Consider the following 57671-nt stretch of genomic DNA (forward strand, 5'->3'; position numbering starts at 1 on the left):
GTGTGCGGGGCAGTGGTGTGTCACGGAATCTCACCCGTCCGGTCCCGCATGGCAGGGAATCTCGTTGACGTGATGCAACATTCGAACGGAAGGAGTGAGCATGAAGATCGTCGTCATCGGCGGTACCGGGCTGATCGGCTCGAAGGTCGTCACTCGACTGAGTGAACACGGCCACGAAGCGGTACCTGCCGCGCCCAGCACGGGCGTGAACACCCTCACCGGTGAGGGAGTGAAGGAAGTGCTTCAAGATGCGAACGTTCTGATCGATGTCTCCAATTCGCCGTCGTTCGCGGACGACGACGTCATGGAGTTCTTCCGGACGTCCACCACGAACCTGCTCGAGGCCGCCCGAGTGGCAGGACTCGGGCACTACGTGGCGTTGTCAGTGGTCGGTTCCGAGCAGCTGCCGGAGTCCGGGTACATGCGGGCGAAGGTGGCGCAGGAGGAGCTGATCAAGGGTTCGGGCCTGCCGTACTCTCTCGTGCACGCCACGCAGTTCTTCGAGTTTGCCCGGACGATTGCCGATTCCGCCACCGTCGACGGCTCGGTGCGGCTGTCGGGCGCGGCGGTGCAGCCGATGGCCGCCGATGATGTGGCCGCTGCCGTCAGCAAGACCGCCGCGGACCCCCCGCTGAACGGCGACGTCGAGGTCGCGGGGCCGGAGGTGTTCGGCCTCGATCAGTGGATCGGCACGGTGCTGGCCGCACGGCACGACCCGCGCGAGGTGATCACCGATCCGCAGGCGCAGTATTTCGGGGCGTCGCCGGACCGCGAGCTGCTGCCCAGCGCAGGCGCGCGCCTCGCGCAGACGCGGTTGTCGGAGTGGTTGACCCGTCAGTGACCCGATCGTGTGGGTGGCAGCCTGCAAGCACCACAACCCGACCACCGCTGTCATGACGACGATCTGAACCCTCGGCCACCGTTTCGTCGATCGCCTCGTCTGCCTGCATGCAGAACGGAAGCGACTCAAACACATCCCCTCGCAACAGCGAAGGAGCACGCCATGAGCATTGTTCGATTCGCCCGAGCCGCACTCGCCACCCTCGCACTCGTCGCCGCCCTGGTCGCGGCCTTGGTCACCCCGGCCGCCGCCCGACCATTGCCGACGGTCGTGTTGGTGCACGGCGCCTTCGCCGACACCACCAGCTGGGACCCGGTCGCCGCCGAGTTGCGCGGCCGCGGCTACACCGTCGTCGTCCCCGAAAATCCTCTACGCGGACCTGCCTACGACGCGGCCGCGATCGAGAAAACCCTCGCCGGGATCGCCGGGCCCGTGGTGCTCGTCGGCCACTCCTACGGCGGCGCGGTCATCACCAACACCCACAACCCGAACGTGAAGGCCCTCGTCTATGTCGCCGCCTTCGCGCCGGCACAGGGCGAGCCCGTCCAGCTCGCGCTGGACCCGATCCGATTCCCCGGCAGTCAGCTTCTCCCTCCCGTACTGCAGTTCAAGGTCGTCGACGACGTGCACGCGATCGGAGGTAAGAACATCGACGGATACATCGCCGCCGACGCCTTCCACCGGGTGTTCGCTCCGGATGTCAGCGACGCGACGGCCGCGATCATGCTGGCCCACCAGAGCTCGATCGCCCTGTGGGCCAACCTCGAGCCGTCCGGACCGACCTCCTGGTCGAACACCCCGAGCTGGACCCTGATCCCGACCGGCGACAACATCATCCCGCCGTCGGCACAGCGGTTCATGTCCGGCCGTATCGGTGCACACACCACCGAGATCACCGCCTCACACGCCGTGCTCGTCTCCCAGCCCGACGCCGTCGCCGACGTCATCACCGCGGCTGCGGCGGGCAGCTGACCCGAGGAGGACGAACCCATGGACCTGCAGCTGAACGGCACGGCCGCCGTGGTCACCGGCGCGAGCAAGGGCATCGGCCTCGCGATCACCGAATCGCTCGTCCGCGAAGGTGCGCATGTGGTCGCGGGAGCACGCACCCGCACCGAGGAGATCGCCGCTCTCGAATCGGCCGGCGATGTCACCTTCGTCCGGGCGGACCTGTCCACAGCGGATGGGCCACTGAGCCTCATCGAGGCGGCGAGCGTCGGAGGCGGTATCGACGTGCTGGTCAACAACGCCGGTGCGGTGACACCACGCCCGAACGGCTTCGTCAGCGTCACGGAGGATGACTGGCTCGCGTCCCTGACATTGACGTTCCTGTCGGCGGTCCGCACCACCCGCGCGGCTCTGCCGTTGATGACCGCGCGTGGTGGGAGCATCGTGACCGTCAGCTCGGTGAATGCCTTTCTTCCCGACCCGGCGATCATCGACTACTGCGCCGCAAAGGCGGCGTCGACCAACTTCTCCAAATCGCTGTCGAAAGAGGTTGCCTCTCAGGGTATCCGGGTGAACACGGTCAGTCCGGGTCCGGTGACGACCGCGTTGTGGACCGGTGCGGAGGGTGTCGCTGCCACCGTGTCCAGGGCGAGTGGGGTCACAGCGCAGGTCGTCATCGACCAGACGGCCGCGATCACCGAGACGGGCCGCTTCACGAGCCCCCAGGAGGTCGCCGATCTCGTCGTGTTTCTGGCTTCTGCGCGAGCAGCAAATATCACCGGCGCAGACTTCGTGATCGATGGTGGCCTGATCAAGACCCTCTGACCGCGACCGGCCGGAATTCGCGGGGAGCGATGTGAGCGACGCGTGTACAGCAACCCCCACTCCGGCTGCACACGCTCACGAGAGGTCGGCGGCACCGAGTCCGGAGCCGGTGGCCTCGACAGCCCGGTTGGCGCAGGGGGTTGTGCCTACCGGGCTCACGCCGCCCGTATCTGTGGTGGGTGATCCTGCGATCGTGGCGCGGCACGACGACGAACTGTCCTGTGTGCCTTGTTCGTTGCGGCAAGGAGCGTGAATCGAGCCGTCGCTCGACTTTCGCCGTTGTAGGGCGCGGCCGGTGCCATGCACGCCGAACCACTGGGGGGCCGTATTCGATCGAAGGAGCGTCAGGAAGATGAGAACCATGCAGTCTGTTGTCGCCGCCACGGTAGGCGAACCGTCCGAGGTTCTGCACCTGCAGACTCGCCCCATTCCGGAGCCCGGCCCCGGCCAGGTCCGGATCCGGGTGGCGGCTGTGCCGGTTCATGCCAGCGATCTGCACACCGTCCGCGGCAGATACGGATTCACCCCGGAGTTCCCCACCGTGCCCGGAATCGAATCCGTTGGGGTGATCGACGAAGTCGGTAGCGGCACAGAAGGTTTGACCGTCGGGCGACGCGTCATCACGGTCGGAGTCAGGGGAACGTGGCAGGAGTACGTCGTTGTCGATGCCGAGCGGGTCTTGCCTGTTCCCGTCGGCATGAGCGATTCCACGGCCGCCCAGATTCTCAGCAATCCGCTCACCGCGGTGATCTTGACCGGTGATGAGCTCGATGTTCGACCGGGTGAATGGCTCTTGCAGACGGCGGCCGGATCAACCGTCGGCCAGTCGGTCATTCAGCTCGGCACGCACGTCGGGTTCCAGACCCTCAACGTGGTTCGCCGGCGTTCCGCTGTCGAGGACATCCTCGCGTTGGGCGGCACCGCGGTGATCTGCACGGAGGATGAGGACCTGCGCGAACGCGTGGCCGACATAACCGGTCGTGACGGCGTGTCCAAGGCGATCGACTGTGTCAGCGGTCAGGTGGGGGCGGACGTGTCGCGTGCACTGGCGCCGCACGGTGAGCTGGTCGTCTTCGGTGCACTGTCCACGCACCGCCAAACCGATCCCGACAAACTCACCATCCCCGTCTTCGCGCGCTCGCTGATCTACGAAACCAAGATCGTTCGGGGATTCTGGCTGCTCCGCTGGTTCGCCGAGACCCCGAAGGATCGGATGACCGCAGCGATCGACCGGACGCTTCGGTTGGTCGACAGCGGCGCGCTGCGGGTGCCCGAGGGCCAGCCGATTCCCGTCGAAAGGTTCAGCGAAGCCGTCGATCTGGCCGAAGCCCCCGCACACGGGGGCAAACCGCTGTTGCTGTTCGATCGAGGACGCAGTGCCGGCGAGCGGGTGACGATGGCCTGAACGGGGCCGATCGAGTGCATCGATAAGCACTCCGATGCAAATCAAGAGGGCAATGTTCACCGCCGTGACCGGCTCGTGCGGGTCGGTTCGCTGCTGTGGCAGATTGCTGTCATGCCGTTGATCCAGATCAGTCAGACTCCCGGGCTCACCGCCGAACAGAAGCGTGCGGTCGTCGCCGCCGTGACCTCCGCCTACGCGGAGGCCTCCGGGAAGGATCCCGCCAAGGTGTGGGTCACCATCACCGAGGTGCCGGGGGAGAACTGGGGCGTCGGAGGCGTCACCCTGGCCTGACCGCTGGAGTCCGCGTCCACCTGCTCGATTCGGGTAGTTCACTACGCTGTGCCTCGGCGATCACCGCTGGGAACCTCGATTGTGTCCTTCAAGGGCGAGCGAGGTGTGAGCGATGGACAGCGACAGGCAGCCGGGGCCGGATTCCGTCCCGCTCGAACAGCAACAGGCGCCCGCGGCCGAGGCGCAGGCGTCGAAGTCGGGTCTGGAGCGCGACGTGCGGGTTGCCACCCGTAGTGGTCGATACGCCCTGATCGCCGCGCTGTGCGCTGCGATCGTGTCCAGCGCGGTGTCGGCCGGGTCCGCGCTGTACGTGAGCGGCAACCAATTGGATCGCAACGAGAGGCTCGCAGTCGCGCAGGATGTCCGCGAGAACCGGCAGGCGGCCTACGCCGAATTCGTCAGTGCCTTGATGGATCTCAACGGCGGGCTCGGCGCGCTGAAGGGGGCGTTGACCAGGAATCCGCCCGACCGCGAGGTTGTCCGCGGCATCGTCCAAGGTCTCAGCGCTCGGGGATTGGCAACGTGGACCGCGGTCAGCAAGGTCCTCCTCGTCGGTAACGATGGCCTGGAAGGGACTGTCGGCAAATTCGCTGATTCGTACACCCCGTTCTTCGGCGACCATCTGAATCCGTTCGCGAGCCGCAATCTGCAGGGGGAGGGTGAGCGGGACCCCGACGGCTTGCTGCGCGACGGACCGCCCCTGATCGCCGAGATCGACCGGCTGATCGCGGCCAGCGGCGACATCCTGACGTCCTTCTTGGACCAGGCACGCGAGGACCTCGGCGCCGGCTGAAGGCCGGCCACCGCCAGGCGTCACGGCACCGTTCGGCCCCCGGGTCAGGCCTTGCCGGTGCCCTCGGCGATGGCGCGATCGAGCTGGGTGACCATTGCCTTGCCGAGCGAGATCAGCTCGCGGACCTGCTCGTCGTCGAGTCCGTCGAACACGAGGGCCTGCACCGTCTCGACGTGACCCGGCGCGGACTCGACGACCTTCGCGTGTCCGGCCGGGGTGAGCACGGCGAGGGATCCGCGGCCGCCGACGATCGCCTTGCGGCGCACCCAGCCGGCCTTCTCCATCTTCGTCACCACGTGCGACAGCCGCGACAGTGAGGCGTTGGCGTCGGCGGCGAGCGCGCTGAGCTGCAGCCGCTGCTGCGGGGCCTCGGAGAGGACGGCGAGGACGAAGTACTCGAAGTGGGTGAGCTTGGCGTCGCGCTGCAGCTGGGTGTCGAGGGCGGCGGGCAGTCGGGTGGTCAGCGCGACGAGTTCGCGCCAGGCGCGCTGCTGCTCGTCGCTGAGCCAGCGCGTCGGCTGCTGCGACTTCGGCTCGCCCTCGTGTGCCTCGGTCATTGCCGCCCCCTCGGAACAGTTGTGATGTGCGCGCGTTGACTCCTATGATAGTTGAAGCTTCAACATCAAGGAGTGGTTATGACCGACCTGGCCATGCCGGCGCTGTACCTGAGCCATGGTGCACCGCCGCTCGTCGACGACGCACTGTGGGTCTCGCAACTCGAACGGTGGGCACGCGATCTGCCCCGGCCGAAGGCGATCCTGATGGTGTCCGCGCACTGGGAGTCGGCGCCGCTCACCATCGGCTCCGTCACCACCGGGACGCCGCTCGTCTACGACTTCGGGGGCTTCGACCCGAAGTACTACCGCGTGCAATACGCCTCACCCGGGGCGCCCGACCTCGCCCGGCAGGTCGCCGCACTGATGCCCGACAACGAACCCGTGTGCCACCAGCCCGACCGCGGCCTCGATCACGGTGCCTACGTCCCGCTCACCGTCATGTACCCCGGCGCCGACATTCCGGTCCTGCAGATGTCGATGCCGACCCTCGACCCGGAGCGGCTGCTGCACCTGGGGGAGCGGCTGCGTCCGCTGCGCGAGCAGGGCGTCCTGATCGTCGGATCCGGGTTCACCACCCACGGCCTGCCCTTCCTGCGGGACTGGACGCCCGACGCCGCCGCACCCGGCTGGTCCGCCGAGTTCGACGCGTGGGCGCGTGAGCGGTTCGCCGCGGGTGACGTCGACAACCTCGTCGACTTCCGTTCCCAGGCGCCTGGCATGCCGTATGCCCACCCGACGATCGAGCACTTCGCGCCGCTGTTCGTTGCGCTCGGAGCCTCCTCCGACCCCGAGCAGACGCCCGAGCAGGTCATCGACGGTTTCTGGATGGGCCTGTCCAAACGGTCCCTGCAGCTGGCGTAGGTGGCTCCGCCCCTGTGCGCCTTTCCGGTGGCCCCGGCCACCGGAAAGGCGCACAGGCGCGTCAGCGCCTGGCGCGGAGGAAGTCCAGCGCCTCGTCGGCGTGCGTGTTGGCGCGCAGCTCGCTGGCGATCACCTTCAGCACCGTCCGATCGGTGTCGATGACGAAGGTGGTCCGCTTGACGGGGGACAGCTTCGCCAGCAATCCGCGCCGAACACCGAACTGCTCGGCAACCACACCGCCGACATCCGACAGCAGCGGGTAGTCGAACGACTTCGCCGACGCGAACGACGCCTGCTTCTCGACCGCGTCCGTCGAAATACCCGCCCGCAACGCCCCGACCGCCGCGAACTCGGCGGCCAGATCGCGGAAGTGACACGCCTCCGCCGTACACACCGGGGTGTTCGCGGCCGGATAGAAGAACAACACCAGCGGTCCGTCCGCGACCAGGTCGCTCAGTTTCCGGACCGTGCCGGACTGATCGGGCAACGCGAAGTCGGGGGCCTGCTCTCCGGTCTGCATGCGCGCGAGGCTACCGCCCCGGACCGCAGTGGGGGAGACACTCCACCCTGGTCGCTCCGCAGGCTCCGCTCCTGCACACCCTGCTCACTCCGCAGGCTCCGCTCCTGCACACCCTGCTCACTCCGCAGGCTCCGCTCCTGGGATGATGGGGACCATGCCCGGCGAGTCGATCACCGTCACCCCTGCACCCGCTGCCGCCGACACGGCCGCAGCCACCACCACCCGCGCGCAGTTCCGCGCCCTGGCGGCCGAGCATCGGGTCGTCCCGGTCACGCGAAAGGTGTTGGCGGACGCCGAAACCCCGCTCTCCGCCTACCGCAAGCTGGCGGACGACCGGCCCGGAACCTTCCTGCTCGAGTCCGCCGAGAACGGTCGCTCCTGGTCGCGCTGGTCGTTCATCGGTGCCGGCAGTCCGGCGGCGTTGACGGTCATCGACGGTGAAGCCGCCTGGTACGGCAACGTGCCGGCCGGTGCGCCGTCCGGCGGCGACCCGATCGTCGCCCTCGGCCAGACCCTCGAACTACTGCGCAGCGAACGCCTCCCCGACCTGCCCCCGCTGACCGGCGGCATGGTCGGCTTCATGGGCTATGACATCGTGCGCCGCCTGGAACGGCTGCCCAGCCACGCCGTCGACGACCTGCAGATCCCCGAGATGGTGATGCTGCTGGCCACCGACCTCGCCGCCGTCGACCACCACGAGGGTGCGATCACCCTGATCGCGAACGCAGTCAACTGGGACGGCAGCGACGAACGCGTCGACGAGGCCTACGACGACGCGGTCGCCCGCCTGGACGCGATGACCCGCGCCCTCACCGCGCCCGCACCCTCGACCGTCTCCACCTTCACCAAGGTCGTCCCGGAGTTCCGGCGCCAGCGCACCACCGAGGAGTTCGGGGCCGGCGTGCGCCGGCTGATCTCCGAGATCGAGGCCGGTGAGGCGTTCCAGGTCGTGCTCTCGCAGCGCTTCGAGATGGACACCGACGCCGCGCCCGCGGACATCTACCGGATGCTCCGTGCGTCCAACCCGAGCCCGTACATGTACCTCGTCAACATCCCCGACGGCAGCGGCGGCACCGGGTTCACCATCGTCGGCTCCAGCCCCGAGTCGCTGGTCACCGTCAAGGAGGGCACCGCCACCACCCACCCGATCGCGGGCACCCGGTGGCGCGGCGCCACCGAGGAAGAGGACCTCCTGCTCGAGAAGGACCTGATCGCCGACGAGAAGGAGAACTCCGAACACCTGATGCTCGTCGACCTCGGCCGCAACGACCTCGGACGCGTGTGCGAGCCGGGCACGGTGAAGGTGCACGACTACCGGCACGTCGAGCGCTACAGCCACGTCATGCACCTCGTGTCGACCGTCACCGGTCGCCTCGCCGACGGCAAACACGCCCTCGACGCGGTCACCGCCTGCTTCCCGGCGGGCACCCTGTCCGGGGCGCCGAAGGTGCGGGCGATGGAACTGATCGACGAACTCGAACCGACCCGCCGCGGCATCTACGGCGGCATCGTCGGCTACCTCGACTTCGCCGGCGACGCCGACACCGCCATCGCGATCCGCTCCGCACTGGTCAAGGACGGCACGGCGTACGTACAGGCCGGCGCCGGCGTGGTCGCCGACTCCGATCCGGTCTACGAGGACACCGAGGCCCGCAACAAGGCGATGTCGGCGCTGAGCGCGATCGCCGCCGCGGGCACCCTGCGTGCCCTGGGTGGCCACGATGAGTGACGCCGACACCAGCGCCCCCACCCGCCGTTCGGTCCCCCTCGCGGTCCTGCCGGTGCTGCTGCTCGCCGTGGCCGCGCTGTGCCTGTGGGCGTCGTCGCGGATGACGTGGGTGCGGGTCGACTCGTTCGACGGGCTCGGCGAGGCCCGGACGACCGACCTCATCGGCGGCACCTGGGCGGCCGCGACCACGCCGCTCGCGCTGGCGCTGCTCGCGGCGATCGCGGCATCGTTCGCGGTGCGCGGCTGGGCGCTGCGGGTGGTGGCGCTCATGGTCGCCCTCGTCGCGGTCGCGGCGATCGTGCCCGCGGTGCAGTTGCTGACCACCGACGTGGATCCCGATCGTGCGGGCCGGCTCGCGGAACTGCCCGACCGTGCCGAGGTGACCGCCACCGAGGTGTCCACGACGCCGGCCGTGCTGGTGGTGATCGGCGGTGTGCTGGCACTGGCCGCGGCGGTCGCGCTGCTGCGCAAGGCCTCGGTCAGCACCGGCCTGTCGTCGAAGTACGCGGCCCCGGCCGCCCGGCGTGAAGAGGCGTCCAAGCGGCACGAGTCGAAGGAACCTCCGAGCCAGCGGGTGCTGTGGGACGCTCTCGACGCGGGCGACGATCCCACCGACGACGAGCCCGGCGACCCCGGCCGACCGGGCACGACGGATGGCACGGACACCCGCCCGTAGTCAAGAGAACAGCGGCCTCTAGGCTTGGCCGAACGGATGACCTTCCTCACAATCGGCGACAGCCCAGAAAGGACTCGGGACGCGATGACTGTTCTCGATTCGATTCTCGACGGGGTGCGCGCCGACGTCGCCGCCCGTGAGTCCGTCCTCGACCTGGCCGCCGTCAAGGCCGCCGCCGCGGCGGCCACGCCCGCGCTCGACGCGGCCGCCGCTCTGCGCGCCGACGGCATCGGCGTCATCGCCGAGGTGAAGCGCGCCAGCCCGTCCAAGGGTGCGCTGTCCACCATCACGGACCCCGCCGCACTCGCCCGCGCCTACGAGGACGGAGGCGCCCGGGTGATCAGCGTCCTCACCGAGGAGCGCCGGTTCAAGGGCTCCCTCGCGGACCTCGACGCCGTCCGCAAGGCGGTGCGCATCCCGATCCTGCGCAAGGACTTCATCGTCGGGCCGTACCAGATCCACGAGGCCCGCGCGCACGGCGCGGACGTGATCCTGCTGATCGTCGCCGCTCTCGACCAGAACACCCTCGCGTCGCTGCTCGACCGCACCGAATCGCTCGGTATGACCGCGCTCGTCGAGGTGCACACCGAGGAGGAGGCGGATCGCGCACTCGAGGCCGGCGCGAGCGTCATCGGCATCAACGCCCGCAACCTCAAGACCCTCGAGGTCGACCGCGACACCTTCGGCCGCATCGCGCCGGGGTTGCCCAGCAACGTCGTCAAGATCGCCGAGTCCGGTGTCCGCGGCACCGCCGATCTGCTCGCCTACGCCGGTGCCGGCGCCGACGCGGTGCTGGTCGGAGAGGGCCTGGTCACCAGCGGCGATCCGCGCACCGCGGTCAAGGATCTGGTCGCGGCGGGCACGCACCCGTCGTGCCCGAAGCCGTCGCGCTGACCACCCGACCCGGGCGGAATGGCGTCGCCGCGTCTAGGGCAGACTGAACAGGTGACTGCAGACGATCCCGTACTTTCCGCCAAGGGCCGTGGCCTGCCCCTCATGAGCGACGCCGTGGCGGTTCCCACCGCGCACGAACCAGACGCCGGCGGACACTTCGGGGTCTTCGGCGGCCGCTACCTTCCCGAGGCACTGATGGCCGTCATCGAAGAGGTGACCGCCGCCTACGAGAAGGAACGCAACGACCCGGGTTTCCTGGCCGAACTCGACCGTCTCCAGCGCGACTACACGGGGCGCCCGTCGCCGGTCTACGAGGCGACTCGGCTCAGCGAGCACGCGGGCGGGGCGCGACTGCTCCTCAAGCGCGAGGACCTGAACCACACCGGCTCCCACAAGATCAACAACGTGCTGGGGCAGGTCCTCCTCGCCAAGCGCATGGGCAAGACGCGCATCATCGCCGAGACCGGCGCGGGCCAGCACGGCGTCGCCACCGCGACCGCGTGCGCCCTCTTCGGCCTCGAATGCCTCGTGTACATGGGTGAGGTCGACACCGTGCGGCAGGCCCTGAACGTGGCGCGCATGCGACTGCTCGGCGCCGAGGTCGTCGCCGCCGTGACGGGCTCACGCACGCTCAAGGACGCCATCAACGAAGCGATGCGCGACTGGGTCACCAACGCCGACACCACGTATTACTGCTTCGGTACCGCCGCCGGGCCGCACCCGTTCCCGGCGATGGTCCGCGACTTCCAGCGCATCATCGGCCTCGAGGCGCGTGCCCAGGTGCAGGCGCTGACCGGTCGACTGCCCGACGCCGTGGTCGCGTGCGTCGGTGGCGGGTCCAACGCCATCGGCATCTTCCACCCGTTCATCGACGACCCGTCGGTGAAGCTGGTCGGCATCGAAGCGGGCGGCGACGGCGTCGAGACCGGACGGCACGCCGCGACCATCGGCGGTGGCACCCACGGCGCGCTGCACGGCGCGTACTCGTACCTGCTGCAGGACGAGGACGGGCAGACCATCGAATCGCACTCGATCTCCGCCGGCCTGGACTATCCCGGTGTCGGACCGGAACATTCGTGGCTCGCCGACACCGGCCGCGCCGAGTACCGGTCGGCCACCGACACCGAGGCGATGGAAGCGTTCCGGCTGCTGTGCCGCACCGAGGGCATCATCCCGGCGATCGAGTCCGCGCACGCCGTCGCGGGCGCGCTCGAGCTCGGCCGGGAACTCGGTGAGGGGGCGATCGTCGTGGTGAACATCTCGGGCCGCGGCGACAAGGACGTCGACACCGCAGGCAAGTGGTTCGGGTACCTGCCCGCCGACAGCACCGACACCGAAGGAGCCGCGCAGTGAGCGCCCCGCACGAACGCCTCACCGAGATCTTCACGACCTGCCGCGCCGAGAAGCGCGCCGCGCTGGTCGGCTACCTGCCGGTCGGCTTTCCGACCGTCGAGAAGTCCATCGAGGCCGTCACCACGCTCGTCGAGGGCGGCTGCGATCTCGTCGAAGTCGGCATCCCCTACAGCGATCCCGTCATGGACGGCACCACGATCCAGAACGCCGCCAACGCAGCGCTCGCCGCCGGTGTGCGCGTCCGCGACGTGTTCCCGGCCGTCAAGGCCGTCACCGACGCGGGCGGCGCCGCCGTCGTCATGACGTACTGGAACCTCGTGCTCAAGTACGGGGTCGAGAACTTCGCCCGCGACCTCGCCGCCGCGGGTGGGCTCGGCATCATCACCCCCGACCTGATCCCCGACGAAGCCGCCGACTGGATCGCCGCGTCCGACAAGTACGGCCTGGGCCGCATCTTCCTCGTGGCACCGTCGTCGACCAACGAGCGGCTCGCGATGACCCTCGATCAGTGCCGGGGCTTCGTGTACGCGACGTCGACGATGGGCGTCACCGGTGCCCGCGACAACGTCGACAACCGCGCGCCGGAGCTGGTCGCGCGGGTGCGCGAGCACTCCGACATCCCGGTCGGTGTCGGACTCGGCGTGCGGTCCGGCGCGCAGGCCGCGGAGATCGCCGCGTACGCGGACGCCGTCATCGTCGGGTCCGCGCTCGTCACCGCCACCGCCGAGGGCCCGGACGCGCTGCTGGCGCTCACCACCGAACTCGCCGCGGGCGTCCGTTCGGCTACCGTGGCGTCGTGACCGACGTTCTCGCCTACATCCCGAGCCCCCCGCAGGGCGTGTGGAACATCGGCCCCGTGCCGCTGCGCGCCTACGCCTTCTTCATCATCGTCGGCATCGTCGTCGCGGTGGTCTGGGGCGACCGCCGCTGGGTGGCGCGGGGCGGCGAGAAGGGCACCGTTCTCGACGTCGCGATCTGGGCGGTGCCGTTCGGCCTGATCGGTGGTCGGCTCTACCACGTCCTCACCGACTGGACCACCTACTTCGGCGAGGGCGGCAATCCCGGTGACGCCCTGAAGATCTGGCAGGGCGGCCTCGGGATCTGGGGCGCCGTCGCGCTCGGCGCGGTCGGCGCCTGGATCGGCTGCCGCCAGCGCGGCGTGTCCGTGGCCGCGCTGGGTGACGCCATCGCCCCCGGAATCCTGTTGGCGCAGGCCATCGGCCGGCTCGGCAACTGGTTCAACCAGGAACTCTACGGCCGGGAGACCACGGTGCCGTGGGGCCTGGAGATCTACGAGCGGGTGAACTCCGCCGGCCGCCTCGACGCGCTCACCGGCACCTCCAACGGCGTCGTCGAGAAGGTCGTGCACCCGACGTTCCTGTACGAACTGATCTGGAACGTGCTGATCGTGATCCTGCTCGTCTGGGTGGACCGCCGGTTCCGGATCGGGCACGGCCGCCTGTTCGCGCTGTACGTCGCCGGCTACAGCCTGGGCCGCTTCTTCGTGGAGTTGATGCGCGACGACCACGCCACCCACATCGCGGGCATCCGCATCAACTCGTTCACCTCGGCGATCGTGTTCGCCTGCGCCGTGGCGTACTTCCTGCTCGCCAGGAAGGGCCGGGAGACCCCGGCGGAACTGCGGATCGGGAAGGCGCGCGAGGAGTACGTGGCCGAGCACGCCGACGACCCGCAGGCCGCGGGAACTCCGGGCGGGGCCGCAACCGTTGACGCTGGGAAGGCCGAAGCGTCGCCAGGGGATGGTGACGCCACCAAACAGGGGGACGACACGTGACCGGACCGACCGACGACTGGCAGAAGCGGATCGAGGCGGGACTCCCGTTCCACCCCACCGCCGACGAACTCACCGCCGGATACCCGACCCCGGACACCCCGAACCCGCCGGGCGAGTACCCCGGTGGTGCCCCCTCCGCCGAGTTCCCGAACACCGGACACCCGGCGGCGCCCGGCCCGGTATTCGGCGCGCCCGGCAGCGGACCGGGATACCCGCCGCCCGGCTTCGCGTCGCCGGCCACCACCCAGCAGTTCGCCGCCGTCCCCGGATACGGGTACATGGCGGCCGACGCCGCAGCACCTTTCGGCCGCGACCCGGTGACCGGGGAACCGCTGTCGGACAAGTCGAAGGTGGCGGCCGGGCTGCTGCAGATGCTGCTGCCGTTCCTGTCGATTTGCGGAGTCGGCCGGCTCTACATCGGCAGCACCGCGATCGGGCTGATCCAGCTGCTCGGCATGTTCGTCGCGTTGTTCATGTCGCTGGTGCTGATCGGCATCCCGTTCGTCATCGGGTTCTGGCTGTGGACGTTCATCGACGGGATCATGATCCTGGCCGGCAACGTTCGCGACGGTCAGGGCCGCAAGCTCCGGAACTGACATCGCGACGGTCGCGGGCCGGACGATCGGGCGCCGCCCGCGACCGGCGGCGCCGGTGGCTATGACGCGAGGTCGACGCGGATCGACTCGTTGTCGCGAACGACGAAGACGCGGTCCACGCCCTGCTTCCAGTTGTTGGGGACCAGGAAGTACCTGTCCGAGGTTTGGGCGAGCAGCAGCAGACCCGTGTAGAGATGGCCATAGTCGCCGTTGGTCACCGTCAGGTGTTGTGAGCCCCCACCGTCGAGCAACAGGTTGTCCTTGCTGAAGACCACGACGGACGTCAGAACGCCCAGGTTGCCGGCCTTCGCCGCGGCCTCCCGTTGGCCGTGTGCGTCGCCGTACAGGCCGACCGCCCAGAACGCGGCAAGGAACCCGACCCCGATCAGGGCGAGCGGAAGCACCCAGGGATATCGAACGGTGTGGGCGGGGGCAGTCCGTACGGACAGGGGAGCGTCGTAGGTCGTGCGCAGCACCGCGATGTAGGCGAGCAGGACGACTCCGCCGATCAGCACGATCGGGAGACAGATCTGCGGCAGCCAGCCGAACCATGCGCGGAAGACATAGGCCGCCAACACGAAAGCGATCGAACCGACACCGGCCACGAGGGCGATCGTCAGGGCGCGGGCGAGCATACGGCCCTCCCGGACCTGTTGCGTCGAATCCGATGGCGGCGGGTCCGGCTGCTGCGACCGCGTGGCGAGGGCGGGGAGTACCACGAGTCGGTGGACGCCGAGCAACACCAGCAGGGAGACAAGGAAGAAGAGCGCCGGCGAGAACGTGGCTCTGATGCTGCTGAGCAGGTAGTCGGATGTCGAGTAGCCGAGCGTGCGGACGTCGATACCGAAGTAGTCGTAGTAGGCGTGCTTGACCGTCCAGCCGAAGTAGTACAGCAGCCCCGTGATCAACGCCGCCTGTGACGTGATGGCGCCGAGGACGGCGAACGTGGATGGCGTGGCCGGATCCCGACGGAGTTTTCCACCGGATTCCGGGCGTATGTGGTCGTCGTGCGGGCGGGTCGAGTCAGTCGTCATGGCGTGTCGCGGTCAGGCGGTGGCGTTCCCTCGTCCGGCGGTTCCGAAGTCTCTTCGTCGGAAGGAAGGACAGGTGCGGGCGCCGGGGGCCCGATTGTGGCGGGGGGCCCGATGTGGCCTGGTGCCGAGGACTTCTCGGGCGGAGGAGCCGTGGACTTCAGTACGTCACCGATGTCGGTTGCGTCGACGGAACCCGTACGGGTTGCCACCGCAGGTGAGCCGACGGGTGGCGTGGTCGACTGCTCGTCGGATTCCTCGCGGCACCCGCCCAGGAGGAGGCTCCCCGCGAGCGCGACAACGATCAGCGCAGCCCCTGCACGGGAGGTCGATCGTGGGTAGCGCATTTCGCACCTCGATGACTCGGCCCGGGCCGTGTCCGGACCGGATCGGTCCCCGGATGAGGCCAACGTATTCCCCCGACGGTCGAGCCACGCGCGTAGTCGGCTACTCGAATCCCGCGCCAGCCGAGGCCTCCATGAAGGGACGCACCGAGCTGATTTCGACTCCCGAACAGCCCCTGGACCTCGGCGTCTGCGCTGTTAAACTGGGCGCACCCGAGTGTGACGCTCGGCAGCTCCCACACCTGTGCGCCACACCGGATGCCTCCGGCTCATGTGCCCCGTGCCCATGCGCTGACCACCGCGTGGAGGTGTCAGGTGCTGTTCTCCCAGATACCCGAGCCGCAGGGCCTCTACGACCCGGCGAGCGAATCCGACTCCTGTGGTGTCGCGATGGTCGCGGACATCCACGGCCGCCGCACGCACGACATCGTCACCGACGGACTGCTCGCCCTGTCGAACCTCGATCACCGGGGAGCTGCCGGCTCCGAACCCAACAGCGGCGACGGTGCCGGGATCCTGCTGCAGCTGCCCGTTGACCTGCTGGCCGCCGTGGCGGGGATCGACCTTCCCGGACCCGATCCGGAGGGCCTCGCCTGCTTCGCAGCCGGAATCTGCTACCTGCCGCAGGATCCTGCGGCGCGCGATGCGGCCGTCACCCGGGTGGAGAGGATCGCCACCGACGAGCAGCTCGAGGTTCTCGGGTGGCGGGAGGTGCCCGTCGATCCGGACGCTGCCGATGTCGGGGCATCGGCCCGGGCCTGCATGCCGTACATGAGTCAGCTGTTCGTCGCCGCGCCCGCCGGGTCCGGCGGCCGGCGGCCCTCCGGACTCGACCTGGATCGTCTGGTGTACCCGCTGCGCAAACGGGCCGAGCAGGTCCCGGCCGACGAGTCCGAGGGTGTGTACTTCCCGTCGCTGTCGTCTCGGACGATGGTCTACAAGGGCATGCTCACTCCCACCCAGCTGCCGCTGTACTTCCCGGACCTGCGGGACGAGCGGTGCCGCAGTGCGATCGCGCTCGTCCACAGCCGCTTCTCCACGAACACCTTCCCGTCGTGGCCGCTCGCGCACCCGTTCCGGTACGTGGCCCACAACGGCGAGATCAACACCGTGCGCGGCAACCGGAACCGGATGCGCTCACGGGAGGCGATGCTCGCCTCCGACCTGATCCCCGGCGACCTCGGCCGGCTGTTCCCGATCTGCACGCCCGACGCCTCGGACTCCGCCTCCTTCGACGAGGTGCTCGAGCTCCTGCACCTCGGCGGTCGCAGCGTCGAACATGCCGTGATGATGATGATCCCGGAGGCGTGGGAGAACGACCTCGCGATGCCGCCCGCCCGCCGGGACTTCTACCGCTATCACGCGTCGCTGATGGAACCGTGGGACGGTCCGGCGTGCGTGACGTTCACCGACGGCGTCCGCGTCGGCGCCGTCCTGGACCGCAACGGGCTGCGTCCGGGACGCTGGTGGCAGACGGCGGACGGGCGGGTCGTCCTGGCCAGCGAGTCGGGGGTGCTCGACATCGAGCAGTCGCGAGTGCTGGCCAAGGGCCGACTCGAACCCGGCCGGATGTTCCTTGTCGACACCGCCGAGGGACGGATCGTGCCGGACGCCGAGATCAAGCTGTCCCTGGCCACCGAGCAGCCCTACGCGGAGTGGCTGTACTCGGGGCTACTCGGTCTCGACGAGCTGCCGCCGCGGCCGCCCATCGTTCACCCACACGAGTCGGTGGTGCGCAGGCAGGTCGCGTTCGGCTACACCGAGGAGGACCTGCGGATCCTGCTCACCCCGATGGCGGCGAGCGGCGGCGAAACCCTCGGGTCGATGGGCACGGACACCCCCGTCGCGGTGATGTCGCAGCGTCCGCGGCTGCTCTACGACTACTTCGTCGAACTGTTCGCGCAGGTCACGAATCCGCCGTTGGACGCGATCAGGGAGGAGGTGGTCACCTCGCTGACCCGGGTGATGGGTCCTGAGCAGAACCTGCTGCACCCGACCGCCGCGTCGTGCCGACAGATCGTGTTGTCGTGGCCGGTGCTCGACAACCACGCGCTGAGCAAGATCATCCACATCGACGACGACGGCGACCACCCCGGGCTGGCCACGACCGTGCTGCACGCGCTGTACGACGTCGACGGCGGCGGCGAGGCCATGGCGGCGGCGATCGAGGACCTGCGTGCCCGGGCGAGCGCGGCCATCGCCGCCGGCTACCGCACCCTGGTGATCTCCGACCGCGACTCCGACCACACGCGGGCGCCGATCCCGTCGCTGCTGGCGGTGTCCGCGGTGCACCACCACCTCATCCGCACCAAGGAACGGACGAAGGTCGCCCTGGTGGTGGAGACCGGAGACGCCCGCGAGGTGCACCACGTGGCACTGCTGATCGGCTTCGGGGCGGCGGCGGTCAATCCGTACCTGGCGATGGAGACGATCGAGGACCTCGTCAGCGAGGGCGAGCTGACCGGCCTCGAACCGGCGGTCGCGGTGCGCAACTACCTGCACGCGCTCGGCAAGGGCGTGCTGAAGGTGATGTCGAAGATGGGCATCTCCACCGTCGGGTCCTACACGGCCGCACAGGTTTTCGAGGCCATCGGCCTGAACCGTGATCTCGTGCGCGAGTACTTCCGCGGCACCACGTCCACCCTGGGTGGGGTGGGTATCGACGTGCTGGCCGACGAGGTGGCGGACCGGCACCGGCAGGCGTATCCGGACAACCCGACCGATCGCGCGCACCGCCGCCTCGACGTCGGCGGCGAATACCAGTTCCGCCGCGAGGGGGAACTGCACCTGTTCACCCCGGAGACCGTGTTCCTGCTCCAGCACGCCACCCGGACCGGCCGCCGCGACGTGTTCACCCGCTACAGCGAGGAGGTCAACGCCCTCGCCGAACGCGGCGGCACGCTGCGCGGCCTGTTCCGGTTCCGCGAGGGTGTCTCGCCGCCGGTACCGCTCGACGAGGTCGAGCCGGTCGAGGCCATCGTCACCCGGTTCAACACCGGCGCGATGAGCTACGGCTCCATCTCCGCGGAGGCCCACGAGACCATGGCCGTCGCGATGAACCACCTTGGTGGACGGTCGAACACGGGGGAGGGCGGCGAGACTGCGGACCGGCTGCACGACCCCGTCCGGCGCAGCGCCGTCAAACAAGTCGCCAGCGGCCGATTCGGGGTCACCAGCGACTACCTGATCGGTGCCAGCGACATCCAGATCAAGATGGCGCAGGGCGCCAAGCCCGGCGAGGGCGGACAGCTCCCGGCGTTCAAGGTGTATCCGTGGATCGCGACCACCCGGCACTCGACGCCCGGCGTCGGGTTGATCTCCCCGCCGCCGCACCACGACATCTACTCCATCGAGGACCTCGCGCAGCTGATCCACGACCTGAAGAACGCCAACGAGAACGCCCGCGTCCACGTCAAGCTCGTCAGCTCCGTGGGGGTCGGCACCGTCGCCGCGGGGGTGTCCAAGGCGCACGCCGACGTCGTGCTGATCTCCGGCAACGACGGCGGCACCGGGGCGTCGCCGCTGACCTCGCTCAAGCACGCCGGTGCGCCGTGGGAGATCGGCCTCGCCGACGCCCAGCAGACCTTGGTGCTCAACGGACTTCGCGACCGGATCACCGTGCAGTGCGACGGCGGCCTGCGCACCGGCCGGGACGTGATCGTCGCGGCGCTGCTCGGCGGCGAGGAGTACGGCTTCTCCACCGCGCCGCTCGTTGTCGCCGGGTGCATCATGATGCGCGTCTGTCATCTCGACACCTGCCCGGTCGGGGTCGCCACCCAGAACCCGGTGCTGCGCGCCAGGTACACCGGCAAACCGGAATTCGTGGAGGAGTACTTCCGGTTCGTCGCCGAGGAGGTCCGCGAGCACCTGGCCCGGCTCGGCCTGCACAGTCTCGACGAGGCGATCGGCCGGGCCGACCTGCTCGAGACGGCGGTGGGTGTGGCGCACTGGAAGAACCGCGGTCTCGACTTGTCGCCGATCTTCCGGATCCCCACCGGCCCCGACGGTGCCCCTCTGTCGCAGCGGCGGCGGGTCCGCGACCAGGACCACGGACTCGCACACGCTCTGGACCGCAGCCTGATCCAGCTCGCCGAGGGCGCGCTCGAGGACGCCCACCCGGTACGGCTGCAACTGCCGGTGCGCAACGTCAACCGCACGGTCGGCACCCTCCTCGGCGCGGAGGTGACCCGCCGCTACGGCGCCGCCGGCCTGCCCGACGACACCATCGTCGTGGAACTGACCGGATCGGCGGGGCAGTCGCTCGGCGCGTTCCTGCCGCCGGGGATCACACTCGAGATGATCGGTGACGCCAACGACTACGTCGGCAAGGGGCTCTCCGGCGGCCGGATCGTGATCCGGCCCGCCGCCGACGCGCTGTTCGAGGCCGAGGAGCAGGTGGTCGCCGGGAACACCATCCTGTACGGGGCGACGTCCGGGGAGGCGTACCTGCGGGGCCAGGTGGGGGAGCGGTTCTCGGTCCGCAATTCGGGCGCCACCGCGGTCGTCGAGGGTGTCGGCGACCACGCCTGCGAGTACATGACGGGCGGGCGGGTGGTGATCCTCGGGCCGACCGGACGGAACCTGGCGGCGGGCATGTCCGGCGGCATCGCCTACGTGCTCGACCTGGACCGGACGCGGGTGAACACGGCGATGGTCACCCTCGAACCGCTCGATCCGGACGATCTGGACTGGTTGCGTGGCGCCGTCACCGTGCACCGCGACCGCACCGGTTCGCCCGTCGCGGCCTCGGTGCTTGCCGACTGGCCGCGGCGCAGCAGCCTGTTCACCAAGATCCTGCCCGTCGACTACCGGCGGGTGCTCGAGGCGAGCCGTCTCGCCCGCGCCGAGGGACGCGACGTCGACACTGCGATCATGGAGGCGGCACGTGGCTGATCCGCACGGCTTCCTGAACGTGCGCAAGCAGGAGGCCCCGAAACGCCCCGTCGCCGAACGGGTTCGGGACTGGCAGGAGGTGGGCGCCGCCCAGTCCGCCGCGGACCGGGCGCGCGAGATCGCGGACCAGGCGACGAGGTGCATGGACTGCGGCATCCCGTTCTGTCACTCGGGAACCGCGGGCTGCCCGCTGGGGAACCTGATCCCCGAGTGGAACGACCTGGTGCGGCGCGGGCGCTGGTCCGCGGCGGCGGACCGCCTGCACGCGACCAACAACTTCCCGGAGGTCACGGGGCGGATCTGTCCGGCGCCGTGCGAGGCCGCATGCGTGTTGTCGATCGCGGAGAACGATACCGGCGGCAGCGTGACCATCAAACGGATCGAGCAGGCCATCGCCGACGCGGCGTGGGAGTCCCGGGCGGTCACCCCCCAGCCCGCGACGGTCAGCAGCGGCCGGGCGGTGGCGGTGGTGGGTTCCGGACCGGCGGGCTTGGCCGCGGCTCAGCAGCTGACCCGGGCGGGGCACGACGTCACCGTCTTCGAACGAGACGACCGTCTCGGCGGACTGCTCCGCTACGGCATTCCCGCATTCAAGCTGGACAAGGGGGTGATCGACCGGAGGATCACCCAGATGCGCGACGAGGGAACGAAATTCGTCACCGACTGCGAGGTGGGAGTGGATCTGACGGCCGAGCAGTTGCGGGAGCGGTTCGACGCCGTTGTACTCGGCGTCGGTGCGCTGCGCGCCCGGGACAACACCACCGTCGAGGGGCGGGGCCTCGAAGGCATTCACCTGGCGATGGAGCATCTGGTGCTCGCGAACCGCGAATGCGAGGGGGACGGGGTGAGTCCCGTCACCGCGCACGGCAAGCACGTGGTGATCATCGGCGGCGGCGACACCGGTGCGGACTGTCTCGGCACCGTGCACCGGCAGGGGGCGCTGTCGGTGACCCAGCTGGACTACCACCCGGAGGCGCCGGTCGTGCGGGACGAGGAACGGTCCCCGTGGCCGTCGTGGCCCATGGTGCTGCGCACCTCGCCCGCTCATGCGGAGGGCGGTGAGCGGCGTTACGAGGTTGCGGTGCAACGCTTCCTGGGCGACGAGTCCGGTCACGTCCGGTCCATGGTTCTGGCCGAGGTGCGGGTCACGCGTGACGATCAGGGTCGTCGGCACATCGCACCGATCGGCGAGGAGGTGGAATTGCCTTGCGATTTGGCGCTTCTCGCGATCGGTTTCGAGGGGGTCGAACACGAGGAGTTGCTCGAGGGTCTCGGCCTCGGATTGACGCCCCGCGGTGTGCTGGCGTGTGGCCCGGACTGGCAGACCAGCGCTCCCGGGGTGTTCGTGTGTGGTGACGCGCATCGCGGTGCGTCACTGGTGGTGTGGGCGATCGCCGAGGGGAGGGCGACGGCTCGCGCCGTTGACGAATTCCTCACCGGGCATTCGGATCTCCCGTCACCCGTGCATCCGACGTCGCTGCCGCTCGAGGTTCTGTGAAAAGTGGATGACCTGCAGGTTAACGGCCGTTGAGTGTATTTTGTTCGCATGCTTGTGAACGGATTTGCGGGGGTGCAAATGGAACTGAATCGGTTCACGGACTAGGGTTGGGCGCGTGACCCGACGGACAAAGATTGTGTGCACCCTGGGCCCCGCGGTGGCCACCGAACAGAAGATTCGCGAACTCGTTGAGAGCGGCATGGATGTCGCCCGGCTCAACTTCAGCCACGGTGAGCATGCCGATCACGAGAACAACTACCGCCTCGTCCGTGACGCGTCCGATGCCACCGGCAAGGCCGTCGGCATCCTGGCAGACCTGCAGGGTCCGAAGATTCGGCTCGGACGTTTCGCCACCGGATCGACCGTGTGGGAGAACGGCGAGGAGGTCCGGATCACCGTCGACGAGTGCGAGGGCACCCACGACCGTGTCTCGACGACCTACAAGGAACTCGCCGTCGACGCCAAGGCCGGCGACCGGCTGCTCGTCGACGACGGCAAGGTCGGCCTCGAGGTGGTTGGCGTGGACGGCAACGACGTCGTCTGCCGCGTCACCGAGGGTGGCCCGGTCAGCAACAACAAGGGTGTCTCCCTGCCGGGCATGAACGTCTCGGTGCCCGCGCTGTCGGAGAAGGACATCGCCGACCTCGAGTTCGCGCTGCGGCTCGGTGTCGACTTCATTGCGCTGTCGTTCGTCCGCTCGCCCGCCGACGTGGAACTCGTGCACGCGGTGATGGACCGGGTCGGTCGGCGCATCCCGGTGATCGCCAAGCTCGAGAAGCCGGAGGCGATCGAGGCACTCGAGGCAGTCGTCCTCGCATTCGACGCAGTGATGGTCGCTCGCGGTGACCTCGGCGTGGAGCTGCCGCTCGAGCAGGTGCCGCTGGTGCAGAAGCGGGCCATCCAGATCGCCCGCGAGAACGCCAAGCCGGTGATCGTGGCGACGCAGATGCTCGACTCGATGATCGAGAACTCCCGGCCCACCCGCGCCGAGGCGTCCGACGTCGCCAACGCCGTCCTCGACGGTGCCGACGCGGTGATGCTCTCCGGCGAGACGTCGGTCGGCAAGTACCCGATCGAGACGGTCGAGACCATGGCCCGCATCGTCGAGGCCGTCGAGACCGAGTCGACGCGGGTGCCCCCGCTGACCCACGTACCGCGCACCAAGCGGGGCGTGATCTCCTACGCCGCCCGCGACATCGGTGAGCGCCTCGACGCGAAGGCCCTCGTCGCGTTCACCCAGTCCGGTGACACTGTGCGCCGTCTCGCGCGGCTGCACACCCCGCTGCCGCTGCTCGCGTTCACCCCGCTGCCCGAGGTCCGCAGCCAGCTCGCCCTGACCTGGGGCACGGAGACGTTCCTGGTCCCGCCGGTCTCGACCACCGACGTGATGATCGGCCAGGTCGACACGGCGCTGCTGTCCCTCGGCCGGTACAACAAGGGCGATCTCGTGGTTATCGTCGCCGGATCGCCGCCGGGCACCGTAGGCTCCACCAATCTGATTCACGTCCATCGGATTGGGGAAGAGGACCACTAGGTGAGTGATGCGGGTGCCGGCAGTGAGGTCGTGACGGACCGGTTGGAAGATCCGGAGCGAGCGGAAGATCTCGAAACCCTGCTCGGTCTGCTCGATCTCGAGCAGACCGGTGAGGACACGTTCCTCGGCCGGCATCCGTCCCGCCGGGGGATCGGCAGCCGCACCTTCGGGGGCCAGCTGGTCGCGCAGTCGGTGATCGCGGCCGGACGTACCGTCGACGGCAACCGCCCGCTGCACGCGATCAACGTGCACTTCATCCGCGGCGGCGACGTGAAGGAACCGATCGAGTACCGCGTCGAGCGGTTCCGCGACGGGCGCGCGCTGGCGAACCGCCAGGTCACCGCCCTGCAGGACGGACGCGAGCTGTGCGTGGCGCTGGTCGGGTTCCAGGAACACGGCCGCGGGCTCGAACACGGGGCGCCGTTGCCGGACGTCCCGGACCCCGAGTCGCTGCCGTCGGTCGGCGATCTGCTCGTCGGCTTCGAGGACGTCCTGCCGCACTTCGTGGGCGCGCTGCGGCCGATCGAGATGCGGTACGCCAACGATCCGTCCTGGATCCTCAAGGGCACGGGCGAGACACTCGGCCACAACCGGGTCTGGATGCGCACCGACGGGCCGCTGCCGGACGATCCGCTGCTGCACGCCGCGGCGCTGGCCTACGGTTCGGACACCACGGTGCTCGACTCGATCATCACCACGCACGGCCTGTCCTGGGGGCTGGACCGGATCGTCGCGGCCACCGTCAACCACTCGATCTGGCTGCACCGGCCGTTCCGGTTCGACGAGTGGACGCTGTACGCCACCGAGTCTCCCGTCGCCGCCGGATCCCGCGGACTGGCGACCGGACGCTTCTACTCCCGGGGCGGCGACCTGCTCGCAACGGTCGTGCAGGAAGGGATGATTCGGCACTTCCCGAAGCGGAGCTGACACCCTCCCGGAGGGGCGTGGCGGGACACCTACCGGGAGGGAACATGGGATTCGGGACACTGGCCCTCGTCTCGTTCGTCGCCCTGCTCGGCCCACTGCTCGCGGTGCGCCGGACCTGGAACCTGCCGGTCGTCCTCGGCGAGCTCGCGGCCGGAATGCTGATCGGGATCAGCGGGGCACACCTGATCGACCCGACCGATCCGACCCTGACGTTCCTCGCGGACGTCGGTTTCGCGCTGGTGATGTTCGTCGCGGGCACCCACGTCCCCGTCCGCGACGCCTCGATCCGCCCTGCATTGCGGCGCGGCCTGCTGCGGGCGGTCGCGGTCGGGGTGCTGGCGGTACCGGTGGGGATCGCGCTGGCAGCCGCGTTCGACACCCAGTTGGCCGGCCTCTACGCCGTGCTCGTCGCGTCCTCGTCGGCGGCGCTCGTGCTCCCGATCGTCGACTCGCTGCGCCTCGGCGGGCCGAAGGTCGTCGACACCATCGCGCAGGTCGCGATCGCCGACACCGCCTGCATCGTGGCGCTGCCGCTCGTCATCGACCCGGGACGGGCGCCCCGGGCGGCGGTCGGTGCGGTGGTCGTCGCGGTCGGGGCCGCGGCCGTGTTCCTGTGCTTCCGCTGGCTGGTTCGTACCGGACTGCAGGAGCACATCCACCGCGAGTCCGAGCAGCGGCGGTTCGCGCTCGAACTGCGGGTGAACCTGGTGTTGCTGTTCGGTCTGTCCGCGCTCGCGGTGTCGATGCACGTGTCGGTGATGCTGGCGGGATTCGCGCTCGGCCTGGCGCTGGCAGGGGTGGGGGAGCCGAGGCGGCTGGCGCGCCAATTGTTCGGTGTCACAGAGGGATTCCTCGGTCCACTGTTCTTCGTCTGGCTGGGTGCGTCCCTCGACCTGAGGGCGCTCGTCGACCACCCGTCGTATGTCGGCCTCGGCGTGTGCCTCGGGGTGGCGGCCGTCGCCGTGCACGCGGTGGCCCGGCTGTTCGGGCAGCCGCTGCCGCTGGCCGCACTCTCCGCCGCCCAGCTCGGGATCCCGGTCGCGGCGGCCACCGTCGGCACCCAGCTCGGGCTGTTCGCCGCGGGCGAGGCCCCGGCGCTGCTGCTCGGGGCGCTGGTCACGATCGGGATCGCCGCCGTCGCGGGAGGTCGCGCGGCGCGGCGGGGACTGGTGCGGTCCTGATCCGCCCACCTGCGCTTGTGCGGACGGGATGACTCGCCCGGCGTTAGACTTCGCGCACGCACTTCCCACCGCAGGAGGAGGGGTCGCGAATGTCCGGATCTTCGTCGCTGGACTGGAATCACGAGTTCTGGAGCAGTCTGCGGTGGACCCTCGAGGCGTTCGGGATCTCGGCTGTCTGCTTCGTGATCGTCGCCGCACTGCTGCTGCGCTACACCCGGTGGGGGAGACAGTTCTGGCGGATCAGCGGCGCCTACTTCACCGGCCGCGACAGCGCACCGGTGTGGGGACTGCTCGCGCTGGTGCTGTTCATGACCGTGTTCGCGGTGCGGATGACGGTGCTCTTCTCGTATCAGGGCAACGACATGTACACCGCACTGCAGTTGGCGGCGCAGGGCTTCGCGCAGGGGGACACGGCCGCACTCGACGCGGCCGAGTCGGCATTCTGGACGAGCATCGTCATCTTCGCGGTTCTCGCCACCATCCACGTCGCGCGCTCGCTGTTCGACTTCTACATCGGCCAGGCCTTCGACATTCGCTGGCGCCGCTGGCTCACCGACCACGTCACCACCGACTGGCTCCACGGACGCGCGTTCTACCGCGACCGGTTCGTGGACGACACCATCGACAACCCGGATCAGCGGATCCAGCAGGACATCACCGATTTCGTGCAGATCTCCCGATCGCTGTCGATGGGTGCGGTCGGTGCGGTGGTCTCCCTCGTCTCCTTCACGAAGATCCTCTGGGACCTGTCCGGGCCGATGACGGTGTTCGGCACCGAGGTCCCGCGGGCGATGGTGTTCCTGGTTTTCGTGTACGTCCTGATCTCGACGATCGTCGCGTTCTGGCTGGGCCGGCCGCTGATCCAGCTGAACTTCTGGAACGAGCGGCTCACGGCCAACTTCCGCTACGCGCTCGTCCGGGTGCGCGACGGTGCCGAGAACGTCGCGTTCTACCGAGGTGAGGGCGTCGAACGCCGCGGCCTGCTCGCCCGCTTCGCCGCGGTCCTGCGCAACTACTGGCGGATCGTCTTCCGGACCCTGAAGTTCAACGGCTGGAATCTCGGCGTCAACCAGATCGCGGTGGTGTTCCCGATCCTGATCCAGGCGCCACGGTTCTTCGCAGGCACGATCACCCTCGGCGACGTGACGCAGTCCGCCACCGCGTTCGGCCAGGTGCACGATTCGCTGTCGTTCTTCCGCGAGTCCTACGACACCTTCGCCGGGTACCGCGCCAGCCTGATCCGTTTGGACGGCCTGCGCCGCGCCAACCACATCTCTCGCGAGATGCCTGCTCTCCAGGCAGTGGATCTGGACGACGCGCTCGAACTCGACGGCGTGCACGTGCGCACACCGGACGGCACTCCGCTCGTCACCGGCCTGGATCTGACCATGGCACCGGGGGATGCACTCGTCGTCAAGGGGCGGTCGGGCAGCGGCAAGACGACGTTGCTGCGCAGTCTCGCCGAGATGTGGCCGTACACGGAGGGGCGGATCCGTCGACCGGCCGGCGAGCAGACGCTGTTCCTGTCGCAGATGCCGTACCTGCCACTGGGTGACCTGCGCACCGCGGTTGCGTATCCCGGCTCGGCGGACGACCTCGACGACGACACCATTCGGACCGTCCTGCGAAAGGTGCAACTGGGCAACCTCGTCGACCGGCTGGACGAAGAGCAGGACTGGGCGAAAGTCCTCTCGCCGGGGGAGCAGCAGCGAATCGCGTTCGCGCGCATCCTGCTGCTGCGGCCCGCGCTGGTGTTCCTCGACGAGGCGACCTCCGCGGTCGACGAGGGTCTCGAGTACTCGCTGTACGACCTGGTCCGCACCGAGGTCCCCGCGTGCATGCTGTTCAGCGTCAGCCACCGCAGCACCGTCGACCAGCACCACACCCGTCAGCTCGAGTTGTCGGGCGACGGGGCGTGGCAGTTGTCGACGGTGTCGGTGTAGCCGAGGTCGGTTGTGGTGCCGGGGCCGGCCCGGACCTACGGGCGCCAGCCGGCGGGCATGTGCTCGTCGGCGAATGCGAGCTTGATCCGGATCAGCTCGGACCGGTTGGGTTTGCCGGACTTCATCAGCAGGCCCTCGATCGCGGCCTGCTGGTCGTACTGCTGAATCTGGTTCGCGTCCATCTTCACCCCGACCAGGGGTCGGACCGGGCCCGGCCTAGGCATGTCGCCCGTACATGTGTCGTGTCGCGCTCATCTGTGACCTCCCCGAGGATCGACCGCGCCGTGGGTGGGATGCGTGCCGTGCTGATGGTGTCGGATGCGAAACCACCGTGTTGGCAAGCAATGTAGCGAACCGGACAGACCGAATAGTTGGTTTGGCACTTTTTCCTGGACGAGTGTCCGATCGGCGGGAATTGGCGGTCCGGGCCCGGGGCCCCGATCGGGTCCGGACCGACAACGAGTGGGCGGACATCGAAACCCTCGGCGGGAGCCGGGAACACCGTGGTCGGACGGCGTGACACTGTGCGGCGGGACCCATGTCGCCGATGTGACGGACGTCGACCCGATGAGCGTGCCGACTCGTCCTTGCGGACGCGAATCAGGACCGCTCGGCGCGCGCGGCGATGTCCTGCAGGTCGTCCGTCATCACCTTCCTGGTGGCCCTGACGCCGAGGCGTCCGACGGTGGCCGTCAGTAGTCGCAGCATGACCGAACTCCCGACCTCCGCGGCGGGTCCACCTCGGCCACCCACATCTCCTCGGTCGCCTCCTTGCCGAACATGCGCCGGGTCTCGCGCCACCGGGTGCCGACGTCGTATCCCGCACCCTCGACGCGCTCGATACGGGTGACCCCGGAAAGGGTGGCCTCCGCCGCGTCGAGATCGGTGAGCACCGCCCACCCGTTCCGGTGTCGCCGCGACCTGTCGGGTCAGTCGAATCTCGTTGGTGGGCAAGCGCAGCTCCTCGTGCGGTGTCCGTTCCGATCCGGTGTCGCCGAACGCGCCCCGTGGGACGAGGTTGCTCGTAGGCTGCGCGAGGCGTTGTCGTCCGAGCGTAGAGGGTGGTCTGGCCGTGGTGGCGCATGTGGTGGGACGGGTGCTGGTGGTGTCTGCGGTCGTGGCGGTGGTGTCGGCACCTGCGTCGGCCGCTGCCGACAGCGGCCCGGAGGTGGGTGGCCTGCGTTACGACCAGACGACGTCGGTCGGAGTGCACAACACCTACGAGAAGGCGACCTACCCATATCTCGTCGATGCTCTCGATGCCGGTGCCGCGCTCATCGAGCTCGACGTGTGGACGAACGGCGGGGGGACGGGCTGGCGTGTGTCGCACCAGAATCCGTTGGCGAACGACAACAACTGCGTGGGTGGTGGATCGGTCGACGGGCGAACCGGGTCGCGGGACGGTGACCTCGGCGCCTGCCTGACCGACCTGCGCACCTGGCACGACGCGAACCCGACTCACCGCCCGGTGCTGGTGAAGATCGAGATGAAGGACGGGTTCGACACGGCACCGGTCGGGGGTTCGACGGGGTCGGGAGGTTCGGCCGGAATCGCGCGCGGGCCGGCCGAGTTCGATGTCCTCGTGCGGGAGCGACTCGGCGATGCGGTGTACACGCCTGCGGATCTGCTCGGCGATGCCGCCACCCTCGACGACGCCGTCCGCGAGCGCGGCTGGCCGGCCCGCGACGAGCTCGCGGGCCGGTTCGTGATCGACCTGATCCCGGGCACCGTGGAAGAGGTCAATCCGCTCGACGACCTGTGGACCGACCGCGAGTACGCCACGCATCTGCGTGATCTCGCCGCGTCGGGCGACCTGGCGTCCGCCGTCGCATTTCCCGCCGTGAACGGCGCCGCGCCCGGCGATCCGCGACTGCGGTACGCGGACGCCTCGCTGCGGCCCTGGTTCGTGGTGTTCGACGGGGATGCGTCGAGGTACGTCAACGGCAACATCGACACCGGGTGGTACCGGGACAACAACTATCTGCTGGTGATGACCGATGCGCACAAGGTGTCCCCGGCCATCGGCAGCCGCACACCCGATCCGGTGGCGGCGTCGGCGCGGGTCGAGGAGCTGGCGGGCCGGTCGGCGAGTGTGATCACCTCCGATTGGGCGGGGCTGCCGTCGGTGCTGTCCCGGGTCGACGTACGTCGGTGACGTTCGTGCCGGTCGGCGCACGGTGGTGGCGACGGTCGCCCCCGCAACTCGTCTGCTGCGGGGGCGGATTCGGAGCCGTCCGGGCGCCTTCTAGGTGATCGTGAAACCGCCGTCGACGGCGATGGTCTGCCCGGTCACGTAGCCGCCGGCGTCCGACGCCAGCCAGACCAGGGAGGCGGCCAGTTCCGCCGGATCGCCGGTGCGGCCCAGTGCGATTCGCGAGGCCTGGCTCTCGAGGTAGCCGGGCTGGTAGCTGTCGGTCATCTCCGACTCGAAGAACCCGGGGGCGATCGCGTTGACGCGGATGCCCTTTCGGGCGCCCCACTGCTGGGCGAGGTCGCGTGTCAGGCCGACGATCGCGGCCTTGCTGGCGCTGTAGGCCGCCTGCGGCAGCTGCGCGGTGGTCAGGCCGAGGATGCTCGCGATGTTCACGATCGAGCTGCCGGGCTGCATCACCCGGCCGCACGCCTGCGCGCACCAGTACGAGCCGTTCAGGTTGATGTCGATCACCGACCGGAACTGTTCCGGGGTCTCGCGGGTGGCCGGAACCGCGGTGCCGATGCCGGCGTTGTTGACCAGGACGTCGACCCGGCCGAATTCGGCCATCGCGGCGTCGACCATGGCCTGGCACTGTTCGGGCGAGGTGACGTCGGTGGCGACGGTCAGGGCGCGACGGCCGGTCGCGTGCACCAGATTCGCGGTGTCCTCGAGCTTCTCGGCGCGGCGGGCCGCGAGGACGACGTCGGCGCCCGCCTCGGCGCACGCTTGCGCGAAGGCGACACCCAGCCCGGAGGACGCGCCGGTGACGATGACGACCTTGTCGTCGAGACGGAACTTGTCGAGCACGGACATGTGGCTACCTTTTCCTGCCTTGGTCGCAAGCCGTCAGCTGATCACGGCTCCGCTGAGAAACATGGTCTGACCTAGGATACTACGGAGTATCATCACGGGGAGCCCTTCGAACGGGTCGAGAGCGGCCGCGTGTGAGGAGGTGAGGGTGTGAACGAGGCGAGTGCTGCGCGTGATGCGAGTTCCGCGTCGGACGACGTCACCGTCCGAATCCTCGACGCCGCCGCCGACGCATTCATGCGGGGCGGCTTCGCGAACACCACGATCGACGACATCGCGCATCGGGTCGGCGCCACCAAGGGGCTGATCTATTACCACTTCCGTTCGAAGTTCGACATCTTCCTCGGCGTCTACGAGGACGGAATGCGCCGGCTCGACGCCGTGGTCCGTCCGCTCGCGAATGGCCCCGGCACCGGCCGGGCGCGGCTCGAGGCGATGTCGAGAGCCCACGTGGTGAACCTGATGACCGATCTCGGATACCACCATGTGGTGCAGCAGGGCGTCCGCGACCAGTCCTCGACCGCGATCAAGGCCCGTCAGCGTGACGCGCTGCTCGCACTCAACGAATTGCGCCGCGACTACGAGCGGCTGTTCCACGGCGTGATCGTCGACGGCATGCGCGACGGATCCCTGCGGCAGGCCGACCCGTCACTCGCCGCCCGCACACTGCTCAGCAGCATCAACGCGGTCGACACCTGGTACCGGCCGATCGAAGGGCAGGACGAGAGCGAGATCGTCGCCCTCGCCGGTGACGTCGTCACGCTGATCATCGGTGGCATCGCCGTGCCCGAGGGCTGACGTCGCCTCGTCGGCGGTTGTTTCGCAAGGCCAATCACCTTGTCCTTCGGTACCGTTCCTCCGGTCCCACCTGCGGTGTGCGACGAGAGGACGGCCCATGCCCGACGGCCTGGAAGAGACCGACGGCCCGGAACCGCCCAGCAGCCTCGATCTGCGGGTGCTCGGTCCGGTGACCGCGCTGCGCGGCGGGGCGCCGGTCGATCTCGGCGGCGGGAGGCAGCGTGCGCTGCTCGCCGCGCTCGTGCTCGCGCATCCGCACACCGTGTCCGCCGATCGGCTTCTCGCCCAGGTGTGGCACGGTGTGGACCAGCCCAAACTCAGTTCGCTGCATGTGGCGATCTCCAAACTGCGCGACGCGCTGAGCCCGGACCGCGCTCGCCGTGCCGACGGAGTGCTAGTCCGGGACGGCACGCGATACGCACTCGCCGTGGACCGGACGTGCATCGATGTCGCCCGATTCGAGGACCTCGTTCGCGGGGCCGATAAGGCTTCCGCGACGCCGGAGATCGCGGCCGAGCGGTATCGCGAGGCGCTGTCACTGTGGCGGGGTTCGGCCTACGCGGACATTGGGGGAGCGGAGTTCGCGGCTCCCGAGGTCACCCGCCTCGCCGCGATGCACCTCGACGCGGTGAAGTCACTGCTCGGCGTGGACCTGACCCAGGGGCGGTATCAGGACGTGGCGACCCGGGCGCAGGTCCTGGTCGCCGATCACCCGCTCGACGAACGCGCCTGGGAGATCCTGGTTCTCGCGCTGTACCGGGCCGGGCGGCAGTCCGATGCACTGGCCTCACTGCGGAGGATCCGGGCGATCCTCGACGACGAACTCGGCATCGATCCGGGCATCGGTCTGCGAGACCTGGAACGGGCGGTGCTCGCGCAGGACGATTCGCTGACCCCGGCGACGGTGCCGGTCCCCGTTGCCGCGGCGCCCGCACGGGCATCGAACCTGCCCACCCCGCGCACCCGGCTGGTCGGCCGTGACCTGGACGTCGAGTCCGTGACGGCGTTGTTGTCCGCACATCAGCTCGTCACCCTCGTCGGCCCCGGCGGGGTGGGCAAGACCCGGCTCGCCGTGGAGGTGTGCGGCCGTCGCCCGGACGAGGACGGGCCGTGGCTCGTGGATCTCGGTGCGGTGACCGGCGGGTTGGTCGCGGCCGCCACCTCGTCCGCGCTCGGCCTGCCCGGAGTCGGCACCGCCGAGCATCTCGCCGGAGTGCTCGCCGGCCGCAAGACCGCGCTTATCCTCGACAACTGCGAACACGTCGTCGCCGAGGCCGCGGACCTGGCCGCGGCGCTGATCGGGCAGTGCCCCCAGGTGCAGGTGCTGGCGACCAGCCGCGAACCGCTCGACGTCGACGGGGAAGTCCTGTTCGACGTCGCCCCGCTGGACACGGACTCGGCCGTCGAACTGTTCGCCACGCGAGCGGGCGGCGTGGTCGAGGGATGGATCCTCGACGAGTCGAACGCGACTGCGGTGCACACCATCTGCCGGGAACTCGACGGCATACCCCTGGGCATCGAACTGGCCGCGGCGCAGTTGAGGGTGCTCTCCGAACAGCAGATCGCGGACGGGTTGGGGGACCGGTTCACCCTGCTGCGCAACGGGTCTCGCAGTGCCCCGCCCCGGCAGCGGAGACTCGTGGACACCATCGGCTGGAGCTACCGGCTACTCGATGACGAACAGGCGCGGGTGCTGCGGCAAGTCGCGGTGTTCGCCGACAGCTTCGACCTCGCCGGTGCCGCGGCTGTCACCGGCGCAGCCTCCGAGTTCTCCGCCGTCGAACCGCTGACGGCGCTCGTGCGTCGATCGTTGCTGAAGGTGCTGCCCGGCACCTCGCCGCGGCGCTACCGGATGCTGCAGACCATCAAACAGTTCGCCCTCGACCAGGCCGAACCCGAGGAGCACGCAGCGGCCGCGCTCGCGCACCGCGAGCATGTGCGGGCCAGGGTCGCCGCCGCGGGTGACGGACTGTACGGCACCCATTCCGTCGCGATCATGAACGAGATCGCGGCGGACGACTCCGAGCACCGGGCCGCGATGGCGTCGGCGCTGGCGGCCGGTGATCCGCACTACGCACTCGAGCTCTCGGGCGGGTTGTACTGGTTCTGGTACCGCCGTGGCCGGATCGGCGAGGGACTCGGGTTCCTGAACGCCGCCGTCGACGGGGTCGCGGCGAGTGCGGGGCCGGTCGATCGGGAGCACCTGGCCCACGCACTGACGGGCATCGCCTCGCTGACCTACCTGACCGGAGACGCGGCGGGCGCAGCGCAGGCCGCACGCCGCGCCTCGGAGTTGTGGGAAGCGGTCGGCGTCGAGGCCCATGCCGCACGCATGCAGGCATGGGAAGGCTACTTCCATTCGATGCAAGGTGACCACGACGCGGCGGTGGTCCTGTGCCGACGAGGGGTGGAGCGCACCATCGCGGCCGAGTCGACATTCGGCGAGGCCGATGCCCGCATGGTCCTCGGAATGGTGTTGCGCAACCTCGGCCACTCACAAGAGGCATGGTCGGAACTGGTGAGTGCGATCGCCTGCGGAGAACGGGTCGGCAACCGGTGGGTCGCCACGTCGTCGACCTGGGCGCTGATGAAGGCGGCGATGGACCTCGATCGCCTCGACGACGCATTGGCTGCGGCCGTGCACATGCAGGAGATGCTCGAGATCGACGGTGACGTGACCTCGTGGCTCGTCCTGGTCCACACCTCCGCCGCCGCCCTCGCGCGCCGCGGATCGACGGTCGAGGCGGTGACGCTTGCGGGCGCGGTGCACTCGCACGGCAGCCGGATCGGTTTCCTTCCGGAGTGGATGGACCCGGTCGACGGACCCAGGGAGGCGGCCACCATCCGGGGCGCGGTGAGCGCCGAGGACTACCGGCGTCACGCCGCGTCCGGGGCCGACCTGAGCCGCGACCAGGTCAACGAACTGCTGGCCGGGGCGCTGGCGAGGTGGGTTCCAAGCGGGCCGTAAGAGTTCGGTAAGTGATGCCCGGTGTCCTGATCTCGTCACCTTCCACCGAGACGAGGAATCCCATGTCCACCAGCATCAACGAATCGTCCCCCGCACTTCCCTCGATCGCGGCGGCGCTCGACGTCGCCGTCGCGGGCCCGGTCCATGCGCCCGGCAGCGGCGGCTACGACCTAGCCGTCGCCGCGTTCAACTGCGCCACCGTGCACCGGCCCGCCGCGGTCGTGGTCGCGGCGAGCGCCGCCGACGTCGCCGCCGCGGTTGGCGTCGCGGCCGAGGCGGGGCTGACCGTTGCCGTGCTGGCCACCGGGCACGGCGCCGCCGCGGTCGGTCCGGACTCGATCCTTGTCAACACCGGTCTGCTCGACTCGATCTCCGTCGACGCGCACGCCCGCACCGCGACGGTCGGCGCCGGGGTGAAGTGGCGGCAGGTGCTCGACGCCGCCTCGCCGTACGGCCTGGCCGGGCTCTGCGGATCCGCGCCGGATGTCGGGGTGGTCGGGTACACCCTCGGCGGCGGGATGGGGCCGATCGGACGCACCTACGGTTTCGCCGCCGACCACGTCCTCGAGATCGAGGTGGTCACCGCGGACGGCCGGTTGCGCCGCGTCGACGCGAACACCGATCCCGAACTGTTCTTCGCGCTCCGCGGCGGAGGTGCGGCATTCGGCATCGTCACCCAGATCACGTTCCGGCTCTTCGAGATCCAGACGCTGCTCGCCGGCGGCCTGTTCTTCGACATCGCGGACGCGGCCCGGGTGCTGCACGGCTGGAGGGAGTGGGTCCACACCATCCCGGAGACGGTGGGCTCGTCCGTCGCGGTGCTGAACCTCCCGCCCCTGCCGGACCTGCCCGAGCCGCTGCGCGGCCGGTCGGTGGTCCATGTGCGGTTCGCGCACGTCAGCGACACCGAGGACGGGGAGCCGTGGATCGCCGCGCTCCGGGCCCTTGGCACGCCGATCATCGACACCGTCACCGAGATCATGTACGCCGACGTGGGGGCGATCCACGCCGATCCGACGGAGCCGATGCCGGCCGCGGAGCGGGGCGCCCTGTTCCGTGAGCTGCCCGCGGAGGCGATCGACGAGTTCCTCGCCACCGTCGGGCCGGAGGGTGGGCTGCCGTTGGCGATGGCCGAGATTCGTGCGATGGGAGGGGCGTTGGCGCGGCCCGCCGGGGTACCGAACGCGGTCGCCGGGCGGGCCGCCGCCTTCAGCCTGTTCACGATCGGTGCGCTGGCTCCGGAGATCGCGGACGTGGTTCCCGCGGCCTTGGATTCGGTGCTCGACCGGATGCAGCCCTGGGTAACCGGAGGGTCGCTGGTGAACTTCGCCGGTTCGGTGACCGGGGCGCCCGCCGAGCGGGTGCGGGCGGCGTTCGGGGAGGACATCCACCCGAGGCTGACGCAGATCCGTCGGCGCGTCGACCCGGTCGGATTGTTTGCGCCCGCGGCCCGGTGGTGACGGGCGTGAAAGAGAGCGAGACTTGGGGGTGCGCGCGCCCTCGCGGCGTGCGATAGTGTGACGCGTCACCGCGCGGTGACACACCCCTCACACAATACGTAGGAGTTGCAATGGGCAGCGTTCAGGAGATCTTCGCTTCGATCGCCGACATCCTCGGTGGCCTCGGCCTCGGTTCCAGCGACGCGACGGCGCCGACCGCGGAGTAATTCCCGGACCCCACGCGACCCCCGCTGCTCCCGGTGAGCGGCGGGGGTCGCGTCATGTCAGGGGTGCGTCGGGTGGTTGCGGTGCACGCCGGGACCGTCAGCCCACGTCGACGACGGCGAGTACGGCATCTGCGAGAGCGCGTTCCCCGGCCGCGTTCGGGTGCACCGGAACGGGTTGCACCGCACCGATCATCGGCTCCACCCAGCGCTGCTGCTCGGACTGGCAGCCGTCCCGGCCCGTCGACGACTCCGACACGTCGACGAAGGTCGTGCCCGTCTCGGCCGCGGCCCGCGCGACCACGTCGTTGAGGACCGTTTGCAGCTCGTACAGGTAGGGGACGTCGCCGGGTGCGAGCGGCATCGAGGGTGCGCACCCATCGGTCGGGGGCAGCAGGTGCGGGTAGTCGACGATCGCGACCTCCGCATGCGGGGCGCGGGCGTGCACGTCACGCAGCACCTGCACCAGTGCCGGATAGGTCTGCGTCCGTACCGGTTCGGCAATGCTGTCGCCGTACTGCTCCTGGCACGGATTCCATGCACCCGGCCGGGACAGGCCCGCGCCGATGCACTTGGCCATGGCACCGGAGAAGGTGTCGTTGTTGTTGCCGCCGATCGTCATCGTCACCAGGTCCGTCGACGGGGACAGCGCGTCCAGCTGCGGACGCAGACCCGGGTACTGCGGGCTGTAGAAGTCCTCGGTCTTGGCGCCGCCGCAGCTGACGTCGGTGAGCTGGTAGCCGCGTTCGGCGGCCACGAGGTGCGCGAAGTTCCGCTCGGACTGCGCGCACGCCAGCGGAGTGCCCGGCACGATCGGGAACACGCCGGACCCGGCGCTGAAACTGTCACCGAGATTGACGTGCTCGATCGCCTCACCCGGCGCCGGGGCGGCTGCCGCCGTGGCGGGTGCGGTCAGGGACACCGCGGCGAGAATGCCCGCGGCCACGAGATGACGTCTGGAAAACCTGTCCACCACTGAGAGACTCCTGTCGACGTTCGCGAAACGGCCCGGAAGATACGGCTCGGAAGGGTGAGCCGGATTCGCGGCGACCCCGACGGCGGCAGGAGTGATCGACCCCCGCGACCCGACAGCAATCTAGACGACCGCCGAGCCGCGGACCGGGAAACCGGACCGATTGCCCGGGTGCGGCCCACCCGCGCTCGCTGCGCGGGCGACCGGTGCCGGGGGGCGTCGGCTCAGGCCAGGCAGATCGGGAAGATGATGTTCGGCCCGAAGACCGGAATGAGTCCCGTCCCTGCGCACGCCAGGAGGGCGCCGAGCGGATCCGTCTTCTGGCCGATCAGGACGACGGGGTGGACCGGATCGGGAGTGATCGGCACCGCCGCGGCCCCGGCGATACAGGGGCCGATCAGGAGCAGGGGAGTGACGACGGCGACGACTGCCGCGCGGAGGGCTGTTGCGTTCATGGCGGACTTCTTCGATGGTGCCGGTGCTGTATGTCCACCTTGCGCCCTTGCCCGAGTGCGGCACAACCCACGGCTCCCCGGGCGCCCGCGGAGGGCGCGTCGACGTCGGTCCTCGCCATCGGATGCCTCGTGAGACCTCGTCGCCAACGCATACGGGTTCGGGTTCGCGCCCTTGCTCTCCGGTGTGAAGTGACAGGTGCGCAACGTGTTCCGCTGAAATAGTGCCGCCGATCGAACGCGCCCGCGTTGCGCACCAGGAATGGCGGTGCCGGATGCGACGATGGTCGGCGTGATCATCGAGCACGCACTGTTGAGTGTTCGCGTCGGGCACGAATCGGAGTTCGAACTGGCTTTTGCGGAAGCGAAGTCGATCATTTCCGCGATGCCCGGCTTCGAGCAGCTGACATTGTCCCGATGCATCGAGCGACCGGGAACATATCTGCTTCTCGTCCAGTGGGCGAGGTTGGCGGACCATACCGAGGGCTTCCGTGGGTCGCCGCAGTACGAGCAGTGGCGTCGACTGCTCCATCACTTCTACGAACCGTTCCCAGTGGTTGAGCACTACGAACCGGTGCTCGGCGCGCCGTGAGCTCGTTGGATCGGGGTGCGGATTCTGCGCATCCGCCCGCTTCCCTCGGTGACGCGATCCCCCTGCGTCGCTTGGCGGCCCAGCTCGGTTCCTGATCTCAAATCCTTGTGGGCAGGGCGTACCCTCATGCGTCATGCAGGTACAGATGATCTTCACGACGACGCCGGATGTTTCCGGCGCCGTAGTCGTGGACTGATCGTCCCAAGACATTTCGAGGCCCCGGAGCAGACTCCGGGGCCTTCTCCATTCCCGATGTCTGTTCCGGTACGAACAGACAGGAGAAGGCACTGATGGTCACCGACCACCGCGATCTCAACCGTGACATGGACATCTTCGCCACCGATCCGCTTGCCGGGTCCGGGCTTCCGATGTGGCTCCCCGCCGGAGCGGTTGTCCGCGACGAGTTGCAGCGGCTTGCCAAGGAGCTGGCATCCGCCGACGGCTGTCTGGGGGTGTACTCCCCGGTCCTTGGGAAACGGACGCTGTTCGAGCGCTCCGGACACCTGAGCAAGTTCAGCCAGGACATGTTTCCTGCCATGCGCATCGGCGATGACGAAGTGATGCTTCGGCCGGCGAACTGCCCCCATCATGCCCTCATCTACGCCTCGGCGAAGCGTTCGTATCGGGAGCTGCCACTGCGATTGAACGAGCTGGCCTCCATGTTCCGAGCCGAGCGATCCGGGGTGGTTTCCGGTTTGAGTCGAGTCCGACAAATCAATCTCGACGACACCCACGTCTTCTGCCGACCTGACCAGGTCCTTGGCGAGGCCGCGTTGGGGCTTCGGGCCGCGTTGCGGGCTCAGAACAACCTGGGGCTACCCGTCGACCACGTCAGGCTCTCGCTGTGCGACGGTTCCGCCAGCTGGCTCGGAACCGATGCGCAGTGGGAACAAGCCCAGGATCACCTTCGTGCCGCCGGGCGGGATGTCCTCGGCGAGCACGGTCTGGAACTGGTCGAAGCCCCGGGAGAAGCTGCCTTTTACGGCCCCAAGCTGGACGTGCAGGTGCGCGACGGCCGCGGCCACGAGGAAACGATCGCAACCGTACAACTCGATTTCAATCAGCCTGAGCGATTCGACCTCACCTATGTCGGCGCCGACGGCGCCGAGCATCGACCGGTCATGATCCATCGAGGGACGGTCGGGTCGATGGAGCGGGTCACGGCAGCGCTGCTCGAGCACTACGGAGGGCGGGTGCCGTTCTGGCTCGCCCCCATCCATCTGACCGTGCTGCCTGTCAGTGCCGACCAGGACGACGCTGCGCGCACATTCGCCGACGAAGCCCGCCGCCGTGGCCTTCGCAGCCGGGTTGACCACGACGGGTCACTCGGTGCGCGCATTCGGAATGCGCGCACGTCTCGCGATCACCTTGTCGCGGTGGTCGGTCCAACCGAGATTGCCCAGAACACCGTTTAGATCACCGACATCGCAGGCGGTGTCCGAACCCGGATCGCCCAGTCCCATCTGCTGGAGCTGATGAATGATGCATACCGCAATCGACGGAGAACCCTCGAGTGGACTCCGAGTGACACCACGGAGTTGTGAGTCGGTCCTCCGTCCTTTCCTCCACGCTTACAGACCTCCCTCGGCCTCGACCCGTGGTGGGGTCGTGGCAGAGGGAGGTGCTGTTCGATTGAAGACCTTGGGCGTCATCTGGTGAAGATGAGTTCTCTGCGGTTATGGGCGGGCACGGGTCTTCGCTGCGGGTCCATCCAACGCGGAGGCCGGAACCGCGGGTGATTGTCGTCTCCGATGAAGACTTCCCATTCGCCCTTGTGGATGAGGCGGTGATGAAATCTGCAGAGCAGGAACAGGTTCGACAGTTTTGTCGGTCCGCCGTTCGATCAGTGGTGAATATGGTGGCCGTCGGTCCAGGCGGCGGGGCGGCCGCAGCCTGGGAAAGTGCAGCCGCAGTCGCGGGCGTCGAGGGCGCGGCGGATGCGGCGGGGGATGGTGCGGGCAGTGGTGCCGACGTCGAGAGGGCTGCCGTCGTCGTCCATGGCAATCGGGGTTACTGAAGCGTCGCAGGACAGCATGGCAGCGTGGCGGATGCTGATCGGTCCGAGCCACGGCATCCAAGCAGGGCCGCGCCGGATGTACGACCGCTTGGGGTCGACGGCGTTTATGACGGCTTGCGCGAGAGGGCAGGTGTCGGATCCGCAGGTTCCGTTGCAGTCGCCTGTGCTGCACTGGTTTTCGTCGCGTTCGTGGTCGGCCGATTGGGCTTCGTTCGTGCCGCGGGTGCTCGTGTCGGTGTCGGTGTCGGTGTCGGTGCTGGTGGTCGGGGTTCCCGCACCCGTGGTGGTGCGGGTGGCGTTGGCGAGGTCGCCACGGCCGACGAAGACGGTCATGTGGGGTTTCTCGCCGCCCTCGCCGGGTGCGTCGCCGGAGTCGAGGTAGTGGCGGACGATGTCGGCGAACGCATCGGCACGGCGTTGCGGTGCTGTGCGTGGGTCGGGGTCGGGTTCGCCGTGGGTGTTGTTGCGTCCGGATTGCGGCTTGGACAGTGCGGACAGGGCGGTGAGGAGTTGCTCGCCGGTGGTCTTGTCGAAGTGGCCTTTGACTCGAACCCTGCCGCCGGCGGTGGGGGAGGCGAAGAACTCGTTGAGTTCGGTGTTCTCGTCGTCGGAGGGCGGCCCGTCGTTGTCCTTTTCGAGCATGGTCTTGAGTGCTGCGGCGCGGTTGGCGGTGTCAGCGGAGTGTTCGTGTTCGGCGGCGGCGACGAGATAGTCGGTGCACTGTTGGGTGCATGCGGCGACCGGGTCGATCGCCTCGCCGTCGACGACGGGGTCGACGTCGGAGATCAGGTCCGGGATCTGATCGAGCAGATTCGTGATCGCACGCTCCTGATCGACATCCACGGTCCCGGCTGTGAAGGCGTCCGCGACGTCGGGCCGGTTCCGGAGGCTGCGCCCGGCGGTGATGATCTTCTTCGCCTGCCCGGGCGTGAGCTTGCAGGTGCCGGACAGCCACGCCTGCGTCGACGACGCCCCGATCGTCTGGGCGACGCAGCGTTCGTCGATCTCGTGGACCAGGCGCACCCGCAGGGCGTCGAGTTGCCGCATCCACGCCGCCAGTTCCGGCACCGCAGCCAGCAGGGTCTTCTCGTCGAGACGCCACGCCTCCACCCCGTGGGGTGCGGTGAGCATCTCGTCGAGCTTCATGACCCGACGATACTCGAACAAGTATTCGAACTCAATGGGTTCTATTGCTGCTCAACAATATCGAGATCGAATCGAAGGTGGTGACGGTCTGTGCGGTCGGATCCGTGTGGGCACGCCCGGCAGGCAGGAGTGCGGACATCTGCACGAGCCGGCGTTGCCCGCGATGAACGCCCAGGTCATACATGGTTCTCCCGCCGACCGCGAAGCCGGTGCTCGGAATCCTCTGCGTCTCCCCGAATGTCGCGGTCGGAAGAGTCGACTTCGGAGGCGGCACCGTGATTACACCGTCGGCAGCGATCGTGGCGGTGGCCGGCGCGGATGGTGTCTCGGTGTCGCCGCTACACGCGGACAACGCGCCAGCAGTGACGGCAACGAACATCACAGCAACGTGGACTCGCGGACTCCTCATCTACCTGGCCCTTCGTGTGGGATGGTGGAGGTACTGGAGTCGTCACTGCCGCATCCCGCGGCAAGCAGGAGCGCCGCGACTGCGGCGGCAGTGGTGGCGGAGAGTCTGCGGATCGTCATGGAGCGTAGTTCCTTTCATCGCCGCTGACCTGGTTGGAGCAGGGGCTCCGGGTACGAACCATCCGCGATGCGTGCGGCACTATCGCCGGGGCGGGCCGCAGGCGGTACCGGGATCGGCCCTGCTCGTTGGCTGTAACCGCGGTCCAGGCATCGTGGTGGCGACGGTCATGGCGCCTCCGTCTCCTCGCAGCTGTCGAACCATTCGATGTGCCGTTCGCATAGTTCGTGACGGTCACCGGCTGTGGGTGAATCGGTGCCCCCGTAGCAACGCCCGATCCCATTGGACACCAATCGGGCAATTGTGGTGCGGCGTGTCGTCAGATTCCGGCACAACCCCGCACCTAGCGTGACTGAACGTGACGGCCAACCGAAAAGGGGTGTGATGCAATGGGAACGAAACGGATCACCGCGGGTATCGGCGCCCTACTGCTCGCTACCGGAATTGCGGGAACCGGAGCCGGCACAGCCTCTGCCGATCCACGCACGGACGCCGGTAGCGCCAGCTACCTGGCACTTTTCAACGCAGGAGTACCCGTCTACGAGGTGATCTCGGTTGACCACTTCCCCGTCAATGGCCGTATCCCGGCCGGGTCGACCGGGGCGGACAACGGCAACTACCTGCACCTGGTGCGGGTGCCGAATGCCGCGGCCGGGCAGCCGTGGACGGTGAAGTACGCGATCGCCGGAAAGTGGCTGCCGGACGAGTTCTGGCTGCCGACGGACCTCTCCGGTAACCGGCTGCCGCAGCCGGTTACAAACCCGCACCCGCACCCGTACGGGTATGGCACCGTGTTCGACGTGGTCGGCCCGCTGGTGATTCAGATCGGCCCTGTGGCGATTCCGGGTGTGCCCGGCTCCTTCGCGGGCGCAGTCGCGCTCTGACGAAGCCGCAGGATCTCACGCCCGCTTCTCCCGGCAGGCAGGTGTCACCGACATAACCGTCCCGTGGTTGGCGGTGTCGGGGCCGTCTGCGAGACTGTGCGGCTCCGCACCTGCGGGAGCAGAAACGAGTGTCCGACGTTGAACACCACCGATCCCACGTGGATCACCCACCAGGAAGCACTCCGACAGGGCCAGGCCGAGCTCTGGCAGGTATTGCCCACTGATGACGTTGCGCACGCACGCGCGCATCCCGACGTGATCCACGCACTCCGCGTCGCGGCTGCCGCGCAGGCGGAGGCGGAGGACGCCGTCACCGCGGCCGTCGTCGCCGCACGCCGCGCCGGTGTCTCCTGGGCGGCGTGCGGCGCAGCGCTTGGGATGCCGGCCGGTCATCTCGAGGCACTGTTCGACGAGGACATGCCCGACCCGGCTCTGCCTGGACAGGACGCGGCCCTCGCCCGTCTCGTCGCAGACCAGCGGTAACCCCCGTTCGGTGGGGTGTTCCCAAGCCCCCAACGATCCGGGCAGGCGTTCATCGGCTGCGGGACGTTGGGACGTTGAACAGTGTCGCCGATTTCCGGGCCGAGCTGGCCGGAAACGGCCCAACGGGCGCGGGTCGACAGGTGCGTGAGGTTGAGTGGACAGGTGTGCAAACCGCCATCGAAGAAGCCGGCAAGCTCGGCGAGTTCACCCGCGACGCCCTGGTCATCTACGCCGTGCGGCTGGGACGGCTGCAGACCCGTCCGCGGCCTGATGTGGAGGAGGAACCCATGACCAACACCTACAACGCCGAAGTCACCCGAGACGGGAAGTGGTGGATGGTCGCGATCCCCGAGATCGACGGCCTCACCCAGGCCCGCAGCCTCTCCGAGGCCGAGCTCATGGCGCGCCAATACATCGCCGTCACCCTCGGGCTTCGCCTCGACGACGTAGCGGTGAACCTCATATGAACAGCGACGAGACCATCAGCCCCGAGCTTCAGCAGCGGATCGACCGCGCCACCCTCAACGCCGAACGGGAGTACGAGCAGGGACCCGCCGACGAGATCACGGCGGTCAAGTACGAGCTGCTGTACGCGATCGACCGGAAGATCGACGAGGAGGGTTGGACCGAGGAGCGGTGCCGCACGTACATGGAGCTGCCCGAGGCACGCCTGTCGGACTTGCGGTACATGCGGACCGCGCGGTTCACCGTGGAGGACCTGATCGAGATCGCGTTCCGCATCGACGTGCGCCTCGAGATCGCCGCCACCCACCCTCCGAAGCGGCTGCGGGAGCATCCGCGGGACATGTTCCTCAAGGTCGAGCCCGGCGAGGACGGGTGGGCGGTGCAGGTTCCGGAGATCGGCTGGACCGGCCGCGTGGACGACAAGTCGGAGGCCCGGTCGGCGGCACTCACCGCGATCCGGGAGATCACGGGATTGGAGTCGGTGCGCCTGTGGGAGCGGGCACCCAGGACCACGACGGAGCAGTAGATTCTGGTCCACTGATCCGGTACGTGCAGGTCAATGGGCCGGCGTATTCGTAGCTTCCTCCCGCCGAGGGCCGCTGGTCAGTTGCAGTCCAGGAGGAGTGCATAGTTGTTGTTCGCGATGTCAATTCCCGGAATGCTGGCCTTCTCGCTGGTCTTCACCACTCCCACTTCAACCTTGCCATCAACGAGCTGATCACACTGGGCCACAACGGACCAGTTGGCCCTATCGAAGATTCCCCGCCCACCGTTCGTCTTGGCTACCCCTGGAACCCCTAGGTCACCGGCTATGTCGCGTGCTTCGAACTTCAGATCGCCGTTCTTCGACTCGGCAAAGGCGAGCGGCAGGGACAGGACTGTCGGCGCTTTGGCCGGTGCCGGCAACTCCACCGCCTCGGTCGTCGCCGGCGCCGTCACCTCCTGGGTCATCTGGTGATGTGTCGTTGGCGCAAGGATCGGTTCGGGGGCGTCGGCCGTGGTCGTGGAGGGTGCCGCAACGGTGGCGGTCGATTCGTCATCATCGGATGCTCCACCGATCAGTCCCAGGACGACGAAGACCGCGATCGCCGCACCTACCCCAATCGCGACCTTCTTCTTCGTGCTCATGGGGGCAGGGGTGGGGAGCGTCGAGTCTGGTTCCGGGGGGTTTTCGTCGGCAGCGAGGTCAGCATCCTGGAACCTGTCGGTCCATTTCTGTCCATCCCACCAGCGTTGCTGCCCTGATCCCGCAGGGTCGGGATGCCAGCCTGGTGGTGGAGGTGTAGGAGTGTCCATCGGTGTCTCCTTCCTCGGCAATGGTCACAGACGACTGGTACGGCCGCGACTTGGCTGGCTGTGTGAGGCCATGACGCCGGTGTCACCAACGTCATGACCCGCAACATCTAGATCGGTCCATTCGGGCCTGTCACTCGGCTGCTGTACGGCGCGGCCGGATTGACCGGTCCACCACGTCTTCCTACGGCTTCGCCGGAGCATCCGCTGTCAGTAGGCCCATCCGTGCTGCCTGGGCCTTCGATGTCAAGATGTCGCGCGCAGTCTCCATTTTGTCCCGATCTTCGAGAATCGGAGTGAAGTCAATGTGCCCATGATGGTCCGGAATCTTTCGCGTCATGGAGTCATCCCATGCAGCCAATGGCTGTGCACCATCCTCCATAGTGGTTTGCTCCACCTCGTCGACTGTCAGCGCGAGCACTCCCACTGGGGGCTTATTGGGCTTTCCGTCGGCTTCGCAACGCTTGAGAATCTGCGTCCGCACGCTCGGCATACGCCGACTCGGCGGTTATTGCTTGCTCGCGCGAAATCGATAAGTAACCGTGGTCGTTAGGAATGGGCCTGAATGCCTGATTAGTAACTCGACCGCTTGTAACCCAAACAGGGGCTGATCAGGAGCAGGGGAGTGACGACGGCGACGACTGCCGCGCGGAGGGCTGTTGCGTTCATGGCGGACTTCTTCGATGGTGCCGGTGCTGTATGTCAACCTTGCGCCCGAGCATGCGGTCGCACAACCTCGGGCGGCCGGTGACGTTCCCGGCGCCCCGTGCCCGCGGTCCGGGCGTCGATGGGTCCGAGAGCGCCTATCCGAGGGCGTCGGACGGCAACCACTCGGCCCCGAACAGTTCTGCGATCGCACCCAGCGCACTCGTGTCGCCGTCGACGGACGCTGCTGTCACGAGCAGGCGCTGGACCATCGTCGTGGCGGCCTCCTCCTCGATGGTTCCCTCGCTGTAGAGCAGGAACCACGGGCACACCTGGTGGTCGCGATGCGCGCGGCCGACCGTCTGGCGCGCGGCGATCCCGGAATACCGCGGCTGGTGGAACAATCCGATCCGCGGAGTCGCTGTCGCCCGGGTCCCGTCGGAGAGATGCTCGTTCGCGTGCAGGCTGATCGCGGTGGTCGCGGTGAACACACAGACCGACGCCTGCCCGCGTTGGAAACGCAGCCTCTGCTCCTCGGCGTCGGTGCGCCCACCGAAGATCCGCGCGACCGGGATTCCCCGGTTCTCGAGTGCATCGGCGATCGGATCGGCTGCGGTGGACACCATCTCCGCCGCGACGAGCACCTGATAGCCGCGCGCGACGTAGGCTGCGGCGAGGTCGACGGTGTGTGGCACCCGGATCATTCCGGCCTTCTGTCGGAATCGGAGCAGTGCGGCCAGGCCGCGCGCGGTGTCGGATCCTGTGCGCGCCAACCCCATTTCGCGCCGGAACTCGCCCCACTGCAGGTCGTATTGTTCCTGCTCGTTGGGGGTCAGTTCGACGCCGAGACCGTCGATCGGGGCGGGCCCCCAGGGGGAGTCGCGGTGGATCATCAGTGGCGGGTCGTGTTCGGTGAGCCACCTGCGCACCGTGTCGACTGCCTCGGCCTGCAATGACACCTGCTCCTTCGCCTCGGTCGACCACTGCCAGGTGCCGAATGTGCGGGCGAGCGGGAGGCCGGCGCGTGCGAGCCGGGCCCCGAGGTCGTCCCACTCGGACGGGTCCTCGCCATGGATCTGCGCGAAAAGAGAGGACAGATAACGCCATTCGCCGGGGTGGTGGCCGGGTGTGGCGGTGGCGGCGATGAGGAACGGTGCCTTCGCGGGCGCCGCGAGCATCTTCGTGATGCGGCGCATGTAGTCGGTGCGCTGCGAGTCTCTCCGGAAGTTCTGCGCCTCGTCGGCGACGACCACGTCGAAGGAGAACTTCGGCCGGCCGTTGGCCGCGATCAGCTTCTTCAACTGATCGGGGGAGCAGATCAGCCATCGGTGCCCTCCGTCGCCGACCGCCGCGATCGTCGACCGCCATGACGGGACGGTGATCGCGGTCGGACGATCGACGATCACCAGGACACTGGTTCCGGCACGCTGGTCGAGGACCGCCTGCGCCCCGAGGACCGCGGAGATAGTCTTGCCCATCCCCACATCGTCGAACAGTGCGATTCCACGCATCCCGTGCCGTGCCGCGTCCGCGATCGCGCGCGCCGCCGACAGCTGTTCGGGCCGCGGAGTCTTGGGTGCGGCCGTCGCCGACGAACCCCGAGTCCCGTTGAGGTCGTCCTCCATCCACTGCTGGTAGCTGTAGGGCTTGGCCGCAAACGGTGCCAGGGATACCGGAAGGTGCTGTCCGACGTAGACGTGGCAGCGCAGCTTCTTGTTCCAGGTCGCGCCGGGAGCACTGACCCGGTGCGGGACGTCGAGCATCCACACTCGCTCGCCGGGGCCGGGCACCGGGACGGCCTCGGAGGGAGTGGTCTTGCGCGAACTCTTCTTCGCCGGACGACGGCGGGTGGTGGCCAAGGTCGGGCTCCTACGCGGCGCGCTGGGTAGGCAGCGTGTGGGTCGGAGGCGGCGCGTCGGTCATCCAGAGATCCTGGCACGCCGTGATCGTGCGCCCGACTCGAGGTTCGGGGACGAGTGTGATCCGACGTTCCCGCGACGGCTGATGACGGGCGAGTGGAAGGCCGTGGACACGGTCGTGCCTTCGGCGACATCCGCACTTCCCAAACCCGTGGAGTCCCCGCCGCATCCGCCGCGCACTCGACGCCCGCGACTGCGGCTGCGCCCCACAAGCTGGTCCGGCGCCCCTCCTGACCGAAGTCCCGCTGAGTCAGCTCACTCCCTGCATCATGTCGATGTACTGCTGCGGCAGCTGATCCTCGGTGAGCTTCTCGATGCGCGACGGGCCCGAGTGGTACGAGTCCTCGCCCAGGATCTTGCCGTCGGCGTCGACCGGCCAGATGATGAGCTGACGGAACTCGATGAGGTACGCGGCGTCCGGATCATCGATCGGGAAACCGAGGTGCGCGGCGTACGAGCCGGGGTAGATCTGGCGCAGGTAGCCCTCGGTCAGCAGTCCCTCGTCGTCGACGTAGAGGCGATCGATGGCGAACTCGAGGACGTTCGACTTCGACGCGACGAAGTCGGCGTAGTACTTGCGGACACCCTCGGTGGTCTTCGGGCCGACATCGTGGCCGTCGTTCCAGAAGTGGTAGTCCGGGTTCGGCGCGAGCGTCGCCATCAGACCGTCCAGGTCCGGCTTGGCCTCTTCCTTCATGTGCTCGAGCACGATCTCCAGAACCCGGCGGTGGCGGGCGTTCGTGGTGCGCGCGAGCCGCTCCTCGAGGGGCTTCCAGGTAATGGTGGGATCGACGATGGCCACGGATGGTCTCCTTGAGTTCAGATCGAGATCCCGCGGGCTGTGCGGGTCATTGGATCTTCTGTTGCCGGGGTCACGCGCGTCTCCCGACACTTGTCGGTAATCGGGATCACTGCTGCCGACAGGAGTCGGTTCCATCACATGGAACGGCCGCCCGGTCCGTTCTAGACGGCACCGGAGGAGCTGAGGGCCATCCGGCGGACCGTCAACGCGAGCATCGCCGTGAATCGGTCGATCGGATCGTCCAGGTCCCAGTCCATGTACTCGGAGATCGTCGCCAGCCGGGCGGCGACGGTGCTGTGGTGCACATGGAGCTCGGCCGCCGTGCGCCGCAGCGACCCGAACACGAAGAATGCTTCGGTGGTCGCGACGGCCTGCGCACCAGACGGCGTCGCGGCCAGCTCCTCGATGCGCAGCAGCGTGGGATTGCGCCGGATGGTGTCGACGGGAATCTCGGCGAGCAGCTCGAAGATGTGCAGCCGCTCGTAGGCGACGACGCGGCGGCCCTGCGTGGTGGACGAGGTGAACTGCAGGCACCGCACCGCCTGCTGCCACGACGTGGGTGCGTTGAGTGCATCGCCGAGGCTGCCGATGCCGACCCAGGGCCCGGGGTCGGCGTTCGGCGCGAAGGGGGCCGGAAAGGCTTGGGCGATGGCGGCTTCCATCCGTTCGGCGAGCTGTCGCACCTCGTCCGTCGGATGGTAGAGCAGCGCGGTCAGCTGCCCGATCCGGATCCGGCGATGGGCGGCGCCGCCCAGGGCGTCCACGACCACCCGCGCGGACGAGGAGCCCGGCCGGGTCGACAGGGCCAGGACCTGCAGGGGCCGCTCGGTGTCGAGGCCCAGCAGCCGCAGGGCGCGCGCTCGGGCCTGCGGACTCTCCTTGTCCGACAGCACGATCTCGGCGAGCGCGGGGTCGTCGATCTGCCCTTGTCGATCGTTGCGGGCCCGCTCACACTGGCGCTGCAGCGCCCAGGTCAGGCGGTCGATCAGGATGGTCTCGAGTGGATGCGGCGAACCCTCGCGCTCGACACGGATGGCCGGCTCGCCGTTGAGCCAGGTGACCGCGACTGTGCCCTCGGCGAGATCGCAGGCCGCGTCGATCAGCTCGGCCTCCGACGCGGCCGAGTGGTCGAGACGGTCGAAGTAGCGCACCACGGCCAGGGCAGATTCCGGGGTAGGGGGCAGTTCGCTCAGTCGCACGTCGTCACTTCTGCTTGGGCGGCAACGACCGGCTGTAGTCCGCGCCGCGGTCCACCCACTCGGACAGCTGCCGCTCGATGCGAATGGCCTCGTCGCCGATCCGCAGCCATCCGGTCATCTCCCGACCACGCATCACCACAGGTTCGACATGCTTGCGCGACAACAGCTTCTCCCCGGTGTTCGGGTCGACGCGGACCATCAGCCCGCCCTGGCCGCTGGCGGCGACCGCCATGTTGCCGTTGACGAGAAACGCCAATCCGCCGAACATCTTCCTCTCGGTGATCCCCCGCTGACCGCTGAGGCACTCGCGGATGCGGTCGGCCAGGTCCTCGTCGTACGCCATGGGCCGATTATGCGCCGCCGTCGGGTCTCTCGACACCGTCGTCAGCGGGTCGGCGACCAGCTCGATACTTCTCACGCTGCCGATGTACCAGGAACGTTGCACAGATGGCTTTGGCCTCCCGGGACCGCCAACGACGCCCGCAGCAGCATCTGCGTGATCCGGCTCCCGCAGCCACCACCAGACGGATCACCACGACCCACTCGTTGGTTGTGTCGTCCGTCGGAGAACCTTGACGGGTTCGCCCGGTGGCGGACACACCGGTGGGTGTCCTTCCAACGGTTCGACGGTTGGAGTGGTCGCTGGAACCCGCGAGTTGACACCCGCGGTTTCCCCCGCTGGCCCCGCAAGAGGCGCCGTGGGACAGGTCGGAAACAAGAAGACCCCTGTTGTCCAGGGGTTTCGTGGTGCCCTCGGTGAGACTCGAACTCACACTGCACGGGTTTTGAATCCGTTTCCTCTGCCAATTGGGATACGAGGGCTGGTGCGGATACCGACTGTAGATGATCCGTTCGTCACGTCAAGCACCGGTACCCTGCAAGGGGCTGTCCGACGGCTGGAACGATCGTGTCGGCAGTTGGCTGCCGAACGAAGGGAGAGGCCGACGATGAACGATCCGGTCGGGCAGGAGCGCCGTCCGGCGTCACGCCGTGTTGTGGTGGCCGAGGACGAGGTGCTGATCCGGATGGACCTCGTCGAGATGCTCCGCGAGGAGGGCTACGACGTGGTCGGCGAGGCCGGCGACGGGCAGCGTGCCGTCGAACTCGCCGAGGAGTTACGCCCCGACCTGGTGATCATGGACGTCAAGATGCCCCGCCGCGACGGGATCGACGCGGCGTCCGAGATCGCGGCGAAACGCATTGCGCCGGTGGTGATCCTGACGGCCTTCAGTCAGCGTGAACTCGTCGAACGGGCCCGGGACGCCGGCGCCATGGCGTACCTGGTCAAGCCGTTCTCCAAGGCGGATCTGGTGCCCGCCGTCGAACTGGCCGCCAGCAGGTTCTCGGAGATCTCCGCCCTCGAGGCCGAGGTCGCCAGCCTCACCGAGCGTTTCGAGACCCGCAAGCTCATCGAGCGGGCCAAGAGTGTGCTGATGACGTCCCAGTCGCTCACCGAACCGGAGGCGTTCAAGTGGATCCAGCGCGCCGCGATGGACCGGCGCACCACCATGAAGGTCGTCGCGGAAGTGATCCTCGAAACCCTCGGCGGACGGTGAACACTGCGCTACCGGCGTGTTTCCGCCGCCGCTCCCGCTGACCGCGCGGTTCGCCGGGCGTCGGTGCGTTCGGCCTGTTCGGGGCCTGTCGATCCTCTCCGCCCTCGCGCGCCGGGTGCGTTTGCCGGTCGGTAACGCTCGAAACACGAATCCCGCCACGTCGATTCATTGCGGTGCAAGGAGATAGCGGCGACGCTATGTTCTCTCCGAAGCTGGCGTGGTCGGCACCTGACGACCCGTCGGAGAGCGCAGAGAACGGGAGGTGGACCGTGCATCGTCGTGCAGCGCGAGGCGCGTTGGTTCTGGGAGTCGCCGCAACCCTCGCCGTGGCGGGTTGTAGCAGCAAGTCGACCGACAGTGGATCGTCCGGGACCGGCACCGGTGCGGCCGGCAGTGGCTTGAGCATTCAGCCGCAGGTACTTCTCGACGCGGCAGGCGCCGAGGTCTCGTCCACGGACGTCACCGACGCCGCCGACCCGGCCGGCAGCGGCAACGCCACCTGCCAGGGGGTGTCCATCGCGATGGCCGGCGCGCTGACCGGCGCCAACGCGGCCCTCGGTCAGAACATCCTCTACGGCGCGAAACTGGCGCTCGACAAGCACAACAAGAACAACCCGAACTGCCAGGTCGAGATCAAGCAGTTCGACACCGAGGGCGACCCGCAGAAGGCCACACAGGTCGCACCGAACATCGTCAGCGACCAGTCCGTCATCGGACTGCTCGGTCCGGCGTTCTCCGGCGAGACGAAGGCCACCGGCGCGGTGTTCAACCAGGCCGGGTTGCCGTTCCTCACCGCGTCCGCAACGAACCCGACGCTCACCGAGAACGGCTGGACCACCTTCTTCCGCGGTCTCGGCAACGACAACAGTCAGGGCTCGGTCGTCGCGAAGTATCTGACCGGCACCCTCGGCAAGCAGCAGGTCTGCGTGATCCAGGACGACTCCGATTACGGCGTCGGCCTCGCACGGGTGGTCACCGAGAGCCTCGGGCCCGCCGCCGACCCGGCCTGCTCGGCGAGCGTGAAGACCGGTCAGAAGGACTTCTCGGCGACCGTCGCGCAGATCAAGGGCGAGGACCCGGACGCGGTCTGGTTCTCCGGGTACTACGCGGAGGCCGCACCGTTCGTGACCCAGTTGCGGGAGGGGGGTGTCACCGCGCTGTTCAGCTCCGGTGACGGCACCAACGATCCCGAGTTCGTCAAGCAGGCCGGCGAGTCCTCCAAGGAGGCGATCCTGACCTGCCCGTGCATCCCCGCTCCCGACGCCCTCGCCGAGCAGTACGAGGCGCTCAACGGGCAGGCGCCCGGCGTCTACTCCGTCGAGGGCTACGACCTGACCACGATCATGCTCGCCGCGATCGACTCCGGTGTGAAGGACCGTGCAGGCATGCTCGACTTCGTCCGCAACTACAACGGCCAGGGTGTCGGCAAGCGCTACCAGTGGAATGCTCAGGGTGAGCTCGCGAACGCGCTCATCCAGATCTACGAGGTCAAGTGACCGTCGGCCGACCGGGCACGTTCGCGGTGCCCGGTCGGCCGTCGTAGCCGACCTTCCTCCACACCAGTGAACGAGAGACCGCGATGATCGCGACCGCACTCGCCGACTCGACCGCCCTGTACTCGGGCAGCGTCGACCTCCTCGCCGGCAACATCGACTTCAACATCGAAGGACTGACGAAGAGCTTCTGGCAGTTGACCGTCGACGGCCTGAGCTACGGCGCCATCTACGCGCTCGTCGCCATCGGATACACCCTCGTCTACGGTGTGCTGCGCCTGATCAACTTCGCGCACTCCGAGATCTTCATGCTCGGGCTGTTCGGCCAGTACGTGGCGCTGCAACTGCTCGGGTTCGCCCCCAGCGGCAACGTGTACAACGAGGGCGTCGTGATGACCGTCGTGTTCCTCGGCCTTGCCATGATCTTCGGCATGGCGGTCTCCGGCACCGCCGCGGTCGGCCTCGAACGGGTCGCCTACCGCCCGCTGCGCCGACGCGGCGCCAAACCCCTCGTCTTCCTCATCACGGCGATCGGAATGTCGTTCGTGATCCAGGAATTCGTGCACTACGTGCTGCCGAAGATCTGGCCCGGCCTGGGCGGCACCAACGCGCAGCAGCCGATCAAGCTGGTACAGCCGGTCGAGGTGTTCTCGATCGGCGGGGCATCGGTCACGAACGTCACGTTGGTGATCATCGTCGCCGCGCTGGTGCTGACCGCCGCAACGGACATGCTGATCAACCGCAGCAAGTTCGGCCGCGGTATCCGAGCCGTCGCCCAGGACCCCGACACTGCCACGCTGATGGGCATCTCCCGGGAACGGGTCATCATGCTCACCTTCCTGATCGGCGGACTCCTCGCCGGCGCCGCCGCGATGCTCTACGCGCTGAAGATCCCCTCCGGGATCATCTACAACGGCGGATTCATCCTCGGTATCAAGGCGTTCTCCGCAGCCGTCCTCGGCGGCATCGGCAACCTGCGCGGCGCCCTGATCGGTGGACTCCTGCTCGGGCTGATGGAGAACTACGGGCAGGTCGTCTTCGGTACGGAATGGCGCGACGTCGTCGCGTTCGTGCTGCTGATCGCGGTGCTGATGTTCCGGCCGACCGGGATCCTCGGCGAGAGCCTCGGGAGGGTGCGGGTATGAGCGTCGACGAGGCGACCGCCCAGGCGCCCGGGCGGAACAGCGGCGGTACCGCCCGAGGCCGCGGTGTCGGTGACGCGATCCGGGAGTGGTGGAACGGGCTCGCCCGGCCGATGCAGTGGCTGGTCGGTGTTCCCCTGATCGCGCTGATTGCGATCCTGCCGGTGTGGCGGCCGCCGCTGTTGGACACCCCGGGCACCGACTTCGGCGGTGTGATGGCCCAATTCGCGATGGTCGCGCTCATCGCGATCGGGTTGAACGTGGTGGTCGGCCAGGCGGGGCTGCTCGACCTCGGATACGTCGGCTTCTACGCCGTCGGCGCCTACACCGTGGGGTTGCTGACCAGCCCGAACAGTCCGTGGAACAAGATGGGCACCAGCGCCTTCTTCTCCACCGACTGGGCATGGCTGTCGTGTCTTCCGCTCGCGGTCGCGATCACCGCGATCACCGGCCTGATACTCGGCACCCCGACCCTGCGACTACGCGGCGACTACCTGGCGATCGTCACACTCGGGTTCGGCGAGATCGTCCGGTTGCTCGCCGACAACCTCACCGACGTCACCAACGGCGGTCAGGGCCTGTCCCAGATCGCCTACCCGCACGTCGGCGAGTCGGAGGCGAATCCGTACGGGGTGTTCTCCGCCGGCAACACCGGCGGCAACGTGAACTCCGGCGTGTGGTGGTTCTGGGTCGGCATGGCGATGGTGATCGTGGTGCTGCTGATCGTCGGCAACCTCGAACGCAGTCGCGTCGGCCGGGCCTGGGTGGCGATCCGGGAGGACGAGGACGCCGCCGAGATGATGGGGGTGCCCACCTTCAAGTTCAAGCTCTGGGCGTTCACGATCGGCGCCTCGATCGGTGGGCTGTCGGGAGCGCTGTACGCCGGGCAGGTGCAGTTCATCAACCCGACCGGCTTCAACGTCATCAACTCGATGCTGTTCCTGTGCGCGGTCGTCATCGGGGGCCAGGGCAACAAGCTCGGGGTCATCGTCGGTGCGTTCATCATCGTGTACCTGCCGAACCGCGCGATGTCGATCCACGTCGGCGACCAATCGCTCGGCGACTACAAGTACCTGTTCTTCGGACTCGCGTTGGTGATGCTGATGATCTTCCGGCCCCAGGGCCTGTTCCCGGCGCGTCAGAAACTGCTCGCCTACGGCAGGCAGGTCTACCAGGCGGTGCGCAGGCCTGCCACCCGGACGGAACCGGCGACCGACGGAGGTGCGCGGTGACCGCGGGACCGGGCGCCGGCGACGCGATGTTCGACAACGAGGACATGGCGGCGCAGATGGCGCCCGAGACGGACGTCCCGACAGCCGGGGTGGTGGACGTCGCCGCACTCGACCCCGCCCTGGTCGATCCCGACGCAGTCGCGGAAGTCGTTGCCCCGCAGCGAGACATCCGGGTCGAAGAGGGTTCGGCCCTGCTGCGCACCGACGGGTTGACCGTGAAGTTCGGTGGCCTCGTCGCCCTCGACGACGTGAGCTTCGAGATCCGCCGCGGCGAGATCCTCGGACTGATCGGTCCGAACGGCGCAGGCAAGACCACCTGCTTCAACGCCATCACCGGCGTCTACAAGCCGTCCGCAGGCTCGGTGACCTTCGACGGCAGGCCGCTCACCGCGTCATCCCCCCGTCGCTTCGCTCGCCCCAGGGCGACCAAGCGCAACGAGATCACCCGGCTCGGGATCGCCCGCACCTTCCAGAACATCCGGCTGTTCGGCGAGATGACGGCGCTCGAGAACGTCGTCGTCGGCACCGACGCGCGGCACCGGACCTCGGTGCCCGGTGCGATCTTCCGCACCGCCCGGCACCGGCGCGAGGAACACGACGCCGTCGAGCGCGGAATGGCGCTGCTCGAGTTCGTCGGCATCGCGCCGCGGGCGGTGGAGAAGGCCCGCAACCTCTCCTACGGCGACCAGCGCCGGCTGGAGATCGCCCGGGCGCTCGCCACCGAACCGAAACTGCTGTGCCTGGACGAGCCCGCCGCCGGGTTCAACCCCAGCGAGAAGGCCGCGTTGATGGACCTGATCCGCAAGATCCGCGACGACGGCTTCACCGTGTTGCTGATCGAACACGACATGCGACTGGTGATGGGGGTTACCGACCGGATCGTGGTGCTCGAGTTCGGCCGCAAGATCGCCGACGACCGGCCCGCCGCGATCCGGGAGAACCCGGCCGTGGTCGCCGCCTACCTGGGGGTTCCCGACTGTGAACCAGCCTGATCCGAATCCAGTCGTGGAGGCCGCGCCTCTGCTCGAGGTCGCCGACATGGTGGTGAGCTACGGCAGGATCCGCGCGCTGCACGGCATCTCGCTGCAGGTGCGCCGGGGCGAACTGGTCACCCTGCTCGGCGCCAACGGGGCGGGCAAGTCCACCACCATGCGGGCGCTGTCGGGGCTGTTGCCGCTGGGCGGCGGCCGGATCGTGTTCGACGGCCGGGACATCACCCACGTCAAGGCGCACGAGCGGGTCGGGCTCGGCGTGGTGCAGGTACCGGAGGGGCGCGGGGTGTTCCCCGGGATGACCGTGCAGGAGAACCTCGACATGGGTTGCTATGCACGCACATTCGACAGCAAGGCGGAGTACGCGCAGCGGCTGGACTGGGTGTTCGAACTGTTCCCACGGCTCGGGGAGCGCCGTTCGCAGGTCGGGGGCACGATGTCCGGCGGCGAGCAGCAGATGCTCGCGATCGGGCGAGCGCTGATGGCCCGGCCACGGCTGCTGATGCTCGACGAACCGTCGATGGGGCTGGCGCCGATGGTGATCGCCCAGATCTTCCGGATCATCGCCGAGATCAACGCCCAGGGGACCACGATCCTGCTCGTTGAACAGAACGCCCAGCAGGCGCTGCGCCGCACCGACCGCGCGTACATCCTCGAGACCGGGGAGATCACGAAGACCGGGACCGGCGCCGAACTGCTCGCCGACCCGGCGGTCAAGCACGCCTACCTCGGTGTCGGGTGACGCGCGTGCGGTGTCCGTTGCCATCGTGTCGGGGTCGCTCCCTAGACTCACTGCGGTGAGCCCGACAACGTCTCCCGCATCCCACCTCGACCCCACCGTCGCCGATTCCGGCGACAAGCCGACGCTGCTGCTCCTCGACGGACACTCGCTGGCCTACCGTGCGTTCTTCGCCCTGCCTGCAGAGAACTTCAAGACACACAGCGGGCAGACCACCAACGCGGTGTACGGGTTCACCTCCATGCTGATCAACCTGCTGCGTGACGAGCAGCCGACGCACGTGGCGGCCGCCTTCGACGTGTCCCGGCAGACGTTCCGTGCGGAGGCGTTCCCCGAGTACAAGGCGAACCGCGCGAAGACCCCGGACGAGTTCAAGGGGCAGGTCGAGATCACCAAGGAGGTGCTCGGCGCGATGGGCATCCCGGTGATGGCCGAGGCGGGCTTCGAGGCCGACGACATCATCGCCACCCTGACCACGCAGGCCACGGAGCAGGGCTTCCGGGTGCTGGTGTGCACCGGCGACCGGGACTCGCTGCAGCTCGTCACGGACGACGTGACGGTCCTCTACCCGCGCAAGGGCGTCTCGGACCTGACCCGTTTCACGCCGGCCGCCGTCGAGGAGAAGTACGGCCTCACCCCGCGGCAGTACCCGGACTACGCGGCGTTGCGAGGGGACCCGTCCGACAACCTGCCGGGCATCCCGGGAGTGGGGGAGAAGACCGCGGCCAAGTGGATCCGGGAGTACGGCTCCCTGACCGATCTGGTGGACCGGGTCGACGAGGTGCGCGGCAAGGTGGGCGACTCGCTGCGCGCGAACCTGTCGTCGGTGGTGATGAACAGGCAGCTCACCGAGATGGTGCGCGACGTTCCGCTGCCCTACACCCCGGAGCAGCTGGCGCTCGCGCCCTGGGACCGGGACAAGATCCACGCGCTGTTCGACGACCTCGAGTTCCGTGTGCTGCGGGACCGCCTGTTCGACACCCTTGCGTCCGCCGAACCCGAGGCCGAGGAGGGCTTCGAGGTGCGCGGCGGTGTCCTGGCACCCGGCGAGGTCGCGGGCTGGCTCGACGCCCACGTGCGTGACGGGGCCCGCGCCGCGCTGTCCGTGGTTGGGGCAGGTACCCCCTACGGCGGCGACGTCACCGCCGTGGCGATCGCGGCCGCGGACGGGGAGGGCGGCTACGTGCTCGCGTCCACCGTCACCGAGGAGGACGAGACAGCGCTCGCGGCGTGGCTCGCCGACGCCGACGTGC

The 57671-nt window shown here is 68.6% G+C and carries 52 protein-coding genes, 1 tRNA gene and 1 pseudogene (1 of these 54 running past the window's edge); 37 read left to right on the plus strand and 17 right to left on the minus strand.

The window, feature by feature from the left end; genetic code table 11:
• Positions 1-100: 100 nt before the first annotated feature.
• From ACWDUM_RS18965 to ACWDUM_RS18990, 6 genes are all read left to right on the plus strand, one after another.
• Positions 101-841 carry an SDR family oxidoreductase gene (locus ACWDUM_RS18965; RefSeq protein ID WP_450135118.1) on the plus strand — a complete coding sequence of 247 codons (741 nt, stop codon included), beginning with the start codon at positions 101-103 and terminating at the stop codon, positions 839-841.
• Between the two features lie 162 nt (positions 842-1003).
• The gene (locus ACWDUM_RS18970; protein WP_450135119.1) at positions 1004-1813 is read left to right on the plus strand and encodes an alpha/beta fold hydrolase; all 810 of its coding nucleotides are present in this window, start codon (positions 1004-1006) and stop codon (positions 1811-1813) included.
• Positions 1814-1831: 18 nt separating this feature from the next.
• On the plus strand, positions 1832-2614 hold the full coding sequence (locus ACWDUM_RS18975; RefSeq protein ID WP_450135120.1) for an oxidoreductase: 783 nt from the start codon (positions 1832-1834) through the stop codon (positions 2612-2614).
• A 361-nt stretch (positions 2615-2975) separates the two neighbouring features.
• Positions 2976-4019, plus strand: a complete 1044-nt coding sequence (locus ACWDUM_RS18980; RefSeq protein WP_450135217.1) for a zinc-dependent alcohol dehydrogenase family protein — start codon at positions 2976-2978, stop codon at positions 4017-4019.
• A gap of 111 nt (positions 4020-4130) precedes the next feature.
• Positions 4131-4310: a tautomerase family protein gene (locus ACWDUM_RS18985; protein WP_450115523.1), complete on the plus strand. Its 180-nt coding sequence runs from the start codon at positions 4131-4133 to the stop codon at positions 4308-4310.
• Between the two features lie 112 nt (positions 4311-4422).
• On the plus strand, positions 4423-5103 hold the full coding sequence (locus ACWDUM_RS18990) for a hypothetical protein (protein ID WP_450135121.1): 681 nt from the start codon (positions 4423-4425) through the stop codon (positions 5101-5103).
• 44 nt (positions 5104-5147) lie between these two features.
• Here ACWDUM_RS18990 and ACWDUM_RS18995 read toward each other — a convergent pair whose 3' ends face one another.
• The gene (locus tag ACWDUM_RS18995; RefSeq protein ID WP_450115521.1) at positions 5148-5660 is read right to left on the minus strand and encodes a MarR family winged helix-turn-helix transcriptional regulator; all 513 of its coding nucleotides are present in this window, start codon (positions 5658-5660) and stop codon (positions 5148-5150) included.
• Between the two features lie 78 nt (positions 5661-5738).
• On the opposite strand from ACWDUM_RS18995, the gene ACWDUM_RS19000 reads away from it, so the two are divergent.
• Positions 5739-6521 carry a dioxygenase family protein gene (locus ACWDUM_RS19000; protein WP_450135122.1) on the plus strand — a complete coding sequence of 261 codons (783 nt, stop codon included), beginning with the start codon at positions 5739-5741 and terminating at the stop codon, positions 6519-6521.
• 61 nt (positions 6522-6582) lie between these two features.
• On the opposite strand, the gene ACWDUM_RS19005 is transcribed toward ACWDUM_RS19000, so the two are convergent.
• Positions 6583-7041 carry a peroxiredoxin gene (locus ACWDUM_RS19005; protein WP_450135123.1) on the minus strand — a complete coding sequence of 153 codons (459 nt, stop codon included), beginning with the start codon at positions 7039-7041 and terminating at the stop codon, positions 6583-6585.
• A gap of 154 nt (positions 7042-7195) precedes the next feature.
• Between ACWDUM_RS19005 and ACWDUM_RS19010 the strand changes: the two genes are divergently transcribed.
• From ACWDUM_RS19010 to ACWDUM_RS19040, 7 genes are all read left to right on the plus strand, one after another.
• On the plus strand, positions 7196-8770 hold the full coding sequence (locus tag ACWDUM_RS19010; RefSeq protein ID WP_450135218.1) for an anthranilate synthase component I: 1575 nt from the start codon (positions 7196-7198) through the stop codon (positions 8768-8770).
• Positions 8763-9446, plus strand: coding sequence for a TIGR02234 family membrane protein (locus tag ACWDUM_RS19015; RefSeq protein ID WP_450115518.1), 684 nt, complete (start codon positions 8763-8765; stop codon positions 9444-9446). Before ACWDUM_RS19010 ends, ACWDUM_RS19015 begins: the two co-directional genes overlap by 8 nt.
• Positions 9447-9530: 84 nt before the next feature.
• Positions 9531-10340: an indole-3-glycerol phosphate synthase TrpC gene (gene trpC, locus ACWDUM_RS19020; RefSeq protein WP_450135124.1), complete on the plus strand. Its 810-nt coding sequence runs from the start codon at positions 9531-9533 to the stop codon at positions 10338-10340.
• 102 nt (positions 10341-10442) lie between these two features.
• Positions 10443-11693, plus strand: a complete 1251-nt coding sequence (trpB, locus tag ACWDUM_RS19025) for a tryptophan synthase subunit beta (RefSeq protein WP_450115552.1) — start codon at positions 10443-10445, stop codon at positions 11691-11693.
• Positions 11690-12493, plus strand: coding sequence for a tryptophan synthase subunit alpha (gene trpA, locus ACWDUM_RS19030; protein WP_450135125.1), 804 nt, complete (start codon positions 11690-11692; stop codon positions 12491-12493). Before trpB ends, trpA begins: the two co-directional genes overlap by 4 nt.
• Positions 12490-13488, plus strand: a complete 999-nt coding sequence (lgt, locus tag ACWDUM_RS19035) for a prolipoprotein diacylglyceryl transferase (RefSeq protein WP_450135126.1) — start codon at positions 12490-12492, stop codon at positions 13486-13488. The genes trpA and lgt overlap by 4 nt, the downstream gene beginning before the upstream one ends.
• Positions 13485-14084 (plus strand): TM2 domain-containing protein, encoded by a 600-nt coding sequence (locus ACWDUM_RS19040; protein WP_450135127.1) that lies wholly within the window; start codon positions 13485-13487, stop codon positions 14082-14084. Before lgt ends, ACWDUM_RS19040 begins: the two co-directional genes overlap by 4 nt.
• 59 nt (positions 14085-14143) lie before the next feature.
• Here ACWDUM_RS19040 and ACWDUM_RS19045 read toward each other — a convergent pair whose 3' ends face one another.
• Positions 14144-15118, minus strand: a complete 975-nt coding sequence (locus ACWDUM_RS19045; RefSeq protein ID WP_450135128.1) for a hypothetical protein — start codon at positions 15116-15118, stop codon at positions 14144-14146.
• Between the two features lie 656 nt (positions 15119-15774).
• Between ACWDUM_RS19045 and gltB the strand changes: the two genes are divergently transcribed.
• The 6 genes from gltB (at position 15775) to ACWDUM_RS19075 (ending at position 27435) form a co-directional block, all read left to right on the plus strand.
• Positions 15775-20352, plus strand: coding sequence for a glutamate synthase large subunit (gene gltB / locus ACWDUM_RS19050; protein WP_450135129.1), 4578 nt, complete (start codon positions 15775-15777; stop codon positions 20350-20352).
• Positions 20345-21850: a glutamate synthase subunit beta gene (locus ACWDUM_RS19055; RefSeq protein ID WP_450135130.1), complete on the plus strand. Its 1506-nt coding sequence runs from the start codon at positions 20345-20347 to the stop codon at positions 21848-21850. Before gltB ends, ACWDUM_RS19055 begins: the two co-directional genes overlap by 8 nt.
• Positions 21851-21965: 115 nt before the next feature.
• A complete protein-coding gene (gene pyk, locus ACWDUM_RS19060; RefSeq protein WP_450135131.1) occupies positions 21966-23384 on the plus strand; it encodes a pyruvate kinase in 1419 nt (472 codons plus the stop codon).
• A 42-nt stretch (positions 23385-23426) separates the two neighbouring features.
• The gene (locus ACWDUM_RS19065; protein ID WP_450135219.1) at positions 23427-24311 is read left to right on the plus strand and encodes an acyl-CoA thioesterase; all 885 of its coding nucleotides are present in this window, start codon (positions 23427-23429) and stop codon (positions 24309-24311) included.
• A 44-nt stretch (positions 24312-24355) separates the two neighbouring features.
• Positions 24356-25492 carry a cation:proton antiporter gene (locus ACWDUM_RS19070; RefSeq protein ID WP_450135132.1) on the plus strand — a complete coding sequence of 379 codons (1137 nt, stop codon included), beginning with the start codon at positions 24356-24358 and terminating at the stop codon, positions 25490-25492.
• An 89-nt stretch (positions 25493-25581) separates the two neighbouring features.
• Positions 25582-27435 (plus strand): ABC transporter ATP-binding protein/permease, encoded by a 1854-nt coding sequence (locus ACWDUM_RS19075; RefSeq protein WP_450135133.1) that lies wholly within the window; start codon positions 25582-25584, stop codon positions 27433-27435.
• A 35-nt stretch (positions 27436-27470) separates the two neighbouring features.
• Here ACWDUM_RS19075 and ACWDUM_RS19080 read toward each other — a convergent pair whose 3' ends face one another.
• Positions 27471-27617 carry a hypothetical protein gene (locus ACWDUM_RS19080; protein WP_450115507.1) on the minus strand — a complete coding sequence of 49 codons (147 nt, stop codon included), beginning with the start codon at positions 27615-27617 and terminating at the stop codon, positions 27471-27473.
• A 510-nt stretch (positions 27618-28127) separates the two neighbouring features.
• Complete coding sequence (locus tag ACWDUM_RS19085) at positions 28128-28328, minus strand: hypothetical protein (protein WP_450135134.1); 201 nt, start codon at positions 28326-28328, stop codon at positions 28128-28130.
• 179 nt (positions 28329-28507) lie between these two features.
• Here ACWDUM_RS19085 and ACWDUM_RS19090 point away from each other — a divergent pair, with 179 nt between their 5' ends.
• Positions 28508-29590: a phosphatidylinositol-specific phospholipase C domain-containing protein gene (locus ACWDUM_RS19090; RefSeq protein ID WP_450135135.1), complete on the plus strand. Its 1083-nt coding sequence runs from the start codon at positions 28508-28510 to the stop codon at positions 29588-29590.
• Between the two features lie 90 nt (positions 29591-29680).
• Here ACWDUM_RS19090 and ACWDUM_RS19095 read toward each other — a convergent pair whose 3' ends face one another.
• Positions 29681-30442: an SDR family NAD(P)-dependent oxidoreductase gene (locus ACWDUM_RS19095; protein WP_450135136.1), complete on the minus strand. Its 762-nt coding sequence runs from the start codon at positions 30440-30442 to the stop codon at positions 29681-29683.
• Positions 30443-30589: 147 nt separating this feature from the next.
• Between ACWDUM_RS19095 and ACWDUM_RS19100 the strand changes: the two genes are divergently transcribed.
• From ACWDUM_RS19100 to ACWDUM_RS19110, 3 genes are all read left to right on the plus strand, one after another.
• Positions 30590-31237 carry a TetR/AcrR family transcriptional regulator gene (locus ACWDUM_RS19100; protein WP_450135137.1) on the plus strand — a complete coding sequence of 216 codons (648 nt, stop codon included), beginning with the start codon at positions 30590-30592 and terminating at the stop codon, positions 31235-31237.
• Between the two features lie 97 nt (positions 31238-31334).
• Positions 31335-34205, plus strand: a complete 2871-nt coding sequence (locus ACWDUM_RS19105) for a BTAD domain-containing putative transcriptional regulator (protein ID WP_450135138.1) — start codon at positions 31335-31337, stop codon at positions 34203-34205.
• A gap of 62 nt (positions 34206-34267) precedes the next feature.
• Positions 34268-35665: an FAD-binding oxidoreductase gene (locus ACWDUM_RS19110; RefSeq protein WP_450135139.1), complete on the plus strand. Its 1398-nt coding sequence runs from the start codon at positions 34268-34270 to the stop codon at positions 35663-35665.
• Between the two features lie 303 nt (positions 35666-35968).
• On the opposite strand, the gene ACWDUM_RS19115 is transcribed toward ACWDUM_RS19110, so the two are convergent.
• On the minus strand, positions 35969-36814 hold the full coding sequence (locus ACWDUM_RS19115) for an SGNH/GDSL hydrolase family protein (protein ID WP_450135140.1): 846 nt from the start codon (positions 36812-36814) through the stop codon (positions 35969-35971).
• A 251-nt stretch (positions 36815-37065) separates the two neighbouring features.
• On the minus strand, positions 37066-37296 hold the full coding sequence (locus ACWDUM_RS19120) for a hypothetical protein (protein ID WP_450115499.1): 231 nt from the start codon (positions 37294-37296) through the stop codon (positions 37066-37068).
• 280 nt (positions 37297-37576) lie between these two features.
• Here ACWDUM_RS19120 and ACWDUM_RS19125 point away from each other — a divergent pair, with 280 nt between their 5' ends.
• Both ACWDUM_RS19125 and thrS read left to right on the plus strand, forming a co-directional pair.
• Positions 37577-37885, plus strand: a complete 309-nt coding sequence (locus tag ACWDUM_RS19125; RefSeq protein WP_450135141.1) for an antibiotic biosynthesis monooxygenase family protein — start codon at positions 37577-37579, stop codon at positions 37883-37885.
• Between the two features lie 245 nt (positions 37886-38130).
• Positions 38131-39300 carry a threonine--tRNA ligase gene (gene thrS, locus ACWDUM_RS19130; RefSeq protein WP_450135220.1) on the plus strand — a complete coding sequence of 390 codons (1170 nt, stop codon included), beginning with the start codon at positions 38131-38133 and terminating at the stop codon, positions 39298-39300.
• Between the two features lie 428 nt (positions 39301-39728).
• On the opposite strand, the gene ACWDUM_RS19135 is transcribed toward thrS, so the two are convergent.
• Both ACWDUM_RS19135 and ACWDUM_RS19140 read right to left on the minus strand, forming a co-directional pair.
• Positions 39729-41048, minus strand: a complete 1320-nt coding sequence (locus ACWDUM_RS19135) for a DUF222 domain-containing protein (RefSeq protein ID WP_450135142.1) — start codon at positions 41046-41048, stop codon at positions 39729-39731.
• Between the two features lie 31 nt (positions 41049-41079).
• Positions 41080-41427 (minus strand): hypothetical protein, encoded by a 348-nt coding sequence (locus ACWDUM_RS19140; RefSeq protein ID WP_450135143.1) that lies wholly within the window; start codon positions 41425-41427, stop codon positions 41080-41082.
• Between the two features lie 536 nt (positions 41428-41963).
• Here ACWDUM_RS19140 and ACWDUM_RS19145 point away from each other — a divergent pair.
• The 4 genes from ACWDUM_RS19145 (at position 41964) to ACWDUM_RS19160 (ending at position 43932) form a co-directional block, all read left to right on the plus strand.
• Positions 41964-42458 (plus strand): hypothetical protein, encoded by a 495-nt coding sequence (locus ACWDUM_RS19145; protein ID WP_450135144.1) that lies wholly within the window; start codon positions 41964-41966, stop codon positions 42456-42458.
• A gap of 138 nt (positions 42459-42596) precedes the next feature.
• Positions 42597-42941 carry a hypothetical protein gene (locus tag ACWDUM_RS19150; protein WP_450135145.1) on the plus strand — a complete coding sequence of 115 codons (345 nt, stop codon included), beginning with the start codon at positions 42597-42599 and terminating at the stop codon, positions 42939-42941.
• Between the two features lie 74 nt (positions 42942-43015).
• Positions 43016-43408: a hypothetical protein gene (locus ACWDUM_RS19155; RefSeq protein ID WP_450135146.1), complete on the plus strand. Its 393-nt coding sequence runs from the start codon at positions 43016-43018 to the stop codon at positions 43406-43408.
• Positions 43405-43932 carry an XRE family transcriptional regulator gene (locus ACWDUM_RS19160; RefSeq protein WP_450135147.1) on the plus strand — a complete coding sequence of 176 codons (528 nt, stop codon included), beginning with the start codon at positions 43405-43407 and terminating at the stop codon, positions 43930-43932. Before ACWDUM_RS19155 ends, ACWDUM_RS19160 begins: the two co-directional genes overlap by 4 nt.
• A gap of 77 nt (positions 43933-44009) precedes the next feature.
• Here ACWDUM_RS19160 and ACWDUM_RS19165 read toward each other — a convergent pair whose 3' ends face one another.
• The 7 genes and pseudogenes from ACWDUM_RS19165 to ACWDUM_RS19195 form a co-directional block, all read right to left on the minus strand.
• On the minus strand, positions 44010-44534 hold the full coding sequence (locus tag ACWDUM_RS19165; RefSeq protein WP_450135226.1) for a hypothetical protein: 525 nt from the start codon (positions 44532-44534) through the stop codon (positions 44010-44012).
• Between the two features lie 63 nt (positions 44535-44597).
• Positions 44598-44702 (minus strand): annotated as a pseudogene (locus ACWDUM_RS19170) (DUF2510 domain-containing protein); the annotation flags it as partial.
• Positions 44703-45502: 800 nt separating this feature from the next.
• On the minus strand, positions 45503-47203 hold the full coding sequence (locus ACWDUM_RS19175) for a DEAD/DEAH box helicase (RefSeq protein WP_450135148.1): 1701 nt from the start codon (positions 47201-47203) through the stop codon (positions 45503-45505).
• Between the two features lie 310 nt (positions 47204-47513).
• Positions 47514-48065, minus strand: coding sequence for a nuclear transport factor 2 family protein (locus ACWDUM_RS19180; protein ID WP_450135149.1), 552 nt, complete (start codon positions 48063-48065; stop codon positions 47514-47516).
• A 161-nt stretch (positions 48066-48226) separates the two neighbouring features.
• A complete protein-coding gene (locus ACWDUM_RS19185) occupies positions 48227-49264 on the minus strand; it encodes a PucR family transcriptional regulator (RefSeq protein ID WP_450135150.1) in 1038 nt (345 codons plus the stop codon).
• A 4-nt stretch (positions 49265-49268) separates the two neighbouring features.
• Positions 49269-49607 (minus strand): TfoX/Sxy family protein, encoded by a 339-nt coding sequence (locus tag ACWDUM_RS19190; protein WP_450135151.1) that lies wholly within the window; start codon positions 49605-49607, stop codon positions 49269-49271.
• Between the two features lie 402 nt (positions 49608-50009).
• Positions 50010-50086 (minus strand) — tRNA-Leu (locus ACWDUM_RS19195).
• Positions 50087-50211: 125 nt separating this feature from the next.
• Between ACWDUM_RS19195 and ACWDUM_RS19200 the strand changes: the two genes are divergently transcribed.
• The 7 genes from ACWDUM_RS19200 to polA all read left to right on the plus strand — a co-directional run.
• Complete coding sequence (locus ACWDUM_RS19200) at positions 50212-50820, plus strand: ANTAR domain-containing response regulator (RefSeq protein WP_450115496.1); 609 nt, start codon at positions 50212-50214, stop codon at positions 50818-50820.
• A 269-nt stretch (positions 50821-51089) separates the two neighbouring features.
• Positions 51090-52316, plus strand: a complete 1227-nt coding sequence (locus ACWDUM_RS19205) for a branched-chain amino acid ABC transporter substrate-binding protein (RefSeq protein WP_450115495.1) — start codon at positions 51090-51092, stop codon at positions 52314-52316.
• Positions 52317-52399: 83 nt separating this feature from the next.
• Positions 52400-53458, plus strand: coding sequence for a branched-chain amino acid ABC transporter permease (locus ACWDUM_RS19210; protein WP_450135152.1), 1059 nt, complete (start codon positions 52400-52402; stop codon positions 53456-53458).
• Entirely contained in the window at positions 53455-54687 is a 1233-nt protein-coding gene (locus ACWDUM_RS19215) for a branched-chain amino acid ABC transporter permease (protein ID WP_450135153.1), read from the plus strand. The genes ACWDUM_RS19210 and ACWDUM_RS19215 overlap by 4 nt, the downstream gene beginning before the upstream one ends.
• 26 nt (positions 54688-54713) lie before the next feature.
• Positions 54714-55679 carry an ABC transporter ATP-binding protein gene (locus tag ACWDUM_RS19220; protein ID WP_450135221.1) on the plus strand — a complete coding sequence of 322 codons (966 nt, stop codon included), beginning with the start codon at positions 54714-54716 and terminating at the stop codon, positions 55677-55679.
• A gap of 46 nt (positions 55680-55725) precedes the next feature.
• The gene (locus tag ACWDUM_RS19225; protein ID WP_450135222.1) at positions 55726-56421 is read left to right on the plus strand and encodes an ABC transporter ATP-binding protein; all 696 of its coding nucleotides are present in this window, start codon (positions 55726-55728) and stop codon (positions 56419-56421) included.
• Positions 56422-56476: 55 nt separating this feature from the next.
• A protein-coding gene (polA, locus tag ACWDUM_RS19230; protein ID WP_450135154.1) for a DNA polymerase I crosses the window boundary here: on the plus strand, positions 56477-57671 show its 5' end (the start). It continues 1541 nt past the right edge of the window; only the first 1195 of its 2736 coding nucleotides appear in the window; the start codon lies at positions 56477-56479; its stop codon lies off the right edge, out of view.

The organism is Rhodococcus sp. NPDC003322 (genome assembly GCF_053589555.1).

What these genes read in the sequence shown, in the direction of transcription:
- ACWDUM_RS18965 (WP_450135118.1), top strand. Translation starts at nt 101, where the DNA reads ATGAAGATCGTCGTCATCGGCGGTACCGGGCTGATCGGCTCGAAGGTC.
- ACWDUM_RS18970 (WP_450135119.1), top strand. Translation starts at nt 1,004, where the DNA reads ATGAGCATTGTTCGATTCGCCCGAGCCGCACTCGCCACCCTCGCACTC.
- ACWDUM_RS18975 (WP_450135120.1), top strand. Translation starts at nt 1,832, where the DNA reads ATGGACCTGCAGCTGAACGGCACGGCCGCCGTGGTCACCGGCGCGAGC.
- ACWDUM_RS18980 (WP_450135217.1), top strand. Translation starts at nt 2,976, where the DNA reads ATGCAGTCTGTTGTCGCCGCCACGGTAGGCGAACCGTCCGAGGTTCTG.
- ACWDUM_RS18985 (WP_450115523.1), top strand. Translation starts at nt 4,131, where the DNA reads ATGCCGTTGATCCAGATCAGTCAGACTCCCGGGCTCACCGCCGAACAG.
- ACWDUM_RS18990 (WP_450135121.1), top strand. Translation starts at nt 4,423, where the DNA reads ATGGACAGCGACAGGCAGCCGGGGCCGGATTCCGTCCCGCTCGAACAG.
- ACWDUM_RS18995 (WP_450115521.1), bottom strand. Translation starts at nt 5,660, where the DNA reads ATGACCGAGGCACACGAGGGCGAGCCGAAGTCGCAGCAGCCGACGCGC.
- ACWDUM_RS19000 (WP_450135122.1), top strand. Translation starts at nt 5,739, where the DNA reads ATGACCGACCTGGCCATGCCGGCGCTGTACCTGAGCCATGGTGCACCG.
- ACWDUM_RS19005 (WP_450135123.1), bottom strand. Translation starts at nt 7,041, where the DNA reads ATGCAGACCGGAGAGCAGGCCCCCGACTTCGCGTTGCCCGATCAGTCC.
- ACWDUM_RS19010 (WP_450135218.1), top strand. Translation starts at nt 7,196, where the DNA reads ATGCCCGGCGAGTCGATCACCGTCACCCCTGCACCCGCTGCCGCCGAC.
- ACWDUM_RS19015 (WP_450115518.1), top strand. Translation starts at nt 8,763, where the DNA reads ATGAGTGACGCCGACACCAGCGCCCCCACCCGCCGTTCGGTCCCCCTC.
- trpC (WP_450135124.1), top strand. Translation starts at nt 9,531, where the DNA reads ATGACTGTTCTCGATTCGATTCTCGACGGGGTGCGCGCCGACGTCGCC.
- trpB (WP_450115552.1), top strand. Translation starts at nt 10,443, where the DNA reads ATGAGCGACGCCGTGGCGGTTCCCACCGCGCACGAACCAGACGCCGGC.
- ACWDUM_RS19045 (WP_450135128.1), bottom strand. Translation starts at nt 15,118, where the DNA reads ATGACGACTGACTCGACCCGCCCGCACGACGACCACATACGCCCGGAA.
- ACWDUM_RS19070 (WP_450135132.1), top strand. Translation starts at nt 24,356, where the DNA reads ATGGGATTCGGGACACTGGCCCTCGTCTCGTTCGTCGCCCTGCTCGGC.
- ACWDUM_RS19075 (WP_450135133.1), top strand. Translation starts at nt 25,582, where the DNA reads ATGTCCGGATCTTCGTCGCTGGACTGGAATCACGAGTTCTGGAGCAGT.
- ACWDUM_RS19080 (WP_450115507.1), bottom strand. Translation starts at nt 27,617, where the DNA reads ATGGACGCGAACCAGATTCAGCAGTACGACCAGCAGGCCGCGATCGAG.
- ACWDUM_RS19095 (WP_450135136.1), bottom strand. Translation starts at nt 30,442, where the DNA reads ATGTCCGTGCTCGACAAGTTCCGTCTCGACGACAAGGTCGTCATCGTC.
- ACWDUM_RS19105 (WP_450135138.1), top strand. Translation starts at nt 31,335, where the DNA reads ATGCCCGACGGCCTGGAAGAGACCGACGGCCCGGAACCGCCCAGCAGC.
- ACWDUM_RS19110 (WP_450135139.1), top strand. Translation starts at nt 34,268, where the DNA reads ATGTCCACCAGCATCAACGAATCGTCCCCCGCACTTCCCTCGATCGCG.
- ACWDUM_RS19120 (WP_450115499.1), bottom strand. Translation starts at nt 37,296, where the DNA reads ATGAACGCAACAGCCCTCCGCGCGGCAGTCGTCGCCGTCGTCACTCCC.
- ACWDUM_RS19125 (WP_450135141.1), top strand. Translation starts at nt 37,577, where the DNA reads ATGGTCGGCGTGATCATCGAGCACGCACTGTTGAGTGTTCGCGTCGGG.
- ACWDUM_RS19135 (WP_450135142.1), bottom strand. Translation starts at nt 41,048, where the DNA reads ATGAAGCTCGACGAGATGCTCACCGCACCCCACGGGGTGGAGGCGTGG.
- ACWDUM_RS19140 (WP_450135143.1), bottom strand. Translation starts at nt 41,427, where the DNA reads ATGTTCGTTGCCGTCACTGCTGGCGCGTTGTCCGCGTGTAGCGGCGAC.
- ACWDUM_RS19145 (WP_450135144.1), top strand. Translation starts at nt 41,964, where the DNA reads ATGGGAACGAAACGGATCACCGCGGGTATCGGCGCCCTACTGCTCGCT.
- ACWDUM_RS19160 (WP_450135147.1), top strand. Translation starts at nt 43,405, where the DNA reads ATGAACAGCGACGAGACCATCAGCCCCGAGCTTCAGCAGCGGATCGAC.
- ACWDUM_RS19165 (WP_450135226.1), bottom strand. Translation starts at nt 44,534, where the DNA reads ATGAGCACGAAGAAGAAGGTCGCGATTGGGGTAGGTGCGGCGATCGCG.
- ACWDUM_RS19190 (WP_450135151.1), bottom strand. Translation starts at nt 49,607, where the DNA reads ATGGCGTACGACGAGGACCTGGCCGACCGCATCCGCGAGTGCCTCAGC.
- ACWDUM_RS19200 (WP_450115496.1), top strand. Translation starts at nt 50,212, where the DNA reads ATGAACGATCCGGTCGGGCAGGAGCGCCGTCCGGCGTCACGCCGTGTT.
- ACWDUM_RS19210 (WP_450135152.1), top strand. Translation starts at nt 52,400, where the DNA reads ATGATCGCGACCGCACTCGCCGACTCGACCGCCCTGTACTCGGGCAGC.
- ACWDUM_RS19215 (WP_450135153.1), top strand. Translation starts at nt 53,455, where the DNA reads ATGAGCGTCGACGAGGCGACCGCCCAGGCGCCCGGGCGGAACAGCGGC.
- ACWDUM_RS19220 (WP_450135221.1), top strand. Translation starts at nt 54,714, where the DNA reads ATGTTCGACAACGAGGACATGGCGGCGCAGATGGCGCCCGAGACGGAC.
- ACWDUM_RS19225 (WP_450135222.1), top strand. Translation starts at nt 55,726, where the DNA reads ATGGTGGTGAGCTACGGCAGGATCCGCGCGCTGCACGGCATCTCGCTG.